A 57671-nucleotide genomic window follows, 5' to 3' on the forward strand; every position below is an offset into this window, starting at 1 on the left:
GCGGTTCGATTCGCCGACTGCGTACGGCACTTGGAGTCGGAGGGTGTCACCCGGTACGTGGAGCTGGGGCCCGACGGCGTACTGACCGCGATGGCCCAAGCCTGTCTGCGGGACCCGGACGAGGCGGTCACCGTTCCCGCGCTGCGCAAAGACCGGGCCGAGGGGCCCGCGCTGCTCGCCGCCGTCGCCCGACTGCATGTGACCGGTGCCTTCGTCGACTGGCGTGGAGTGTTCGCCGGACGCGGTGCCCGTCGTGTGGAACTGCCCACCTACGCCTTCCAGCGCAGGCGGCACTGGCTGGACACCCAGACGGTCTCCGGTGACGCGTCGGGCCTCGGACAGGTGGCCGCCCGGCATCCCCTGCTCGGCGCCGTGGTCGTCTCGCCCGACTCCGACGGCCTGGTCCTGACGGGCAGGCTGTCGACCGCCGCCCAGCCATGGCTGGCCGGGCACCAGCTGCTCGGCACCGTCGTGTTCCCCGCCTCGGGCTTCGTGGAACTGGCGATCCGTGCCGGGGACCAGGCGGGATGCGACGTCCTGGCGGACCTGACCATCGACGGGATGTTGACCCTGCCCGCCAACGGCGGTGTCGACGTCCAGGTCGTGGTCGCCGAACCCGGCGAGTCGGGGGAACGGTCGGTGACGATCCACTCCCGCCGTGAGGACGGGCCCTGGACCCGCAACGCCACCGGTGTCCTCGCCACAGGTGCCCCGGCACCCGACTTCGACCTCGCCGCATGGCCCCCCGCCGGCGCGGACGCGATGGACGTCGACGACCTCTACGATCGACTCGCGGACCAGGGCCATGACTACGGACCTGCCTTCCGGGGGTTGCGGGCCGCCTGGCGCCGGGGCGACGAACTGTTCGCCGAGGTCGCCCTGACCGAGGAGACCGACGACAACTTCGGTGTTCACCCGGCACTCCTCGACGCGGCGACACACCTGCGGACGTTCCACGACGAAGAGGGGCAGGACGGGGACCGCGGTGGGCCGAGGCTGCCGACCGCTTGGAACCGTGTCGTCCTGCACGCCGCGGGCGCCACGTCCCTCCGCGTCCGACTGGCGCGCACGGAGCAGGACGGCATGTCCCTGCTCGCGGCCGACGAGGCGGGCAGGCCCGTCCTGTCGGCGCGGTCGCTCACATCGAGCCCGGTGTCACCCGCACAACTCGACGCCGGCCCAGGCCCCGAAGGGTTCCTGGACTCACTGTTCCGTATGGACTGGAACCCGGTCGACGCGGCTCCCGCGACCGGCGCGGACGAGGTGTCCTGGCTGCCCTGGGAGGACATCGGCGACGTCGACGACCTCGCGGGCGGAGCCCCTGGCATCCTCGTGGTGTCACCGGAACCCGGCGACGACGCCGAGAGCGTCCACAGCTCCACACGACGGACCTTGGGCGTCCTTCAGGACTGGATGGCCGACGAGCGGCTCTTCGCCTCCCGGCTCCTGGTCGTGACACGAGGTGCCGTGTCCCTGCACGGCGAGGACGTGACGGACCTCGCGGGCGCCGCGGTCTGGGGCCTGATCAGGGCGGCCCAGCTGGAACACCCAGGCGCGATCGTCCTGGCCGACGTGGACGAGCCCGTCGACAGCGCTGCACTCGCCGCACTCGTCCCGGCAGTCGTCGCGACGGACGAGCCGGAACTGGCCGTCCGCGCGGGGGTGACCTACCGGGCGCGGCTGGCCCGGGTGCCGGTGTCCGAGCAGCGCGAACCCGCCCGCCCCGCCTCCGTCTTCGGCCCCCACGAGGGCACCCTCGTGGACCACGAAGGCACCCTCGGCCCCCACGAAGGCACCCTCGCCGGCCACGAAGGCACTGTCTTCGGTCACGAAGGCACCGTGCTGATCACGGGAGCGATGGGCATGATGGGGCGCCACGTGGCCCGTCACCTGGTGACCGCCCACGGAGTCGGCCACCTGCTGCTGGCAGGCCGCCGCGGCATGGAAGGCGCGGGCTCCTCGGAGCTCCACGACGAACTGACGGCCCTCGGTGCGACCGTCACCATCGCCGCCTGCGACGTCTCCGACAAGGACTCCGTCGCCAGGATGCTCGACGGAATCGACACCGCGTACCCGCTCGTCGGCGTCGTGCACGCGGCGGGCGTCCTCGACGACGGTGTCATCGAGTCGCTGACCCCGGAACGGATCGACGCGGTGATGCGCCCGAAGGTGGACGCGGCCTTCCACCTGCACGAGCTGACCCGGCACCTGGATCTGTCGGCGTTCGTGCTGTTCTCGTCCGACTCCGGCGTCTTCGGCAACGGCGGACAGGCGAACTACGCGGCGGCGAACACCTTCCTGGACGGGCTGGCCGCCCACCGCCGCGCCGCCGGACTCGCCGCCCAGTCCCTGGCGTGGAGCCTGTGGGCCGACGCCAGCGAGATGACCGCGCAGCTCAGCGAGGTCGACCGGTCGCGGATGGACCGGATAGGCATCGTCGGCATGTCCGCCGCCGTAGGACTGGAGCTGTTCGACACCGCCGCGACCGTGGACGAGCCGATACTCGTCCCGATCAAGCTGAACGAGTACGCCGCCCGCGCGAACCCCGACGAACTGCCACGCAAACTGCACGGCCTGTTCGGGGGCGCCGCACGTCGGACCGTACGGGCCCGGTCCGACGGTGGCGAGGCACTCGCCCGGAAGCTCGCCGCTCTGGCCGCTTCCGAACGCGACGAACTGCTCCTCGACCTGGTACGGGAACGCGTAGCCACGGTGCTGCGGCGCGACTCCGCGAGTGACGTCGAGCCGGACCGGGCGTTCCGCGAGCTCGGCTTCGACTCGCTCACCGCACTGGAGTTGCGCAACACGCTCAACGCCGCGACGGGCCTGCGGCTGCCCGCCACGCTGCTGTTCGACCATCCCACGGCCCGCGCGGTGGCCCGGCGGATCGGCAGTACGGCCGGTCCCAAGGAGGACGACCCGGCGCGGCCCGTCCTCACGGAGATCGAACGACTCGAAGCCGCGCTCACGTCGTCGGCACTGACCTCGTCGGAGGCCGACGGCGCGCGCTCCCGGGTCACCGCGCGCCTCGAAGCGCTCCTGCGGTCCTGGCGGGACGGCCACGACCGGCCCGCCGAGGCAGAGACGAACAGCGACCCCGAATGGGCCACCGACAACGAACTCTTCGAGGCCCTGGACAACGAACTCGGCATCTCCTGACACCTGATTCGCGTTTCTCTGCGAGATTGGCTCACGTCCGATGGCGAACGACGAGAAACTGCGCGGCTACCTCAAGCGCGCCACGACCGAACTGCAGCAGACCCGGCGGCGCCTTCGCGACATGGAGGACCGGGAACGCGAGCCGATCGCGATCATCGGGATGGCGTGCCGGTATCCGGGTGGGGTGGCTTCTCCCGAGGATCTGTGGCGGGTGGTGGCCGGTGGTGTGGACGTGGTGTCGGAGTTCCCGTCGGACCGGGGCTGGGATGTCGCGGAGTTGTTCGATCCGACGGGTGAGCGGCCCAACACCAGTTACGTGAATGCCGGTGGGTTTCTGCATGACGCGGCCGGTTTTGACGCGGAGTTCTTCGGGATCAGTCCGAACGAGGCGTTGACGATGGATCCGCAGCAGCGCCTGCTGCTGGAGACGTCGTGGGAGGCGCTGGAACGCGCCGGCATCGACCCCGCCGCACTGCGGGGAAGCGCGACCGGAGTCTTCGCCGGCCTCGTCTACCACGACTATGTGGCCAACACCAATACCGGCGCCATCGCCTCGGGACGGGTCTCGTACGCACTGGGTCTTGAGGGCCCGGCGGTCACCGTTGACACCGCGTGCTCCTCCTCGCTCGTCGCGCTGCATCTCGCGGCGCAGTCGCTCCGCTCGGGCGAATGCTCACTGGCGCTCGCGGGCGGCGCCGCGGTCATGGCGACCCCGGAGACCTTCGTCGAGTTCAGTCTGCAGCGTGGTCTGTCGCGTGATGGGCGGTGCAGGTCGTTTGCGGCTGGGGCGGATGGTACGGGGTGGGGCGAGGGTGTCGGGATGCTGTTGGTGGAGCGTTTGTCGGATGCCCGGCGTCATGGTCATCCGGTGTTGGCGGTGGTGCGTGGTTCGGCGGTGAATCAGGATGGTGCGTCGAATGGGTTGACGGCTCCGAACGGTCCGTCGCAGCAGCGGGTGATTGTGGCTGCGTTGGCGAGTGCGCAGGTGTCGTCGGACCAGGTGGATGTGGTGGAGGGGCACGGTACGGGGACGACGCTGGGTGATCCGATCGAGGCGCAGGCGTTGCTGGCGACGTACGGGCAGGACCGGCCGGCGGGTAGTCCGTTGTGGCTGGGGTCGGTCAAGTCGAACATCGGGCATGCGCAGGCGGCGGCCGGTGTCGCGGGGATCATCAAGATGGTCAAGGCGATGGAGCACGGTGTGCTGCCGCGCACGTTGCATGTGGATGCGCCTTCTCCGCAGGTGGACTGGTCGGCGGGGCGGGTGGAGTTGCTGACGGAGGCGCGCGGGTGGCCGGAGGCCGAGGGCCGTCCGCGCCGCGCGGGTATCTCCTCGTTCGGGATCAGCGGCACGAACGCCCACGTCATCATCGAAGCGGCCGAAACCGCCCCGCAAACCGAGGAAGCCGTCGCCGAGCCCGGATCGGACGGCGACGCGCAGGCCGTACGGACTTCGGTCGTGCCGTGGGTGCTGTCCGCCCGCAGCCGCGAGGGACTGGCCGCACAGGCCGCGCGCCTGCTCGCCTACGCCGAGGAGCGGGCGGATCTGAACCCGGTCGACGTCGGCTTCTCCCTGGCGACATCGCGGGCGGCACTCGAACACCGCGCCGCCGTCGTCGGCCATGAGCGCGAGGACCTGCTCCGAGGGCTCGCCGCACTGGCGTCGGACGAGCCCGACACCGCAGTCGTACGAGGTTCGGTCCGCACCACCCCTGCTGCGACGGCGTTCCTGCTCTCGGGTCAGGGTGCGCAACGGGTCGGCATGGGACGGGAGTTGTACGAGGCGTTCCCGGTGTTCGCGTCGGCGCTGGACGAGGTCTGTGCTGCCCTCGACCCTCATCTCGATCGGCCGTTGCGTGAGGTGATGTGGTCCGAGCCGGAGCTGCTAGGGCAGACGGTGTTCACGCAGGCGGGTCTGTTCGCGGTCGAGGTGGCGTTGTTCCGGCTGCTCGAAGCATGGGGCGTACGGCCCGATTTCCTGGCGGGTCATTCGATCGGTGAGTTGGCGGCGGCGCATGTGGCCGGGGTGTTCTCGCTCGGTGATGCGGCCAGGTTGGTGGCTGCGCGGGGCCGGTTGATGCAGGCGCTGCCGTCGGGTGGGGCGATGGCCGCCATCCAGGCGAGTGAGGACGAGGTCGTTCCGCTGCTGGATGACGCGGCCGTGGCGATCGCGGCGGTCAACGGCCCGACCTCGGTCGTAGTGTCCGGTGCGAACGCCCAAGTCGGTGCCATCGAAGCCCACTTCACCGCACTGGGTCGTAAGACGAGCCGTCTGCGGGTCTCGCACGCCTTCCATTCCCCGCTCATGGACCCGATGCTGGACGACTTCCGTGCAGTTGCCGAGAGCGTCACGTACAGCGCGCCCGCCATCCCGATCGTCTCCAACGTGACGGGCGGGCCGGCGGAAGACCTCGGCTCGGCCGACTACTGGGTCCGGCATGTCCGCGAGGCGGTCCGGTTCGCCGACGGTGTCGCGCACCTTCGTTCTGCCGGCGTGACCCGCTTCGTGGAACTGGGCCCCGACGGCGTGCTGGCCGCGATGACCCGTAACTGCCTGGACGAGCCGTCCGCGGCGACACTCGTCGTGCCTGCCCTGCGGGCGAGCGAGGCCGAGGTCGCGACGCTGCTCACCGCCGTCGCCCAGCTCCATGTGAACGGTGCCGGGCCGGACTGGCACCCGCTCTTCACCGGACGCGGCGCACGGAACGTGGACCTGCCCACGTACGCGTTCCAGCACCGGCGTTACTGGCTGGAGGCATCCGGCGGAACCGTCGATGTGACCTCCGTCGGCCTGGATCGCACCGGCCACCCGCTGCTCGGCGCGACGATCTCCCTGGCCGACTCGGGCAAGGCGGTACTCACCGGCCGACTGGCGGTGGCCGCCCAGCCGTGGCTCGCCGACCACGTCGTCGGCGGTGTCGTGCTCTTCCCCGGAACGGGCTTCGTGGAACTGGCGATCCGCGCCGGAGACCAGGTCGGCTGCGGACGCATCGAAGAGCTGACCCTCCGGACACCGCTCGCCCTGCCGCAGCGCGGTGGCGTGCAGGTGCAGGTCCTGGTGGGAGAGGCGGACGCCCTGGGGGGCCGTCGGGTCAGCGTCCACTCCCGCGACGAAGGCATGTCGGTGTGGACGCAGCACGCCGCCGGAACGCTGACGCCCGGCGCGCACGACGGCCGCGACCTGGAGCAGTGGCCGCCCGTGGGCGCCACCCCCGTGGAACTGGACCGGTTCTACGAAGGACTCGCGGAATCCGGTCTGGAGTACGGGCCGGTGTTCCGGGGGTTGGGGGCGGCGTGGCGGCGGGGTGAGGAGGTGTTCGCGGAGGTCGCGCTTCCTGATCAGGTGGAGGGGGCCGGGTTCGGGTTGCATCCGGCGTTGCTGGACGCGGCTCTGCATGCGGTGGCGTTGAGTGGTGCGGTGGTCGGTGACGGGGTGGTGCTGCCGTTCGCCTGGTCGGGCGTGGAACTGTTCGCCTCCGGCGCCGAAGCGCTGCGCGTCCACGTCGTTCCGTCGGCCGGCGGAGCGGTCTCTCTGCAGGTCGCGGACGCCTCGGGACGCGCGGTGGCCACGGTGGAGTCGCTGGTGCTGCGGGAGATCTCCGCCGACCAGCTCTCGGCCGCCCGGTCGGTGTTCCACGAGTCGCTCTTCCGCGTGGACTGGTCGCCGGTTCCGGCAGCACTCTCCGAGGCCGCAGCACTCCCCGACGCCTCAGCACTCTCCGACGCTGCAGCGCTCCCCGGCGCCTCGGCCGACTGGGCCACGTGGGACGAACTGGGACCCGACGATGATGTCCCCGCGATCGTGGTGCTGCCGACCACCGCGGGAACGGACCCGGCCTCCGTCCGGTCGGCAGTGCACCGGGTTCTGGACGCCGTACGGTCCTGGCAGGCCGAAGAGCGGTTCGCCGACGCGACGTTGGTCGTGGCCACCCGTGGCGCGGTGTCCTCGAACGGTGAGGATGTCACAGACCTCGCGGGTGCGGCGGTGTGGGGTCTGGTGCGGTCGGCGCAGTCGGAGAATCCGGGGCGGTTCGTGCTGGCCGACCTCGACGTGGGTGCCGGTCTTGCCGAGGTGGTGGCGGCAGCCGCTCTGGGTGAGCCGCAGGTGGCGATCCGCGAGGGCGTCGTGCACGTGGCGCGCTTGGCACGTGTCGCCGTCGAGGTGCGGGAAGCGCACGAGGAGCCGGCCTCGGTGTTCTCCCATGATGGTGCGGTTCTGGTGACGGGTGCGTTCGGTGCGCTGGGCAACCTCGTGGCGCGGCATCTCGTCGTCGAGCACGGGGTGCGTCGTCTCGTCCTGGTGGGTCGGCGGGGCGGGGAGGCCCCGGGGGCCGGGGAGTTGTGTGCGGAGCTGACGGGGCTGGGTGCCGAGGTCGAGGCCGTGGCCTGTGATGTCTCGGACCGGGATGCGGTGGCGGCGCTGGTCGCGGACCGTGAGCTGTCGGGTGTGGTGCATGTTGCCGGGGTGTTGGACGACGGGGTGATCTCGTCGTTGACTCCGGAGCGGGTGGACGCGGTGTTGCGTCCCAAGGTGGACGCGGCGTGGCATCTGCATGAGCTGACCCGGCACCTCGACCTGTCGGCGTTCGTGCTGTTCTCCTCGGCCGCTGGTGTGCTGGGGACGTCGGGCCAGGGGAGTTACGCGGCGGCCAACGCGTATCTGGACGGTCTGGCGGAGCATCGCCGCGCGTCCGGACTGCCGGGTCTTTCGCTGGCATGGGGGCCGTGGTCGGCGGGCGTGGGTGGCATGGCGGGCGGGCTAGCCGGTTCCGATACCCAGCGGATGGCCCGGTCCGGCGTGGAGGGACTCTCCGCCGACCAGGGCCTCGCCCTCCTGGACACCGCGGTCGCGCTGGGTACGGCCGCGCTGGTGCCCATCCGCCTCGATCCCAGGGTTCTGGCCGCCGCCGGCGCCGGCGAGGTGCCCCACCTGTTCCAGGGGCTCGTACCGAGGATGCGCCGCTCGGCCACGGGCGCCCGGGCGGACACGGGATCCCTGCGCAGGCAGTTGGCGACCCGGCCCGAGTCGGAGTGGCACGAGGTCCTGCTCGGCATGGTCCGTACCCAGGCGGCTGTCGTGCTCGGGCACGCCGGTCCGGCGGCGATCGACCCAGAGCGCGCGTTCCGCGACCTCGGCGTGGACTCGCTGTCGGCGGTGGAACTGCGCAACGGGCTGGGGGAGGCGACCGGCCTGCGGCTGCCCGCCACGCTGGTCTTCGACTACCCGACCCCGGAGGTACTCGCGCGGTACCTGCTGAGCGAGGTGTCCGGCTCCGTGGACGACGGCCTCGGCGCCGTCGCGTCCGTCGCTTCCGACGACGAGCCGATCGCGATCATCGGGATGGCGTGCCGGTATCCGGGTGGGGTGGCTTCTCCCGAGGATCTGTGGCGGGTGGTGGCCGGTGGTGTGGACGTGGTGTCGGAGTTCCCGTCGGACCGGGGCTGGGATGTCGCGGAGTTGTTCGATCCGACGGGTGAGCGGCCCAACACCAGTTATGTGAATGCCGGTGGGTTCCTGCATGACGCGGCCGGTTTCGATGCGGAGTTCTTCGGGATCAGTCCGAACGAGGCGTTGACGATGGATCCGCAGCAGCGCCTGTTGTTGGAGACGTCGTGGGAGGCGCTGGAACGCGCTGGCATCGACCCCGCCGCACTGCGGGGCAGTGCGACCGGAGTGTTCGCCGGAATGATGTACCACGACTACGCGGCGAACAGCAGCACGGGCGCGATCGCCTCCGGCCGCGTGGCCTACAACTTCGGCTTCGAGGGCCCGGCGGTCACCGTCGACACCGCGTGCTCCTCCTCACTGGTGGCACTGCACTGGGCCGCCCAGGCCCTCCGCTCGGGGGAGTGCACGCTGGCGCTGGCCGGCGGTGTCGCGGTCATGGCCACCCCCGAGGCGTTCGTGGAGTTCAGCAAACAGCGCGGTCTCGCGGCCGACGGCCGGAGCAAGTCGTTCGCCGCGTCGGCCGACGGCACCGGCTGGAGCGAAGGCGTCGGCATGCTCCTGGTGGAGCGGCTGTCGGACGCCCGGCGCAACGGTCATCCCGTCCTGGCGATCGTCCGTGGCACCGCGACCAATCAGGACGGCGCGTCGAACGGCCTGACCGCGCCCAACGGCCCCTCGCAGCGCCGCGTGATCCGGCAGGCGCTCGCCAACGCGGGCCTCGGCACCGGCGATGTGGACGCGGTGGAGGCACACGGCACGGGCACCACGCTGGGCGACCCGATCGAGGCGCAGGCCCTGCTGGCGACGTACGGGCAGGACCGTCCGCAGGACAGCCCGCTGTGGCTCGGGTCCATCAAGTCGAACATGGGCCATACCCAGGCGGCGGCCGGTGTCGCGGGGATCATCAAGATGGTCAAGGCGATGGAGCACGGCGTACTGCCGCGCACACTGCACGTGGATGCGCCGACGCCGGAAGTGGACTGGGCCTCGGGGGATGTCGAGTTGCTGACCGAGGCGCGCGAGTGGCCGCGGAACGGCCGTCCGCGCCGGGCGGGCGTCTCCTCGTTCGGGATCAGCGGGACCAACGCCCACGTCATCATCGAGCAGGTTCCGGCGTCTGCGGTTCCGGCGTCGACGGATCCGGCGTCGGTCGGGGAAGCACCGGCAGACGGCATCCCCTGGATGCTGTCGGGCCGGTCCGCCGAGGGGCTGCGCGGCCAGGCCGAGAAGCTCAGGTCCTACCTCGTGGCTCACCCGGACGTGGGCTCCGCCGACATCGCGTTCTCCCTGGCGACGTCCCGTCCCGCCATGGAACACCGCGCGGTGGTGATCCCGGACGACCGTGAGGCGGCACTCGACGGCCTCGCGGCCCTCGCAGCCGGGGAACTGCGGCCAGGCGTGGTACGCGATACGGCGACGCCTGGTGCGACCGCGTTCCTGTTCTCGGGTCAGGGTGCGCAACGCGCCGGTATGGGCCGGGAGTTGTACGAGGCGTTCCCGGTGTTCGCGTCGGCGCTGGACGAAGTGTGTGCCGCCCTGGATCCGCACCTGGACCGCTCGGTACGTGAGGTGATGTGGTCCGAGCCGGAGCTGCTCGGGCAGACGGTCTTCACGCAGGCGGGTCTGTTCGCGGTCGAGGTGGCGCTGTTCCGGCTGCTGGAGTCGTGGGGCGTACGCCCTGACTTCCTGGCGGGTCACTCGATCGGTGAGTTGGCGGCGGCGCATGTCGCCGGGGTGTTCTCTCTCGATGACGCGGCGCGGCTGGTGGCCGCGCGGGGGCGGTTGATGCAGGCGCTGCCGTCGGGTGGGGCGATGGCTGCGGTTCAGGCGACCGAGGACGAGGTCGCTCCGCTGCTGGGCGGCGAGGTGGCTGTCGCGGCGCTCAACGGACCGGACGCGGTGGTGGTCTCCGGTACGGAGGCCGAAGTCGCGCGGGTCGTCGCCCACTTCACCGCCATCGGGCGCAAGGTGTCCCGGCTGCGGGTGTCGCACGCGTTCCACTCCCCGCTCATGGATCCGATGCTCGACGCCTTCCGCGAGGTGGCCGAGAGCATCACCTACGGCAGCCCCGCCGTCCCGGTCGTCTCGAACGTGACGGGCGCGCTGGCGGAGGACCTCGGGTCGGCCGACTACTGGGTCGGGCACGTGCGCCAGGCCGTCCGCTTCGCCGACGGCGTACGGACCCTGCACGACGAGGGCGTCACCCGCTTCGTGGAACTGGGCCCCGACGGTGTCCTGTCCGCGATGGTGCGAGCCGTGGTGGACGACGGAGTGCTGGTGGTGCCGACGCTACGGCGGGAGCACGGTGAGTCCAGGACGTTGCTGACGGCGGTCGGCCGACTGCACGCGGCTGGTGTTGCCATCGACCGGGCCAGGTTGTTCGACGGTCGTGGTGCCCGGCGCGTCGACCTTCCCACCTACGCGTTCCAACGCGAGCAGTACTGGCTCGACGTGCGAAGTTACTGGCGCGAGGCATGGGCCGGCTCGGCTATCGATGGCAACGACCTCGCCTCCGCGGGGCTGGAGGCATCGGGGCACCCGCTGCTGGGGGCGGTCATCTCCTCACCCGACTCGGACGGTGTCGTTCTGACGGGCCGGCTGTCGGTCCACGACCAGCCCTGGCTGCGCGACCACGAGGTGTTCGGCAACGTCGTGTTCCCTGGCAGCGGGCTCATGGAACTGGCGATTCGCGCCGGCGACCAGGTCGGCTGCGGAACACTGGACGAACTGACACTGGAAGCACCTCTGATGCTTCCGGCCGAGGGCTCGATCTCGGTGCAGGTCGTGGTCGGGGACACGGGTGAGTCGACGGGGCGTACGGTCGCCGTCCACTCACGCACCGACATCGACGCGCCCTGGACCCGCCATGCCTCGGGCCAGGTCTCAGGCCAAATGTCTGGCCATTCTTCCGGCCCTGCCTCGGGTCATGTCTCGGGTCATGTCTCAACGGCGGGCACCGCGCCCGCCTTCGAACTTGGGCAGTGGCCGCCGGCGCAAGCGACCGCGGTGGACATCACCGGGCTGTACGACGACCTGGCGGAGGCAGGGCTGGAGTACGGTCCGGCCTTCCGGGGATTGCGTGCGGTGTGGCGGCGCGGCGACGAGGTGTTCGCCGAGGTCGCGCTCCCCGACTCCGAGGCGGCGGACGGCTTCGGCCTGCATCCGGCGCTCCTGGATGCCGCCCTGCACGCGATCGCGTCGAGCGACGACGACCGGGGCACAGCCCTGCCGTTCGCCTGGTCGGGGGTGGAGCTCTTCGCCTCCGGTGCCACGTCGCTGCGCGTCAAGCTGACCCGAACCGGTACGGCGAGCGTGTCCCTCCGGCTCGCCGACCCGACCGGCCGGCCGGTGGCGTCGGTGGAGTCACTGACGCTGCGTGAGACGTCCGCCGCCCAACTCGCCTCGGCCCGCGCCGCGTTCCACGAGTCGCTGTTCCACGTCGTCTGGTCCCCGCTCGAAACCCGGCCCGTCGCCGACCGGCCGTCCTGGGCGCACTGGGACACGCTGACCCTCGACGCCCCCGTACCCGAGGTCGTACTGCTGGAGCTCCCGGCCGGTGACGCGACCGCCGTACGTCCGAGCGTCGGACGCGCCCTTGATGTCGTGCGGTCGTGGCTGGCGGGGGAGCGGTTCGCCGAGGCGACGTTGGTCGTGGCGACTCGTGGTGCGGTGTCTTCGGTGGGTGAGGATGTCACCGATCTGGCGGGTGCGGCGGTGTGGGGTCTGGTGCGGTCGGCGCAGTCGGAGAATCCGGGGCGGTTCGTGCTGGCCGACCTTGATGCGGGTGCCGGGTTGGCTGAGGTGGTGGCGGCTGCTGTTCTGGGTGAGCCGCAGGTGGTGGTCCGCGGGGGCGTGGTGCACGCCCCTCGGTTGGGCCGTGTCGCCGTGGAAGCGCTGGAGGTGGGGGAGGAGCCGGCCTCGGTGTTCTCCGGTGATGGTGCGGTTCTGGTGACGGGTGCGTTCGGTGCGTTGGGCGGCCTGGTGGCGCGGCATCTCGTTGCTGGGCACGGGGTGCGGCGGCTGGTGTTGGTGGGTCGGCGGGGTGCGGAGACACCGGGAGCGGCGGAGTTGTGTGCCGAGCTGGCCGGGCTGGGTGCCGAGGTCGAGGCCGTGGCCTGTGATGTGTCGGACCGGGATGCGGTGGTGGCGCTGGTCGCGGACCGTGAGCTGTCGGGTGTGGTGCATGTTGCCGGGGTGTTGGACGACGGGGTGATCTCGTCGTTGACGCCGGAGCGGGTGGATGCGGTGTTGCGTCCGAAGGCGGACGCGGCCTGGCATCTGCATGAGTTGACGCGGGACATGGACCTCTCGGCGTTCGTCATGTTCTCCTCGGCGGCGGGTGTACTCGGGTCTCCCGGCCAGGGCAACTACGCGGCGGCGAACGGGTTCCTGGACGCCCTGGCAGCGCACCGCCGGGCGAACGGGCTGCCCGCCCAGTCGCTCGCCTGGGGTCTGTGGAGCGGAGGAATGGCGGGGCAGGTCGACGACGCCGACCTCCGCCGCCTCGCCCGCACCGGCCTGAAGGCGCTGTCCGCGGAACAGGGGCTCGCACTCCTCGACACGGCCGCGACGGTGGACGCGGCCGTCCTCGTCCCGATGAGCCTGGACCTCAAGGCACTTGGCGCCGCCGGTGGCGAAGTGCCGCATCTGCTGCGCGGTCTGGTCCGGCGCCCGGCACGCCGGGTCGCCGGCAGCGCAACCGGCGGGACATCGGACCTCGGACGGCGGCTGGCCGACCTGTCCGAGAACGAGAGGGAAGCCCTGCTGCTGGAGATCGTGCGCGGCGGCGCCGCGGCCGTCCTAGGGCATCCGGGTCCCTCGGCCATCGATCCCGCCCGCGCCTTCGGCGAGCTCGGGTTCGACTCGCTGTCGGCGGTGGAGTTCCGCAACGCGCTGAACGAGGCGACCGGGCTGCGCCTGTCGCCGACGCTCGTCTTCGACTACCCGACGCCGACCGTCCTCGCCCGCCACCTCCAGGACACGGTGACCGGCAACACCGTGGACACCCCGCTTCCCACCGTTGGCCGGGTTGACGAGCCGATAGCGATCGTGGGCATGGCCTGCCGTTTCCCGGGTGGTGTCGCGTCGCCGGACGACCTGTGGCGGCTGGTGGCCGACGGCGTGGACGCCGTGTCGGAGTTCCCCCGGGACCGTGGCTGGGACATCGGGCGCCTCTACGACCCCGAAGGCACCCGGCAGGACACCAGTTACGTCGATGCCGGCGGGTTCCTGCACGACGCGTCCGAGTTCGACGCGGCCTTCTTCGGGATCTCACCGCGTGAGGCCCTCGCCATGGACCCCCAGCAGAGGCTCCTGCTGGAGACGTCCTGGGAGGCCCTGGAGCGGGCGGGGATCGATCCCTCGTCCCTGGGCGGGAGCCGGACCGGTGTCTTCGCCGGGGCGATGTACCACGACTACGCGTCGAGCAGTAACACCGGCTCGGTCGCTTCAGGCCGTATCTCGTACACGTTGGGTCTTGAGGGCCCGGCGGTCACCGTCGACACCGCGTGCTCGTCGTCGCTGGTCGCACTGCACCTCGCGGTACAGGCACTCCGCTCGGGCGAATGCTCCTTGGCTCTCGCGGGCGGTGTCGCGGTGATGGCGACGCCGGACACCTTCGTCGAGTTCAGTCGTCAGCGGGGGTTGGCTCCGGATGGGCGGGCGAAGTCGTTCGCCGCCGGGGCCGACGGGACGTCCTGGGGCGAGGGCGCGGGCATGTTGCTGGTGGAGCGGCTGTCGGATGCCCGTGCCAACGGTCACCCGGTCCTGGCGGTGGTGCGGGGCACGGCGGTCAACCAAGACGGGGCTTCCAACGGCTTGACCGCGCCGAACGGTCCGTCCCAACAGCGGGTGATCCGGCAGGCGTTGGCCGCCGCCGACCTCGGTACCGGCGATGTGGACGCGGTGGAGGCGCACGGCACGGGGACGACACTCGGCGATCCGATCGAGGCGCAGGCGCTGCTGGCGACGTACGGGCAGGATCGTCCGGAGGGCAGTCCGCTGTGGCTCGGCTCGATCAAGTCGAACATCGGGCATACGCAGGCTGCCGCGGGCGTGGCGGGGATCATCAAGATGGTCAAGGCCATGGACCACGGTCTCCTGCCGCGCACGCTGCACGTCGACGAGCCGACGCCTCACGTGGACTGGACCGTGGGCGAGGTCGAACTGTTGACGGAGGCGCGGGAGTGGCTGGAGGCGGAGGGGCGTCCGCGGCGGGCGGGGATCTCGTCGTTCGGGATCAGCGGTACCAACGCCCATGTCATCATCGAAGCGGCTCCCGCACCGGTTCCGGCACCCGCACGCGCACCGGCTCCCGCTCCGGCTCCGGCTTCGGCCGGGGGCGACGAACGGCTGACCGGGACGACGCCGCCGGTGCCCTGGCTGGTGTCCGGACGTGACCGGGAGGCGGCGACGGCCCAGGCCGCCCGGCTTCTGCAGTTCCTCCAGGAACACCCGGAGCTGGACACGGTGGACGTGGGCTTCTCCCTAGCCACCTCGCGGGCCGCGCTGGAGCACCGCACCGTGGTGGTGGGAGAGGACCGCGCGGAACTCCTCGCCGGACTCGGCAGGCTGGCCGCAGGCGACCACCACCACTCCGGCCAAAGCCGAACGGAGGGCGCGACGGCGTTCCTGTTCTCGGGTCAGGGTGCGCAACGGGTGGGTATGGGGCGGGAGTTGTGCGAGGCGTTCCCGGTGTTCGCGTCGGCGCTGGACGAGGTCTGTGCTGCCCTCGACCCTCATCTCGATCGGCCGATCCGCGAGGTGATGTGGTCCGAGCCGGAGCTGCTGGATCGGACGGTGTTCACGCAGGCGGGTCTGTTCGCGGTCGAGGTGGCGTTGTTCCGGCTGCTCGAAGCATGGGGTGTACGGCCTGACTTCGTGGCGGGTCATTCGATTGGTGAGTTGGCGGCGGCGCATGTGGCCGGGGTGTTCTCGCTCAGCGACGCGGCAAGACTGGTCGCTGCGCGCGGCCGGTCGATGCAGGCGCTCCCGTCGGGCGGGGCGATGGCCGCCATCCAGGCCAGTGAGGACGAGGTCGTTCCGCTGCTGGACGACGCGGCCGTGGCGATCGCGGCGGTCAATGGCCCGGCGTCGGTCGTGGTGTCCGGTGCGGACGCCCAAGTCGGCGCCATCCAAGCCCACTTCACCGCGCTGGGGCGAAAGACGAGCCGTCTGCGGGTCTCGCACGCCTTCCATTCCCCGCTCATGGATCCGATGCTGGACGACTTCCGTGCAGTCGCCGAGAGCATCACGTACAGCACGCCCGCCATCCCGATCGTCTCCAACCTCACAAGGGGATCGGAGGCGGAAGACCTCGGTTCGGCCGACTACTGGGTCCGTCACGTCCGTGAGGCAGTGCGGTTCGCCGACGGAGTCCAGGCGCTGCGGGACGAGGGAGTCACCCGCTTCGTCGAACTGGGACCTGATGCCGTCCTCGCCGCGATGGCCCAGAACTGCCTGGACGACGAACGGTCCGTACCTCTCGCGTTCGTGCCGGTGTCGCGTACGAACCAAGCCGAGCCGACCGCCCTCCTCACCGCGCTCGGACAGCTCCACACCGCGGGGGCCGCTGTCGACTGGCACGCGATGTTCGCCGGGCGGGGAGCCCAGCTGGTCGAACTGCCCACCTATGCCTTCCAACGGGACCGGTACTGGCTGGTGGACGTCCCGGCGGGCGACGGCCCCGCCGCGGTAGGGCTCGGCCCGGCCGGGCATCCGCTGCTCGGCGCCGTGGTCGACCTGCCCGGCTCCGACGGGGTGGCGCTGACCGGCAGGCTGTCGGCCGGGGACCTGCCCTGGCTGGCCGACCACGAGGTGTTCGGCTCGGTACTGCTGCCGGGCACCGCCTTCGTGGAACTGGCCGTACGGGCCGGGGACCAGGTCGGCTGCGACGTACTGGAGCAACTCACCCTGGAAGCACCGCTGATCCTGCCCCAGGACGGAGTCGCGCTCCATGTGTCCGTCGGCGAGCCCGACGAGCTGGGCCGCCGCACGGTGAGCGTCCACTCCCGGCACGACGACGGCAACGGCACAACCGGTCAGGAGGCATGGACCCGGCACGCCGAAGGCATGCTGGCCGCGGGCACCGGACAGCAGCCTTCTGATGATCCGGACCACCGGACGACGTCGCCGAGGCCGGAGCAGTGGCCGCCCGCCGGGGCGACCCCGATCGACCTGGACGGCGTCTACGACCGTCTCGCCCAGCGGGGTTTCGGTTACGGGCCGACGTTCCAGGGGCTGCGCGCCGCGTGGCGGGCCGGTGACGACCTGTTCGCCGAGGTCGCGTTGCCGGAGGACGAGCGTGCCGAGGCCGCCGCGTACGGGATCCACCCGGCACTGCTCGACGCCGCCCTGCACGTGATCCTGCTCGACGACGGCGAGGAGACAGGCGAGGGGGCAGGCGAGGGGGCCCTGCTCCCGTTCGAGTGGAGCGGGGTGAACCTGCATGCCGCGGGCGCCCCGGTGCTCCGCGTCCGGGTGTCGCCGCTGGGTGGCACCGCGCTGGAACTGGCGGCCACCGACGAGGCGGGACAGCCCGTGCTCACCGTGGAGTCGCTGGTCTCGCGGCCCATGTCGCCCGAGCAGCTCACCGTGCGGAGCGGCCCGGACGACTCGCTCTTCACCGTGGCCTGGACACCCGCGCCCGACATGGTCGTACGGCCCGACGTGAAGCCGGCGGTGCTGGGGTCCGACCGCTGCGGTCTGGACGACGCCGTGCCCGCGTTCGCGGATCTGGCCGAGCTGGCCGGGGCCGGCTGCCCCGAGGTCGTGGTGTGGGCGTGCCCGTCCGGTGCCGGCGACGTCCCCGCGGGCGTCCGGTCCGTGACGCACCGCGTGTTGGACGTCGTCCAGGGATGGCTGGCCGACGAGCGGTTCGCCGCGTCCCGCCTCGTGGTGGTCACCCGGGGGGCCACGACGGCGGGCGGCGCCGGACAGCTCGCGCAGGCACCCGCTTGGGGCCTGATCCGGGCCGCCCAGGCGGAGAACCCCGGGCGGTTCGTCCTGGTGGACCTGGACGACGGACCGGTGCCGTCCACCGCCCTGGCCGCCGTGGCCGCCTCGGGCGAACCCGAGGCGGCGGTCCGCGCCGGAGAGATCCACGTGCCCCGACTGGTCGGCGTCGAGCCGGTGGTGTCGTCGGTGGTGTCGTCGGTGTGGGGTGGGTGGGGTTCGGGGTGGGTGTTGGTGACGGGTGGTACGGGTGGGTTGGGTGCGTTGGTGGCTCGGCATCTTGTTGTTGTGCATGGTGTGCGGCGTCTTGTGTTGGTGGGTCGTCGGGGTGTGGGGGCGCCGGGTGCTTCTGAGTTGTGTGCGGAGTTGACGGGGTTGGGTGCTGAGGTCGAGGTGGTGGCCTGTGATGTGTCGGACCGGGGTGCGGTGGTGGCGCTGGTGTCGGGTCGTGTGTGGTCGGGTGTGGTGCATGCGGCGGGTGTGGTGGACAACGGGTTGGTGGGTTCGTTGTCTGCGGGTCGGGTGGATGGGGTGTTGGGTGCGAAGGTTGATGGGGCCTGGTTTTTGCATGAGTTGACGCGGGATATGGGGTTGTCGGCGTTTGTGTTGTTCTCGTCGGTGGGTGGGTCGTTGCTGGCGGCGGGGCAGGGTGGTTATGCGGCGGCGAATGTGTTCTTGGACGCGTTGGCCGTGTATCGGCGTGGTGAGGGGTTGGTGGGGACGTCGTTGGCGTTCGGCCTCTGGGACGTCGACACAGGCATGGCAGGTGACCTCACCGAAGCGGACGCCGACAGGCTGCGACGCCTGGGTATGCCCGCGATACCGGTGGACGCGGCGCTGGCCCTGTTCGACGCCGCCCTGTCCGCGAAGGACGCGGCGGTCGTACCGCTGCATCTGGACCGGGCGGCGTTGCGGGCCCGGGGCGACGACGTTCCGGCTCTGCTGCGCGGGCTGACCGGTGGAACCCGCCGTGCCGTCCGCGCCCGCGCCCGGGCCGAGGGACCGGGAAGCCGGGAGCTGCCGCGGCGGCTCGCAGGCCTGGACCGGGCCGACCGCCTCGTCGTCCTGCTGGAACTGGTCCGGACCCAGGTGGCGGGGGTGCTCGGTCATGCTTCGCCGAAGGCTGTCGAGGCGGATCGGGCTTTCAGGGAGCTGGGTTTCGATTCCCTGTCGGCGGTGGAGTTGCGGAACGCGTTGCGGGCGGAGACCGGTCTGGCTCTTCCGGCGACGTTGGTGTTCGACCACCCGACGGCCCGGGCCGTGGCCGCCTACCTCGACGCGGAACTCGCGGGGACGGCCGGCGACACGGCGGCACCGGTGGCGGTGCGGTCGGTCGCTGACGACGATCCGGTGGTGATCGTGGGGATGGCGTGCCGTTATCCGGGTGGTGTGGCGTCGCCTGATGATCTGTGGCGGTTGGTGGCGGACGGTGTTGACGCGGTGTCGGCGTTTCCGGTGGACCGGGGCTGGGATGTGGAGGGTATTTATCATCCTGAGCCGGGGAAGCCGGGGAAGACCATCGCGCGGGAGGGTGGGTTCCTTTATGACGCGGCGGAGTTCGACGCTGATTTCTTCGCCATTTCGCCGAGGGAGGCGGCGGACACTGATCCGCAGCAGCGGTTGCTGCTGGAGGCGTCGTGGGAGGCGTTCGAGCGTGCGGGGATCGATCCGCACACGATGCGTGGCAGCCGGACCGGCGTCTTCACCGGACTCATGTACCACGACTACGCGCTGGACATGGACGCCGCCAGCACCAACGGCGGGAGCCTCGCCTCCGGCCGGGTCTCCTATGTGTTCGGCCTGGAGGGGCCGGCGGTGACCATCGACACGGCCTGTTCGTCCTCGCTGGTGGCACTGCACCTGGCCGCGCAGGCACTGCGCTCCGGTGAGTGCTCCCTGGCACTGGCAGGCGGCGTGACGGTGATGGCCACCCCCGGCATGTTCGTGGAGTTCAACCGGCAGCGGGGCCTGGCCGCGGACGGCCGCAGCAAGTCGTTCTCGGCGTCCGCGGACGGCACCGGCTGGGCCGAAGGCGTCGGGATGCTCTTGGTGGAGCGGTTGTCGGACGCCCGGCGCAACGGGCATCCGGTGCTGGCCGTGGTGCGTGGTTCCGCGGTGAACCAGGACGGTGCCTCGAACGGGTTGACGGCGCCGAACGGTCCGTCGCAGCAGCGGGTGATCCGGCAGGCGCTCGCCAACGCACGCCTGTCGTCCGACCAGGTCGACGCGGTGGAGGCGCACGGCACCGGCACCACGCTGGGCGATCCGATCGAGGCGCAGGCCCTGCTGGCGACGTACGGGCAGGACCGTCCGCAGGCCAGCCCGCTGTGGCTGGGGTCCATCAAGTCGAACATGGGACACGCCCAGGCCGCCGCCGGAGTCGCGGGCATCATCAAGATGGTCCAGGCGATACGCCACGGCATCCTGCCCAGGACACTCCACGTCGACGAACCGACCCCGCACGTCGACTGGTCGGCGGGGCGGGTGGAGCTGCTGACCGAGGCGCGGGAGTGGCCGGAGGTGGACGGTCGTCCGCGGCGAGCGGGGATCTCCTCGTTCGGGATCAGCGGCACCAACGCCCACGTCATCGTCGAGCAGGCCCCGGACGCCGCCTGGTCCGACCCGTCCGAGCCCGGCCGACCGGATCGACCGGATCGACCGGATCGACCGGAGCCCGCCGGAACCGGTACTGGTTCCGTGTTCGGCGAAGTCGAGCCTGCCGAGCACGGGGTCGAGTCCGGGTCCGGGTCCGGGTCCGGTGGCCCTGCGCCCGTCGGGACCGAGTCCGGTGCACCCGTGCCCGTCGGCGCCGAGTTCCGCGAAGTCGTGCCCGGACCTGTGCCATGGGTGCTCTCCGGCAAGTCCGCCGAAGGGCTGCGCGGCCAGGCGGAACGGCTCGCAACCTTCCTCCGGACCGGGGCAGACCTCTCCGCGGTGGACGTGGGGTACTCGCTGGCGACCTCCCGGTCGGTGTTCGACCATCGCGCGGTGGTGACGGCGAAGGACCGTGACGCCGGCCTGGCCGCTCTGGACGCGCTCGCGACCGACGCCGTGGACGGGAACGTCGTACAGGGCGTGGCCGCGGGAGACGCCCGGCCGCCGGTGTTCGTCTTCCCCGGGCAGGGTTCGCAGTGGGTCGGTATGGCGGTCGAACTCCTCGACAGCTCACCCCGTTTCGCCGCCCGCATGGACGAATGCGCCAAGGCCCTCGGGCCGTTCGTGGAGTGGGACCTGTTGGAGGTGTTGCGTGGTGACGGTGGGCCTTTGGTGCGGGTGGACGTGGTCCAGCCGGTCCTGTGGGCGGTGATGGTGTCGCTGAGTGAGGTGTGGCGTGGTTTCGGGGTGGAGCCTGCCGCTGTCGTCGGGCATTCCCAGGGTGAGATCGCGGCTGCCTGTGTGGCGGGTGCGCTGACGCTGGAGGACGGGGCCCGTGTCGTCGCGGTGCGCAGCCGCATCATCGCGGAGGACCTCGCCGGCCAGGGCGGCATGCTCTCGGTGGCCCTGTCCGCCGAAGCCGTCGCCGAACTGCTGGCGGACCGGGACGGACGCCTGGAACTCGCCGTGGTCAACGGCCCCGCCTCGGTCGTCGTGTCCGGCGAGACGGAGGCGCTGGCGGAACTTGAGAAGACACTGAAGAGCCGGAACGTCCGCGTCCGCCTCGTCCCCGTCAACTACGCCTCCCACGCCATGTTCGTCGAGGGCGTCCGCGACCGGATCCTCGCCGAGCTGGACGGACTGGCCCCCCGGCCGTCCCGGATCGGGTTCTACTCGACGGTGACCGGTGGCCTGGCCGACACGTCCACGCTGGACGCCGCGTACTGGTACGCCAACCTGCGGCAGACCGTCCGCTTCGAACAGGCCACGCGCGCGCTGCTGGACGACGGCTTCACCGCGTTCGTGGAGTCCAGCCCCCACCCCGGCCTCCTTGTCGGCCTGGGGGAGACCCTGGAGGCGCACGGCTCCACCGCCGTGACCGTCGGCTCGCTCCGCCGGGGCGAGGGCGGCGCGCGACGGCTCCTCGCCTCGGTCGCCGAGGCCTGGGCGGGCGGTGTGCACGTCGACTGGAGCGCCGCCTTCGAAGAGCAGCGGCCCCGGCGCGTCGAGCTGCCCACCTACGCCTTCCAACGCCGCCGGCACTGGACCGACGCCGTCGCCGCCGCCCCGGGCGCCGACCCCGCCGACGCCGCGTTCTGGGACGCGGTGGAACGCGAGGACCTGGCCTCCCTGGCGGACCGTCTCGATCTCGCTCCCGAGGCACTGGGAGACATCGTCCCCGCCCTGTCCACCTGGCGCCGACGGCACCACGAGGACGCCACCGTGGACTCCTGGCGCTACCGGATCGTGTGGAAATCCCTGGCCGAGCGCCCCGCCGCCCCGCTCAACGGCACCTGGCTCGTCGCGATCCCGTCCGGGCTGCCGCGACAGGCAACGGTCGCCGCGATCACCGACGGCCTCGCCGGACAGGGCGCGCACGTCGTGCTCCTGGAGACCGACGGGGACGACCGGGCCGCGCTCACGGAGCGGTTGCGTGCGGGGACGGCCGACGGCGTCCTGTCGCTGCTCGCGTTCGACACCCGGCCGCACCCCGACCACCCGACGCTCACCCGGGGCGCCGTCGCCACGATCGCGCTGGCGCAGGCACACGGCGACGCCGGGCTCACGGCCCCGCTGTGGTGCGTCACCCGGGGCGCCGTCGCCGTGGACGGCGCGGGCGAACCGGCCGATCCGGCCCAGGCGTCGCTCTGGGGCCTCGGTACGGTGCTCGGCCTGGAACGCCCGGGTACCTGGGGCGGCATGGTCGACCTCCCCGCCGACGCCGACCTTCCCGCCGATGCCGATGCCGATGCCGATGCCGATGCCGACACGGACGCCGATGCCGATGCCGACACGGACGCCGACGCCCACGCGGACCTCGACCCGGACACCGTCCGGCGCCTGTGCGCCGCGCTGGGCGGCGCGGACGGGGACCAGATCGCGATCCGGCCCGCCAGGACCGCGGCCCGCCGCATGGTGCGCGCCGCCCTCGGCGACACACCCGCCGAACGGCGCTGGCGGCCACGCGGGACGGTCCTGGTCACCGGCGGCACCGGCGGGATCGGCGCCCACGTGGCCCGGTGGCTCGCCGGCAACGGCGCCGAGCACCTCGTCCTCACCAGCCGCCGCGGCCCGGCGGCCGAGGGCGTCACGGAACTGACGGCCGAACTGACGGCGCTGGGCACCCGGGTGACCGTCGCGGCCTGCGACGTCGCCGACCGGGACGCCCTCGGCGCCCTGCTCGACTCCGTGCCGGGAGAACTGACGGCGGTCATGCACGCCGCCGGTGTGCTCGGCACCGACGCGCCTCTGGAAGACCTCACGCCGGCGGAGTTCGCCGCCGTCGGACGCGCCAAGACCGCCGGAGCGGCACACCTGGACGAACTGCTCGCCGACCGCCCGCTGGACGCCTTCGTGCTGTTCTCGTCCGGATCCGCCGCCTGGGGCGGCGCGGGCCAGTCCGCCTACGCCGCCGCCAACGCCTACCTGGACGCGCTCGCACACCGGCGCCGGGCCCGGGGACGTACCGCGACCGCCGTCGCCTGGGGAGCGTGGGACGCCGGGATGATCGACGCCGAGACCGGCGCCGCGACCCGGCGGATCGGACTGGGCGCGATGGAGCCGCGGCTCGCGATCGCCGCGCTCCAGAAAGCGCTGGACCACGACGACGGCACCCTAGTGGTGGCCGACATCGACTGGGCCCGCTTCGCCGGCGCCTACACCCTCGCGCGGCCCCGACCGCTGCTGGACGACCTCCCCGAGGTCCGTGCGGCCCTCGCGGGCGAAGAGGACGAGGAGAAGTCCGCCGAGCCGGCGTTCGCGGCCGGGCTCGCCGCGATGACCGGGGCGGAACGCGGCCGGGCCCTGCTCGACCTGGTGCACAACCACGTGGCCGTGCTCCTCGGCTACGACGACAGCACCGAACTCGACCCGTCACGCGCGTTCAAGGAACTCGGGTTCGACTCGGTCGCCGCCGTGGAGCTGCGGACCCGGCTGAGCGCGGCCACCGGCCGGAAGCTGCCCGCGACGGTGGCGTTCGACCACGCCTCACCGGCCGCGCTCGCCACGTACCTGCAGACCCTCATGCGTCCGGACGGCGCCGTCGAGGTGCCCGTCACCGCCGAGCTGGACCGGCTGGAGGCGGCCGTCGCCGGGCTCTTGCCCCAGGAGATCGAACGCACCCGGCTCACCGAGCGGCTGCAGACACTGCTGGCGACGCTCAACGAATCCCTCGGCGCGCAGGACGGCACCGCCGTCGCCGACCGGCTGGAGAACGCGACGGCCGACGACATCTTCGACTTCATCGACAAAGACCTTGGCATGGCCTGACGGAGGCGCAATGGCGAACGACGAGAAGCTTCTCGGCTACCTCAAGCGGGTGACCGCTGAACTGCACCAGACCCGTCAGCGGTTGCAGGAGGTCCAGACCCGGGAGCGGGAGCCGGTCGCCGTCGTCGCGATGAGCTGCCGCTACCCGGGCGGGGTCCGCTCGCCGGAGGACCTGTGGCGGCTGGTCGAGAAGGAGACCGACGCGATCGGGGCGTTCCCCGACGACCGCGGCTGGGACACCGAGCAGCTGTTCGACAGCGACCCCGACCGGCCCCGTACCAGCTACGTCCGCGAGGGCGGCTTCGTCCACGACGCGGGCGAGTTCGACGCCGCCTTCTTCGGGATCTCCCCGCGCGAGGCCCTCACCATGGACCCGCAGCAGCGGATCGCGCTGGAACTCTCCTGGGAGGCGTGCGAACGCGCGGGCATCGACCCGTCGGCCCTGCGCGAGAAGCAGGTCGGCGTCTTCGTCGGCTCCGGCGGCCAGGACTACGCGTACGCGCTCGACGCGATGCCCGAGGCGGAGGAGGCGTATCTGAGCACCGCCAACGCGGCCTCGGTCATCTCCGGCCGGATCTCCTACACGCTCGGACTTGAGGGCCCCGCGCTGACCGTCGACACCGCGTGCTCGTCCTCGCTGGTCGCACTGCACCTGGCCGCGCAGGCACTGCGGCGGCGCGAGTGCGACCTCGCGCTCGCCGGCGGTGTCCTGATCATGTCGCTGCCCGCGCCGTTCATCGCGTTCAGCCGCCAGCGCGGCCTGGCACCCGACGGGCGCTGCAAGGCGTTCTCCGACACCGCCGACGGCACCGGCTGGGCCGAGGGCGCCGGAATCCTGCTCCTGGAACGGCTGTCCGACGCCCGCCGCAACGGTCACCCCGTGCTGGCGGTCGTACAGGGTTCGGCGGTCAACCAGGACGGCGCGTCCAACGGCCTGACCGCGCCCAACGGCCCCTCGCAGCAGCGGCTGATCCGCCAGGCACTGGCCGAGTCGCGGCTGTCCGCCGCCGACGTCGACGCCGTCGAAGGGCACGGCACCGGCACCACGCTGGGTGACCCGATCGAGGCACAGGCCCTGCTGGCGACGTACGGGCAGGACCGGCCGGAGGGCCGTCCGCTGTGGCTGGGGTCGATCAAGTCGAACATCGGTCACGCGCAGGCCGCCGCGGGCGCCGGCGGCGTCATCAAGATGGTGATGGCGCTGCGCCACGGACTGCTGCCCAAGACGCTGCACGTGACGGAGCCCTCGTCGCACGTCGACTGGTCCGAGGGCGCCGTGCGCCTGCTGACCGAGACGATCCCGTGGCCCGACAGCGGACGGCCGCGCCGGGCGGGCGTCTCCTCCTTCGGGGTCAGCGGGACCAACGCCCACATGATCATCGAGCAGGCGCCGGACGAGCCCGCGGACGGGACACCCGAACGGCCGGCCCCCGCGGACCGGCCGGCCCGCGTCCCGGTGCCGTGGCCGGTGTCCGGGTGGGACCCCGCCGCGCTGCGCGCCCAGGCGAGGCGCGCCCTGGCGCACGTGACGAGCGGCGGACCGGCCGACGTGCTCGACGTCGGATACTCCCTGGCGACCGGCCGGGCCGCGCTGCAGCACCGTGCCGTCGTGCTGGCGGGCGACACGGAGGAAGGACTGCGCGGGCTGGCCGCCGTCGCCGACGGCGAGCCGCACCCCGACGTGCTCGTCGGCTCCGCGGGCGGCGGCCTGACGGCCTTCCTGTTCTCCGGCCAGGGCGCGCAGCGCTTCGGCATGGGCCGCGAACTGTACGAGGAGTTCCCGGTCTTCGCCGATGCGCTCGACGCGGTCTGCGCCGAGCTGGACCGGCATCTGGACCAGCCGCTCAAGGACGTGATCTGGTCCGTGGACGGGCCCCTGGACCAGACCGTCCACACCCAGGCCGGGCTGTTCGCCGTGGAGGTCGCGCTCCACCGGCTCCTCGAATCCTGGGGGGTGGTGCCCGACTTCGTCGCGGGCCACTCCATCGGTGAACTGGTCGCCGCGCACGTCGCCGGGGTGTGGTCGCTGCAGGACGCCGCCACGCTCGTCGCCGCGCGCGGACGCCTGATGCAGGCGCTGCCTGCGGGCGGGGCGATGGCCGCCGTCGAGGCCACCGAGGACGAGGCCGTACCCGTCCTCGGGCCGGCCGCGGTGGCGGCGGTCAACGGCCCCGGCTCGGTCGTCGTCTCCGGCGCCGCGCACGAAGTGGACCGGATCACCGCGCACTTCGCCGCCCTGGGCCGCAGGACGACCCGGCTGAAGGTGTCGCACGCGTTCCACTCGCCGCTGATGGAGCCCATGCTGGAGGAGTTCCGTCGCGTCGCCGAAGGGCTCACCTACGCGGAGCCCGTCATCCCCGTCGTCTCCCACGTGACCGGCACCGCGGCGGGGGACCTCGGATCGCCCGACCACTGGGTACGGCACGTCCGTGAGGCGGTCCGCTTCGCCGACGGTGTCGCGTACCTGCGGTCCGAGGGCGTCACCCGGTTCGTGGAGCTGGGCCCCGACGGCGTACTCACCGCGTTGACCGAGGACATCCTGGACCGCGCCCAGGACACGGCGGCGCTCGCCGTACCGGTACTGCGCCGCGAGCACCCCGAGCCCGCCGCCCTGCTCACCGCGGTCGGCCGGCTCCACGTCGGCGGCGCCCGGGTCGACTGGCACGCGGTGTTCGCCGGACGCGGCGCCCGGCGGGTGGACCTGCCGACCTACGCGTTCCAGCGCAGGCGGTACTGGCCCGACGCGACGGGCGCCGCCGCGGGCCGGGTCGACGACGTCGGCACCGCGGGGCTGGAGCCGGCCGGGCATCCGCTGCTCGGTGCCGTCCTCGCCCTGCCCGACTCCGGCGGTGTCGTCCTCACCGGACGGCTCGCGCTCGGCACACAGCCGTGGCTGGCGGACCACGACCTGCTCGGCAGTACACCGCTGCCGGGCGCCGCGTACGTGGACCTGCTGGTGCGCGCCGCCGACGAGGTCGGCTGCGGGACGATCGAGGAACTCACCGTCCACGACCCGCTGGTGCTCCCGGCGCGCGGCGCCCTCGCGCTCCAGGTGGCGGTGGGCCCGGCAAAGGCCGGCACCAGGCAGGTCAGCGTCCACTCCCGGCCCGCGGACGCTCCCGCGGACCTGCCGTGGACGCGCAACGCCTCCGGCCTGCTCTCCCAGGGCCACGAACCCGCCACCTTCGACCTGGCCGAGTGGCCGCCGCGCGACGCCGACCCCGTCGACATCGACGACGTCTACGAGAAGCTGCTCGTACGGGGCCACGGCTACGGACCGGTGTTCCGGGGACTGCGCGCGGCCTGGCGGCGCGGCGCGGAACTGTTCGCCGAGGTCGAACTCCCCGAGAACGACTCCACCGGGGCCGCCGGGTTCTGCATCCACCCGGCGCTGCTGGACGCCGCGACCCACATCGGCCTCCTCGACGACAGGACCGGCCGGGCCGACGGAACCGGGGCCCTGCTGGCGACCGGCTGGAGCCGGGTGAGCCTGCACACGACGGGCGCGAAAGCCCTGCGGGTACGGATCTCACCGGCCGACGGTGGTGGGCGCGCCCTGCGACTCGCGGACGCGACGGGCCGGCCGGTGCTGTCCGGCACCCTGACGACGACCACCGTCTCCGCCGAGCGGCTGAACTCGGCGGGCGGCGAGTGGCACGACTCTCTGTTCCGGGTCGGCTGGACGCGTACCCCCCTCGAAGCGCCGCGCGCGACCTGCGCCGTCGTCGGCGCGGGCGGGTTCGGTCCGGCCGACGGGGCCCCCGTGTTCGCCGACCTGGCGGCCCTCGCCGAGACGGGCGTACCGGAGGTGGTCCTCGTCGCGCCACCCACTGGCGGCACCGGTGATGCCCACGGCACCCCCGAAGACGTGCACGCCGCCTCGCGCGGCATGCTGGAGCTGGTCCAGACGTGGCTCGCCGACGACCGGTTCGCCGCGTCCCGGCTGGCCGTGGTGACCGGGGGCGCCGTCGCCGCGGCCCCCCACGAACGCGTCGGTGACCTCACCGGAGCCGCGCTGTGGGGCCTCGTCCGCGTCGCCCAGGCCGAACACCCCGACCGGTTCGTCCTGCTCGACACCGACGGCACCCCCGAGTCGGCGCGAGCCCTGCCCGCGGCGGCCTCCCTGACCGAACCCCAGGTCGCCCTGCGCGCCGGCGAACCGTGGATCCCCCGGCTGACCGGCGCGGGCCGGGCACCCGTGCGTCCCGCGCCCTGGGACCCCGACGGCACCGTACTGATCACCGGCGGGACGGGCGGCCTCGGCACCCTGATCGCCCGGCACCTGGTGTCCGCGCACGGAGTCCGGCGGCTGCTGCTGACCAGCAGGCGCGGCCTCGACGCCCCCGGCGCGGCGGAACTGCGCGAGGAACTCACCGCACTGGGCGCGCGGGTCGAGATCGCCGCGTGCGACCTGGCCGACCGGCGGGCCGCGACCGCCCTGCTGGACGGGCGTGCGCTCACCGGCGTCGTCCACGCAGCGGGTGTCCTGGACGACGGGGTGATCTCCGCCCTGACGCCCGAGCGCGTGGCCGCCGTCCTGCGCCCCAAGGTGGACGCGGCCTGGAACCTGCACGAGCTGACCCGCGAGCAGGACCTGACGGCGTTCGTGCTGTTCTCGTCCGTCTCCGGCACCCTGGGCGCCCCCGGGCAGGGCAACTACGCGATGGCGAACGCCTATCTGGACGCGCTCGCCGAACACCGGCGCGGCCTGCGCCTGCCGGCGGTGTCGCTGGCGTGGGGCCCGTGGGCCGAGGCCGGGATGGCCGAGCGGCTCGGCGAGGACGTCCGGCGGCACGAGCGCTCCGGGATACCGGCGCTGTCCACCGCCGACGGCCTGGCGCTGTTCGACCGGGCGCTGGAGCACGGTGCGAGCGTCCTGCTGCCCGTCCGGTTCGACATCGGCGTCCTGCGCTCCCATGCCGGGTCCGCGGCGCTCCCGGCCATGCTGCACGGCCTGGTCAGGGTCCCGGCCCGGCAGACCGCCCGCAACGCGGGGGTCGCCCCGCCGACGCTGCGTCTCGCCGGCCGGACCGGCCCCGACCGGGACCGGTTCCTGCTGGAGGTCGTCCGCGGTCAGGTCGCCGCGGTACTCGGCCACGAGGACGGCGGTTCCGTCGAGCCGGACCGGGCGTTCACCGAGCTCGGCTTCAGCTCGCTCACCGCGGTCCAGCTGCGCAACGCCCTCAACGCCGTCACCGGGCTCAGGCTGCCCACCTCGCTCGTCTTCGACCATCCGACGTCCCGCGCGGTCGCCGAACTGCTGCTGACCGAGCTGGCTCCGGAGGACGAGACCGGGCCCGCGCTGGACTCCGAACTGCGGAACCTGGAACTGGCGCTGGAGGCGGCCGAGCCGGACGAGGCCGAGCGCGCCAGGGTCACCGCCCGGCTGCGCGCGATCACCGCGGCATGGGCCGTGTCCTCCCGGCCCGACGACGACACCGCCGCCGGGACGAGCCTGGCGACGGTGTCGGCGAAGGAGATGTTCGACATCCTGGACGGCGAGCTGGAGACGCCCGCCTGAGCCGGGATCGGCCCGGGGTCAGCTGCCGGCGGACCCAGGGACACTCTTGCCGAGCGGCGCGTCGAGTGACGCGCCGCTCGGCACGTCGAGGGGCGTGTCACCCGGCGTGTCACCCGGCACGTCGCTCGACGCGTCGGGCACGGCGGAGGTCACCGGGGCCACGGCCTGCCGCCTCAGCAGCAGCGTGGCCGCCACGGCGGCGGCCACCATCACCGCGGCGGCGATGGCGGCGTTGAGGTTCAGCCCGTGGACGAACGCCTCCCGGGCCCCGTCCAGCAGCCCGGACCGTGCGGGCTCCGGCAGCTGCTGGGCCACCTCGGAGGCACCGCCGAGCGTCTCGCGAGCGGCGTGCACCGCCTCGGGCGACATCCCCGACGGCACGGTGTCCTGTACGTCGGTCCGGTAGATCGCGGCGCCGATGCTGCCCAGGATCGCGACACCCAGCGCGGCACCGAGCTGGTTGGCGGTCTCCGACAGGGCCGACGCCGCTCCGGCGCGCTCCGGCGGAGCCGCGCCGAGGATCATGTCGGCGGTCAGCGTCAGCGCGACACCGAGCCCGGCGGCGACCCCGACGACCCCACCCACCAGGACGGCGAGGTGGGAGTGCACACCGACCTGGGTCAGCACGAGAAACCCGACGGCCGTGATCAGCAGCCCGGTGGACACGATGTACACCGGGCGCACCGTGCGGGCGACCCCGGTCGCGACCGTGGTGGCGAAGGCCACCGCCACCGGCGCGGGCAGCGACCACAGCGCGGCCTCCAACGGGCCCATGCCGCGCACGAGTTGCAGCCACTGCGTGGAGAACAGCGCGAATCCGACCAGCGCGAAGAACGCCACCACGTTCACCGCCATCGGCGCCGAGAAGGCACGTACGCGGAACAGGTTCAGGTCGATCAGGGGATGGCGCACCGTGCGCTGCCGCTGGACGAACGCCGCTCCGATCAGTGGTCCGGCGAGCAGGGCCGTCACCGCGAGCGCGCTCACGCCGTCCTGCGCCAGCGACTTGATCCCGTAGATCACCGGAAGCACCGCGCCGAGCGACAGCACCGCGCTGAGCAGGTCGAACCCGCCGGGCCGTGGATCGCGGTACTCGGGGATCAGCGCCGGGGCGAGTGCCAGCAGCAGCACCATCGCGGGGACGTTGATGAGGAACACCGAGCCCCACCAGAAGTGGTCGAGGAGCACCCCGGACACCAGCGGTCCGAGCGCGGCGCCGCCGGCGAACCCGGCCGTCCAGATCGCGATCGCGGTACGTCGCTGGGCGATGTCCTGGAACATGTTGCGGATGAGCGCCAGCGTGGACGGCGCGAGGATCGCCCCCGCCACACCCAGCAGTGCGCGGGTGCCGATGAGCGCCTCGGCGCTGCCCGCGTAGGCGGCGGCGACGGACGCGGCGCCGAACAGCGCGGCGCCGATCATCAGCAGCCGGCGGCGCCCGAACCGGTCCCCGAGCACGCCCATCGTGATCAGCAGGCCGGCGAGCAGGAACCCGTAGATGTCGAGGATCCACAGCTGCTGGACGCTGCTCGGCTCCAGCGACGCGGTGATGAACGGGACGGCGAGGTAGAGGACCGAGATGTCCATCGAGATGAGCAGATTGGCCAGGACCAGGACGGCGAGCCCCACCCACTCTCGCCGCCCGGCCAGCTGGGGTGATGCGGTGGTGGACATTGATCCTCCGTCGGGAGACATGGTCGGTCGGAGCCGGGCCGCCCTGGGCGGCCCGGTGTGGTGCGCTCAGGGCCCGCCGGGCGTTCCGGCCGTCGCCGCGAGCAGGGATCGGTCGATCTTCCGGTTGGCGTTGAGCGGGAAGGACTCGACGTGGCGGAACGCCCGCGGCAGCATCCCCTCGGGTAGTACCCGCCGCAGCTGTCCGGCGAGCACGACGGGGGAGACGGGGACACCGGTGTAGAACACCACCAGTTCCAGTCCGCCGCCGCCCGCGGGGCGGGTCACGGTCACCGCGTCCTCGACTCCGGCGCACGCGCGGACGGCGTCGTCGACCTCTGCGAGCTCGACCCGCCAGCCCTGGACCTGCACCTGGGCGTCCAGCCTGCCGAGGTAGACCAGTTCACCGTCGGCCAGCCGGCGGACGCGGTCACCGGTGCGGTACCAGGTCCGGCCCCCGTACCGGAGGAAGCGGCCCTCGTCGTCCGCGGGGTCCAGGTAACCGGCCGTCATCTGCGGGCCGGTGACGCACAGTTCGCCCTCGGTCCCGGCGGGAGCGCCGTCGGGGCCGAGCAGCAGATGGTCGTGACCCTCGTGCACCGTCCCGATCGGCACCTGGCCGTTCACCCCGAGAGCGGGCGAGAGCCGCGGCGACCAGCGGTGTCCGGTGACGGTGACGGTGAGTTCGGTGGGGCCGTACAGGTTCTCCACGGTCGAACGGGACGCGGCGCCCTGCCAGTCGGCGGCGTCCGCGCAGCGCAGCGCCTCACCGGCGAACAGGCTCCAGCGCAGTGACGGCATCGCCGCGGGCGTCAGGCCCCCCATCCGCCGGACGAGGGCGATGGCGCTCGGCGTGGAGAACCACACGCTCGTCCCGCGCTCGGCGAGGAACGCGGGCAGATCGGTGTAGGCGCGCACCGGCACCGTGTGCACGCTCGCGCCGGCCCCCCAGGCACAGAAGAGGTCGAACATCGCGCAGTCGAAGTTCAGCCCGAAGGTCTGGGAGAAGACGTCGTCGGGGCCGAAGTCGTAGCGGGCGTCCAGCAGCGAGAAGTAGTGGTGCGTGCTCGCGTGCGTGATCGGCACACCCTTGGGGCGGCCGGTCGAACCCGAGGTGAAGAGCATGTAGGCGAGGTCCCCGGGCGCGACCGGGCGCGGCGCGCTCAGGGCGTCGCGCGCACGGACGGGAAGGACCGGGAACCGGCCGGCGGCCCCGGGTTCGTCCGTCAGCACCGGAATGTCAGGGCTGGGCGCGTCCAGACCGGGCGCATCCAGAGCGGGCGCGCCCAGACCGAGCGCGTCCGGGCCCGGCGCGTCCAGGTGGGCCGCCTCCAGAGCGGCCAGCCCGGCGCGGTCGGCGATCACCGCCGAGACCCCGGCCGCCGCCAGCATCCGGCGTGTGCGGACCGCGGGAAAGTCCGGGGCGAGCGGTACGGCGGCCGCACCGGCGTACAGCGTCGCGAGCAGCCCGGCGAAGGACGTCCGGCCCTTCTCCGCCAGTACGCCGACGGCCCGGGGCGGTCCCGCCGGGGCGGCCAGCAGCGCGCCCGCCCACGCGAGTGCCTGCTCGTGCAGGGCCCCGTACGTCACGGCCCCGGCGTCGGCACGGAACGCGGGACGTGTGGGGGAGGCGGCCAGACCGCGCAGGAATCGCGCGTGCAGCGCGTGCTCGGGAATCCCAGTCATTCCGTCATCCGTGGAAAGGGGTTGATAAGGGTTGTCCGCCACGCGGGCGGATGCTTAGCGTGGTCCACGGAACACGTCATTTTCTCGGCCCGAAATCATGGCCCGACACCTTTCAGGAGTGAATATGTGGGATTCCCGATTCGAGGATCTTCTGCGGCAACGGCTGCCTTTTCTCCCGGCAGGCGACTCGCTGGCCGGGGACAGCAGCCTGCGTGATTTCGGCCTGGATTCCATGGGCGCGGTCGAACTGCTGGCATCGTTGGAGAACACGTTCCAGGTGCGGTTCGTGGACGAAGCGCTCGACATGGCCACCTTCGCCACACCCGGCACGCTGTGGACGGCACTCTCCCGGATGCGGGAAACAGCCGCCTGAAAAAACCGCACAGAACGAGAACCGTCCGGAAGGAGAACCCTCCGGAACGAGGCCGGCCGAAACGCCGACGGGATGTGCGCGCCCTCTTCATCGGCTATTTTCGCGATGATCATACGGCGACGTCCCGGCGGCGCGGCCGCATGGCCACCTCCGGTTTGAGTGCGACGACCTCGAAATGGTCGGTCACGCACCGCACCCGGCCCCACAGATTGTCGGGACCGCACACATGGAGCGTGCCGACGCCGAGGTCCCGCAGGGTCCGCATCACCGCCGGCCACCGCACCGGCCGCACCGCCGCGTCCAGCAGCAGCGTGCGCAGCTCCCCGCCCGACCTCAGCAGCGATCCGTCGTGGTCCGACACGACCGGAAGCGCCGGGTCGCCGAAGCCGACGTTCGCGTACACCTCGCTCTCCAGCGTCTCCCGGAGAGCGCGGAAGGCGCTGGAGTGCATGGGCGGACGCATCGTGGACAGGGGCAGCCCGCCCAGTGCGCGAAGCCGCGCGTTCAGCCATTCGAGGCGGTGCTCACGCACCGAGAGCATGTAGAAGTCGTGGTCGACATAGCAGGAGACGTCGTACCAGTCGCCCCGCTCGTCCAACTCGCCGAGCAGCTCGGCCAGTCTGTCCTCGGGGGTGCGGGCGAACGACTGGGTGACCACGTCGCGGTACTCACGGGTGAAGTACTCCTCGATGCGCCGGCCCGTCCCGGCGGTCAGCCGTACCGCCTCGGCGAAGTCGAGCGCGCCCGAGTGCACCGCGGCGGGCGTCCCGCCGAAGCTCGGCCCGGCGTAGACCACCGGATCGGCCCCGAGCGTCTCGGTCGCCCATTCCGCCATGGCCAGACAGTTCACCAGGAACGCTATCCGCGCGGACTCCTCGTAATCGCTCTCGGCGGCACGGAAACGGTCGACAAGTGAATATCCGAGCACTTCGTCCGCCTCTGCCGACAGTCGGCGGGCGGCCGGGTTCATGAGCATGAATTTCCCGACGTTCGAGAAACTCGCAGGACTGATTGCGGGAAAGATCATCGCGGCTTCCGTACGGAGGCCGGTATCCATATGTCTTTCTCTCCTCGAATGTAGGAAGTGCCGTTGGTAGTGTGGATTCCCAAGTCTGCACGTCACCCCGGCAGCTGTAGTACCCCTAATACCCCCTAAGCGAAGGACCACTGCCCGGTGCGCCTTGTAGGGCCCGATCGCGCCATGATAGGGAGGCCTCTTAATTGCCGATTCGCGCGCTTTGCTCGCCAGTAGAGGTGACCCGGATGAGTGTGAACAACAAATGGCCGGCCCGTGTACAGAACACGGTCGACAACCTTTATCGCCACCTGATGGGAGCCTGCGAGGCCACGCCCGACAAACCCGCCGTGATCGAGCTCGCGGACACCGGCGACGGCGTCGCGACGACCAGCTACGCGCAGTTGCGGGAACGCACCGGGACCTACGCCGACGCGCTCGGCGACCTGGGCCTGGACGTCGGCGACCGGGTGGTCCTGGAGTCCGACACCTCGGCGTCGGCGATCGCGCTGTACATGGCCTGCTGCCTGCTCGGCCTGCCGTTCGTGCCGGTCAGCCCCGAGACCCCGACCAAGCGGCTGCTGTCGATCATCGACAGCGCGCGCCCCGCCCTGTACCTGCAGACCGGGCGCGGGGGCCGCGACGGCATCCCGCCCGAGGTCGGCACCGCCCGGTTCGGCCCCGACGGGCTGACGGTCGGACGAGCCCCACAGCCCAGGACCCGGCACCGGCGCGAAGTCGTCCCCACGGACCCGGCGTACATCATCTTCACCTCCGGCACGACCGGCCGTCCCAAGGGTGTGGTGATGAGCCACCGCGCCAACACCGCGTTCTTCCGTGCGGTCCTGGAGCTCGGCCTCATCGCGCCGGACGACCGCGTCGCCACCACGTCACCGCTCCAGTTCGACTTCTCGCTGCTCGACATCGGCATGGCGCTCGGTGCCGGGGCGACCGTGGTCGCGGTGCCCCGCGACCGGCTGCGCTGGCCGCGGCGCTTCCTCGGCTTCCTCCGCGACGCGGGCGCGACCCATGTGCACGGGGTGCCGTCGATCTGGCGGCCGGTACTGCGCACCGAGCCCCACGCGCTGGCGGAACTCGGCCTGCGGGGAGTGCTCTTCTGCGGCGAGGAGTTCCCGCTGGCCGAACTGCGCCGGTTCCAGGCCCTGTCGCCGTCGACGCGGATCGTCAACTGCTACGGAGCCACCGAGTCGATGGCGTGCTCGTTCACCGATGTGCCCGCCCCGCTGCCCGCGGACCTGGAACGGCTGTCGATCGGCTTCGCGCATCCGGGTGCCGAGATGATGCTCGCCGACGAACGCGGCCGGCCGATCACCCGGCCCGGTGTCGTCGGGGAGATCCACCTGCGCGGCCCCTCGCTGTTCAGCGGCTACTGGAACGACCCCGAAGCAACGCGCGCGGCGCTCGTGCCCGACCCGCTGAACCCGGCCTCGGGCCAGATCGTGTTCCGCACCGGCGATCTGGCGCACCAGGGTCCGGACGGGGCGATGTACTTCCGCTCCCGCGCCGACTCCCAGGTCCAGATCCGCGGGAACCGCGTCGAACTCGCCGAGGTGCAGCGCCGGCTCATGGACTTCCCCGGCGTCGCCGCCGCGGTCGCCATGGTGGTGCCCGGCTCCGGTGCCGACCCGGTGCTGAGCGCCTTCGCCGTCATGGAACGCGGCGCTCCGGAGCCCGACCGCAGGGAACTGCGCGCCCACTGCGCGGAGGCGCTGCCCGACTACATGGTGCCGCAGGAACTCCAGGTCCTGGAGGAACTGCCCGTCACCGAGAACGGCAAAGTCGATCACGCGGTACTGGCCGCACGGCTCACCACCCCGACGTCCTTTAGGGGCCGATAAGGGTTGGTGGCCGTCGGGGCCCCGGGTAGCGTTCGGCGCGAACGGTGCATTTGCTCAACGAATTGCCGCCGTATTCCCGCCACTTGGCTTCGCGGGGCGCGCCTCGCTCATTCCCGTGGCCGACTGTGATGCCACATTTCCCATTCCGAACGCGGACAAGACACGGAGAAATGAGATGAAGGTTTTCGTCACTGCTGGAACGGGCGTCGTGGGGACGGCTCTGGTGAGCGAGCTGCGGTCCCGTGACGTCGAGGTCTCGGTGCTGACCCGCAGCACCGAGAACGCCGAGGCGCTTCCCGAGGGCGTACGCGGCGTCGTCGGCGACCTCCTGGACCACAAACTGCTGATGGAGGAGTTCGCCGACGCCGACGCGGTGTTCCTCAACCTGCCCGTCGGCGAGGCCGAGACCTACCAGGGGCTCCTCGCGGTGGACGCCGCCAGGCGCAGCGCCGTCGGACATCTGGTGTACGTCTCCACCCAGGACCTGGAGAACCTGTTCACCCCGCCGCACTGCGGTGTGAAGGTCGCCGTGGAGAAGGCCCTGAAGGCCTCCGGCGTCCCCTACACGATCCTGCGCCGCAGCGAGCTGATGCAGAACGACATCGGGGCCAAGGACATGCTGTTCATGGGCGTGTACGGCATCCCGCTCGGCGAGATCGGTGTGTCCCGGGTGGACGTCCGTGACGTCGCCGAGGCGGCCGCGGTCGTCCTCACCTCGCCCGGTCACGAGGGCCGCACCTACACCGTCACGGGCCCCGAGCCCGTCACCGGGCAGTTCGTCACCGACACCTGGAAGCGCGTGCTCGGCGTCGAGATCGCCTACGTCGGCGGTGACCTGGAGTCCTGCTCGCTGATCCTCAACCAGATGATGCCGCAGCACCTCGCCCGCGACCTCTGGATGATGTACGAGCACTACGACCACAACGGCTACGTCGCGGCGGCCGAGGACATCGAGGCCGTGACCAAGCTGCTCGGTCGCCCGCCGCGCTCCTTCACCGAGTTCGCCGAGGAGACGGCGCAGGCCTGGAAGGCGGCCTGACCCCGCGTCACGGGGCCGTGGAAGACGTCGGTGAACGGTGTCACGATCGTGGAGTGCGCGCATGAGTGAATTCGGTGAACCCGGTGGCCCGGACGGCGGAGGATTCGCCGCCATGAGGGCCGCCGGATCTGCCTCGGAGCAGCTTCACCTGCTGCTCGACCTGGTGCGTGCCGAAACGCTCGCCGTACTGCGGAGGGCCGATCCTGGGACGTCGGAGAGAATCGACGCGGAACGGCCCTTCCGGGATATCGGAATCGACTCCATAGGCCTCGTCGAATTGCATTCCAGGCTGACGGCGGCGACCGGCCTCCCACTGCCGGTCACCATCGGATTCGATTACCCGAGCCCGGCGGAACTGGCCGAGTACCTGCGTGCGGAAGCGCTGGGGCTCCCCGCCGTCCGGCCGCCCGTCCCGGCGCGGCCGGCCGCCGCCGGCGACGAGCCGATCGCCGTCATCGGCATCGGGTGCCGTTTCCCGGGCGGTGTCACCTCGCCCGAGGACCTGTGGCGGCTCGTCGTGGACGGCACCCATGTGATCTCCGGCTTCCCGGCCGACCGGGGCTGGGACCTGGACGCCCTGTACGACCCCGACCCGGACGTCCCCCGTACCAGCTACGTCCGCCAGGGCGGATTCCTGGACGGCGCCGCCGACTTCGACGCGGCCTTCTTCGGCATCAGCCCCAAGGAGGCCCTGGCGATGGACCCGCAGCAGCGGCTGCTGCTGGAAACCTGCTGGGAGGCGCTGGAACGGGCCGGCATCGACCCCGGCCGGCTGCGCGGCACCGAGGCGGGCGTGTTCATCGGCGTGGAGCCGCACGAGTACGGCCCGAAGACCCATCAGGCGCCCGACGGGCTGGACGGGCACCTGATGCTCGGCAACCTGCCCAGCGTGGTGTCCGGCCGCGTCGCCTACACCCTCGGGCTTGAGGGGCCGACGCTGACCGTGGACACCGCCTGCTCGGGGTCGCTCACCGCGCTGCACCTGGCCGTGCGCTCGCTGCGCGGCGGTGAGTGCGAACTCGCCCTGGCCGGTGGTGTGACGGTGATGTCGAGCCCCGGGACGTTCACCATGTTCAGCAGGCAGCGCGGCCTCGCCCCGGACGGCCGGTGCAAGGCCTTCGCCGCAGCCGCGGACGGCACCGGCTTCGCCGAGGGCTCCGGCGTGTTCGTGCTGACGCGGCTGTCGGACGCGCGCCGCGCCGGGCACCCCGTTCTCGCGGTGGTGCGCGGCAGCGCGATCAACCAGGACGGCGCGAGCAACGGCCTGACCGCGCCGAACGGACTCGCGCAGCAGCGGGTCGTCCACCGTGCGCTGGCCGACGCGGGGATGACCGCCGGGCAGGTGGACGCCGTCGAGGCGCACGGCACCGGCACCCGCCTCGGCGACCCGATCGAGGCACGCGCCCTGATCGCCGCCTACGGGCCCCACCACACCGCCGACCGGCCCCTGTGGCTGGGCTCGGTCAAATCGAACATCGGGCACACGGGTGCCGCCGCCGGGGCCGCCGGCCTGATCAAGATGATCATGTCGATGCGGCACGGCACGCTGCCGCCGACCCTGCACGTGGACACACCGTCCCCGCACGTCGACTGGTCGGCCGGTACCGTGCGGCTGCTGACCGGGCCGGTGCCGTGGGAGTCCGGCGAGGAGCCGCGCCGCGCGGGCGTCTCCTCGTTCGGCGCGAGCGGCACCAACGCCCACGTGATCATCGAGCAGGCACCGGATCTCGACACCGCCGCCCTCGACACCGCCGACGTCCACCACCCCGGCGCCACCGACCTCGACGCCGCTGGCCTCGACGCCGCTGGCCTCGACGCCTCTGAGCCCCACGGCTCCGGCGCCGCCGGCCTCGTCACCTCCGGCGCCACCGACCCCGGCACCGCCAACTCCCACCGCGCGAAGGCCGGGCCCGCCGCGGCCCGGGTGACCCCCCTCGTGCTGTCGGCGCGCGGTGAGCCCGCGTTGCGGGCCCAGGTGGAGCGGCTGAGGTCGCTGCTGGCCGCGCCCGACGCCCCGTCGCTGGCCGACGTTGCGTACTCCGCGGCCACGACCAGGGCCGCCCTGGGCCACCGCTCGGCGGTCGTCGCCACCGACCGCGAGGAGGCGCTGCGCGCCCTGGCCGCCCTCGCCGACGCCGGACCGCCGTCCCTCGGCCCGGTCACCGACCCCCGCACCGCGTTCCTGTTCACCGGCCAGGGCAGCCAACGTCCCGGCATGGGACGGCAGTTGTACGAGACGTTCCCGGTGTTCGCGAGTGCCCTGGACGAGGCCGCCGCCCATCTGGACGTACAGCTCGACATACCGCTGCTCGACGTGCTGTTCGCCGCCGACCCGGCGCGCGCCGCGCTCCTGCAGCAGACCGCCTACGCCCAGCCCGGCCTGTTCGCGGTCGAGGTGGCGCTGTTCCGCCTGGTGGAGTCCTGGGGCATCGTCCCCGACCACGTCGCCGGCCACTCGGTCGGCGAACTCACCGCGGCCCACGTGGCCGGCGCCCTGTCCCTGGAGGACGCCGCACTGCTCGTCGCCGCCCGCGGCCGTCTCATGCAGGAACTGCCGCCGGGCGGCGCCATGGTCGCGCTGGGCGCCTCCGAGGAGGACGTACTGCCGCGCCTCACCGGGAACGCCGGGATCGCCGCCGTGAACGGGCCCGCGTCGGTCGTGGTGTCCGGCGACGAGGACGCGGTGGCGCGGATCGCGGACCGCTTCGCCGCCGAGGGGCGCAGGACCGGGCGGCTGCGGGTCTCGCACGCGTTCCACTCACCGCTCATGGAACCGATGCTCAAGGAGTTCCGGCGTATCGCCCAGGTCATGGACCACGCGCCGCCGCGGATCCCGATCGTGTCGAACCTGACGGGGCGGCCCGTCGTACCCGACGCCGACTACTGGGTGCGGCACGTCCGCGAGGCGGTCCGCTTCCACGACGGCGTCCGGTGGATGGAGTCCGAGGGCGTCACCACGTTCCTCGAACTCGGCCCCGACGCCGTGCTGTCGTCGATGGGCCCCGACTGCCTCGGCGACGACACCGACGCGGCCTTCGTACCCCTCCTGCGGGCCGGGCGACCGGAGGAACGCGAGCTGGTCGCGGCCGTGGCACTCGCGCACACCCGGGGCACCGGCGTGAACTGGGAGAACTTCTTCGCCGGACGCGGCGCACGACGGGTGGACCTGCCGACCTACCCGTTCCAGCGACGCCGCTACTGGCTGGACGACACCGCGGCGACGCCGGGACGGGACGGCACCGGCCATCCGCTGCTGGACACGGCGATCGGCCTCGCGGACACCGGCGGGACGGTGCTGTCCGGACGGCTGTCGGTGCGCTCCCAGCCCTGGCTCGCCGACCACGTCATCGCCGGCACCGTACTGCTGCCGGGAACCGCGTTCGTCGACATGGTGATCCGGGCCGGCGACGAGGTCGGCTGCGGCACCGTGGAGGAGCTCACGCTGGAGGTGCCGCTGGCGCTGCCGGCCGAGGGCGGCGTGAGCGTGCAGGTCGTCGTCGGCCGGCCCGACGCCTCGGGCCGCCGCTCCGCCGACGTCCACGCCCGCCCGGAGGGCGACGGCCCCTGGACACGGCACGCGAGCGCGGTCCTGGCACCGCCCGGCCCCGTGGACACGACGTCGCCGATGCCCGCCACCGCCCAGTGGCCGCCACCGGACGCCGAGCCCGTCGACGTCGACCTGCTCAACCGGGCGGGCTCCGCCTACGAGTTCGGCCCCATGTTCCGGAACCTGCGCGCGGCGTGGCGCCGCGGGACCGAGGTCTTCGCCGAGGCCCGGCTGCCCGAGGAGGCCCGCGCCCAGGCCGTACGGTACGGACTGCACCCGGCGCTCCTGGACTCCGCGCTGCGCCCCGCCGACCTCGTGGGCGACCGCGTCCGGGGGAGCGAGGAGGTCTGGCTCCCGTTCGTCTGGACCGGGGTGACCCTGCACGCCTCCGGCGCCACGGCACTGCGGATACGGATCTCACCGGCGGGCCCCGACGGGGTGTCCCTGGAGATCACCGACACCTCCGGCGCCCCTGTCGTGTCGGTGGCCTCGATCGTGGAACGCCCCGTCCCCGTCGAACGCCTCACCGGTACGGCGCCGAGTCCGTCGCTGCTCAGGCTGCGCTGGGAACCCGCGCCGGCGCACACGGCTCCCGCGCGAGGCGGCTGGGCCGCGCTGGGCACCGAGGAGTTCGGACCGGACGCCACGGTGCACGCCGACCTCGGCGCCCTGCGCACGGCCATCGCGTCCGGCGCGGCCGTACCCGAAGCGGTACTGGTCCCGTTCCCGCCGACCCAGGGCGAACCCCACCGGGCCGCCCGCGCCGCGACCCACCGCCTCCTCGACCTGCTCCAGCGCTGGCAGGCCGAGGAACAACTGGCCTCCTCCCGGCTGGTGGTCGTCACCACGGGCGCGGTGGCCGCGCGACCGGGGGAGACCCCCGATCTCGGCAGCGCCCCCCTGTGGGGCCTGACCCGCTCGGCCCAGGCCGAGCATCCCGGCCGGTACGTCCTCGCGGACCTCGGCGCCGGCACCGCGCGAGGGCTGCGCGCGGCGCTGGCCACCGGTGAACCGCAGGTCGCGGTCCGCGGCGACACGGTCCTCGTGCCCCGCCTGGCCGAGGTCCCCGCACCCGACACCGCACCCGACACCGCCCCGGACAGTCCCTGGGACTCCACGGGCACGGTGCTCATCACCGGAGGCACCGGCGGGCTGGGCGGCCACCTCGCCCGCCACCTGGTCGTCGAGCACGGCGTCCGGCACCTGCTGCTGGCCGGCCGCCGGGGCACGGACGCGCCCGGTGCCGCCGACCTCGCCGCGGAACTGACGGAACTCGGCGCCTTTGTCACCGTGGCCGCCTGCGACGCCTCGGACCGGCAGGCGCTCACGGCGCTGCTGGCCGCGATCCCCGCGGAGCACCCCCTGTCGGGCGTCGTGCACACCGCGGGCGTCGTCGCCGACGGCCTGCTCGGGTCGCTCACACCCGAGCGGGTCGACGAGGTGCTGCGCCCCAAGGCGGACGCGGCCTGGCACCTGCACGAGCTGACCCGGCACCTGGATCTGTCGGCGTTCGTGCTGTACTCCTCCGTCGCGGGGATCGTGGACGGCCCAGGACAGGGCAACTACGCCGCCGCGAACGTCTTCCTCGACGCGCTCGCAGAGCACCGCCGCGCCGCGAACCTGCCCGCGACCTCACTGGCCTGGGGGCTGTGGTCCGGAGACGGCATGGGCGCACGCCTGGACGAGGCCGCCCTGCGCAGGGCGGGCCGCTCCGGCCTGGTGGCCCTCACACCCGCCGAGAACCTCGCCCTGTTCGACCTGGCCCTGTACGCGGGGGAGGCCGTGGCCGTCCCCGTCAGGGTGGACGCCGCCGCGCTGCGGGACCGCGCCGACGGTGTGCCGTCCGTCCTGCGCGGCCTGGTCCGCGGCCCGGTGCGCCGGACCGCCTCCGCGGGCACCCCGTCCGCCGGCGGAGCGCCCCTCACGGCCCGGCTGGCCGAACTGCCCGAGGCCGAACGCGACCGCGTCGTCCTGGATCTGGTCCTGACCCGGGTCGCCCAGGTGCTCGGACACGAGGGCGGGGACGCGATCGAGCCGCGCCGGGCCTTCAGCGAGATCGGCTTCGACTCGCTCGCCGCCGTGGAACTGCGCAACGGGCTCAACGCGGTGACCGGACTGAGGCTGCCCTCGACCCTGGTCTTCGACTACCCGAACCCCGCCGCCCTCGCCGCCCACGTACTGGCCAGGGCGTCCGGGACACGTAAGGCCCCCGCCGTACCGCCGCCCGCCGCGCTCACCGGCTCCGGCTCGGACTCCGGTTCCGGTTCCGGTTCCGGGGAGGACGCCATCGCGATCGTCGCGATGGCCTGCCGCTATCCCGGCGGGGTGGAGTCCCCCGAGGACCTGTGGCGGCTGGTGGCCGAGGGCCGGGACGGTGTCTCGGCCTTCCCCGAGGACCGCGGCTGGAACGTGGCGGACCTCTACGACCCCGAGCCGGGCAGGCCGGGCAAGAGCTACATCCGCGAGGGAGGGTTCCTGCACGACGCCGCCGACTTCGACGCCGGCCTCTTCGGGATCAGCCCCCGCGAGGCCCTGGCAACGGATCCGCAGCAGCGCCTGCTGCTGGAGGCGTCGTGGGAGGCGCTGGAACGCGCCGGGATCGATCCGCTGTCGATGCGCGGCACCACGACCGGTGTGTTCGCCGGGATCATGTACCACGACTGGGCGACCCGGTTGGCGAAGGTGCCCGAGGACCTGGCAGGTTACCTGGGCAACGGCAGCGCGAGCAGCGTCGCCACCGGGCGCGTCGCCTACACGCTCGGCCTGGAGGGCCCCGCGGTGAGCGTGGACACCGCGTGCTCGTCCTCGCTGGTGGCCCTGCACTGGGCCATGCAGTCGCTGCGGCGCGGCGAGTGCTCCCTGGCACTGGCCGGCGGTGTGACCGTGATGGCCACCCCCGACACGTTCGTGGACTTCAGTCTGCAGCGTGGTCTGTCGCGTGATGGGCGGTGCAGGTCGTTTGCGGCTGGGGCGGATGGTACGGGGTGGGGTGAGGGTGTCGGGATGCTGTTGGTGGAGCGGTTGTCGGATGCCCGGCGTCATGGTCATCCGGTGTTGGCGGTGGTGCGTGGTTCGGCGGTGAATCAGGATGGTGCGTCGAATGGGTTGACGGCTCCGAACGGTCCGTCGCAGCAGCGGGTGATCGTGGCGGCGTTGGCGAGTGCGCAGGTGTCGTCGGATCAGGTGGATGTGGTGGAGGGGCACGGTACGGGGACGACGCTGGGTGATCCGATCGAGGCGCAGGCGTTGCTGGCGACGTACGGGCAGGACCGGCCTGAGGGCAGCCCGTTGTGGCTGGGGTCGGTCAAGTCGAACATCGGGCATGCGCAGGCGGCGGCGGGTGTCGCGGGGATCATCAAGATGGTCAAGGCGATGGAGCACGGCGTACTGCCGCGCACACTGCACGTGGATGCGCCGTCTCCGCAGGTGGACTGGTCGGCGGGGCGGGTGGAACTGCTGACGGAGGCACGGGAGTGGCCGGAGGCGGAGGGCCGTCCGCGCCGCGCGGGGATCTCCTCGTTCGGGATCAGCGGCACCAACGCCCACGTCATCATCGAAGCGGCACCCGCACCCGAACCCGCCCCGCTGCCGGACCCCGGACCCGCGCCCACCGTGGGCGGTACGGTCCCGTGGGTGCTCGCGGGCAGCACACCGGAGGCCCTGCGGGCCCAGGCCGTCCGGCTGCGGGAGCGACTGGACGACCTCGGCACCCGGGACCCCGCCGCCGTCGGACACGCGCTGGCGACCTCCCGTGCCGCCCTGGAACACCGCGCGGTGCTCGTCGGGTCCGGCCACGAGGCCCTGGCACGCGAACTGGACGCCCTCGTCCGACAGGACCCGCCGCTCAGTGTGCTCCAGGGACCGGCGGCCGGCGGCGGCCTCGCGTTCCTGTTCACCGGCCAGGGCGCGCAACGGCCCGGCATGGGAAGGGAGTTGTACGAGCGGTTCACCGCGTTCGCCGAGGCGTTCGACGCGGTCGCTGCCCTGCTGGACAAGCATCTGGAGCGCCCCCTGCGCGAGGTGCTGTGGGACGAACCCCCAGTGGACGAACCCGAACTGAGCCAACCCGAACTGAGCGAACCCGGACTGAGCGAACCCGGACTGGACGGACCCGCCCGGGACGAACCCCGACTGCTCGACGAGACCGTCTGGGCGCAGGCCGGGCTGTTCGCGGTCGAGGTGGCGCTGTTCCGGCTGCTGGAATCCTGGGGAGTGCGGCCCGACCACCTGCTCGGTCACTCGATCGGTGAGATCGTGGCGGCGCACGTCGCGGGTGTGCTGTCGCTGAAGGACGCCACGACGCTGGTCGCGGCACGCGGCAGGCTGATGCAGGCACTGCCGCGCACCGGGGCCATGGTCGCGGTCCGGGCCGCCGAGGCGGAGGTCGAACCCCTGCTGGGCGACGGAGTGGCGATCGCGGCGGTGAACGGTCCGTCCTCGGTGGTGATCTCGGGCGAGACGGACGCGGTGCTCGACACGGCCGCCCGGCTCGCCGCCGGCGGCGTGCGGACCACCCGCCTCCGGGTCTCCCACGCCTTCCACTCCCCGCTGATGGAACCGATGCTGGACGACTTCCGCCGCGTCGCCGAGACACTCACGTACCACCGTCCGCACATCCCGGTCGTGTCCAACCTGACCGGCGGGATCACCGATCAGGGCTCGGCGGACCACTGGGTGCGTCACGTCCGGGCACCGGTCCGGTTCGCCGACGGCGTGAGGTTCCTGTCGGGCCTCGGCGTGACCACGTTCGTCGAGACCGGCCCCGACGCGGTCCTGTCGGCGATGGGCAGGGAGTGCGTCGACAGCGAGAGCGACACCGGCGCCGGCAGCGGCAGCGGCAGCGGCAGCGGCAGCGGCATCGCGTTCGTCCCGTTGCTGCGCCGCGACCGGCCCGAGGAGCACGAGGTGGTGTCCGGGGTGGCCGCGGTCCACGCCCGCGGCCGGCACGTGGACTGGGACGCCTTCTTCGCGGGGCGGCCCCGTGACGCCTCGATCGACCTCCCTACGTACGCCTTCCAGCGGCGCCGCTTCTGGCTCGACGCGGGCGATCCGGCCCCCGGCGACGTCGGCCTCGCCGGGCTGGAACCGGTCGACCATCCGATCCTGCGCGCCGCGCTGGACACCCCGGGCTCGGGCCGGGTCGTGCTCACCGGCCGTCTGTCGGCGGACGTCCAGACCTGGCTGGCCGACCACGCCGTGCTGGGTTCGGTGCTGCTGCCCGGCACCGGTTTCGTGGACCTGGTCCTCACGGCGGGCGTCCACGTCGGCTGTGGCACGCTCACCGAACTCACGCTGGAGGCACCGCTCGTGCTGCCCGACCGGGGCGCGGTGGCCCTGCGGGTCACCGTGGACGAGCCGGACGGCACCCGCGCCCGGACGGTCGCCGTCCACGCACGCCCCGAGGGCGAGCCCGACCTGCCCTGGACCCGGCACGCCACCGGCGTACTGGCGGCCGAAGCCGAGGAGCCCGCGTTCGACCTCACCGCCTGGCCCCCGGCCGGGGCCGACTCCCTGGACGTCACCGACGCCTACGAACTGCTCGCCGCCCGGGGTTACGGCTACGGCCCGGCCTTCCGGGGCCTGCGGGCCGCGTGGCGCCGCGGTGACGAGGTCTTCGCCGACATCGCCCTGCCGGACGCGGCCCGCGACGACGCGGCGCGGTTCGGACTGCATCCCGCCCTGCTGGACGCGGCGCTGCACGCGGACGCCCTGGACGACGACGGCGTGACGAGCGTCCCCTTCTCCTGGGAACGCGTGACGCTGCACGCCACGGGCGCGTCCGCCCTGCGCGTGCTCACCCGCCGGGCCACGGACGGCGACGGCACGTCGATACTGCTCGCCGACGAGTCCGGCCGACCGGTGGCGACGGTGAAGTCCCTGGTCACCCGGCCCCTGTCGGCGGAAGGGCTCACGAGCACCCGGCGCGGTCCGCTGTTCCGCGTCGGCTGGACCCCGCTGCCACCCGGCCCCGCCGACACCGCCGGCCGGTTCGCCGTCGTGGGCACCGGCCCGATCGGCCCGCTCGCCCCCTGGGCCGACGACGCGCCCCGGTACGCCGATCTCGCCGCGTTGGCGGACGCGACGGCACCCGTGCCCCCACTCGTACTGTTCCCCTGCCCGGCGCCTTCCGGTGACGGTGACGTTCCCCTCGGCGTGCGCGCGACCACGACCGCGGTGCTGGAGATCCTGCGGGACTGGCCGGCCGACGAGCGGTTCGCCGACTCCCGGCTGGCCGTCGTGACCGGCGGCGCGGTGGACACCGGCGACGGCCGGATCGAGATGCGGCAGGCGCCGGTGTGGGGCCTGGTCCGGGCGGCGCAGGCGGAGAACCCCGGCCGGTTCGTCCTGCTGGACCTGGACGGCCCCGGCGGCACGGCACCGCCGCTCCCCGTCAGCGAACCCGAGATCGCGGTACGCGGCGGCAGGGCTCTGGTACCCCGGCTGGTGAAGGCCGCCGGACCCACGGCCCCCACGGCCTGGGATCCCGACGGCACCGTCCTGATCACCGGCGGGACCGGCGGGCTCGGCGCACTCGTGGCACGCCACCTGGTCACGGCGCACGGTGTCCGCCGACTGGTGCTGGCAGGCCGCCGCGGCCCGGCGGCGCCGGGCGCCACAGCCCTGGCCGCCGAACTGACCGCTCTCGGCGCCGAGACCGAGGTGGCCGCCTGCGACACGGCCGACCGCGACGCACTGGCCGCCCTCTTGGCCGGCATCCCGGCGGACCGGCCCCTCACCGCGGTGCTGCACCTGGCGGGCGTCCTGGACGACGGGCTGATCGGCTCGCTGACCCCCGCCCGGCTGGACGGGGTACTGCGCGCCAAGGCCGACGCCGCCTGGAACCTGCACGAACTGACACGGGAGGCGGACCTGTCGGCGTTCGTGCTGTTCTCCTCGGTCAGCGGCCTGATGATGGGCGCCGGCCAGGGCAACTACGCCGCCGCCAACACCTTCCTGGACGCGCTCGCGGTACACCGCCGCTCGCTCGGCCTGCCCGCGGCGTCCCTCGCGTGGGGGCTGTGGGACGAGACCGCCGGCATGGGCGGACGCCTCGGCGAGGCCGACCGCGGTCGCGTCCGCGCCTCGGGAGTCCCGCCCCTGTCACCGGCCGAGGGGCTGGCGCTGTTCGACGACGCGCTGGCGGCCCGCGAGACGCTGCCGGTGCCGATCCGGCTCGACCCGGCGGCGCTGCGTGCCGCCCGCGACGACATACCGGCGCTGCTGCGCGGCCTCGTACCACCCGCACCCGCACCCGCCGCAGCCGCCCGTCCCGCCGCGGGACCCGACCTCGAACGGCGGCTCGCCGCTCTCGCGGGCGAGGACGAGCGGGAGTCGCTCCTGCTCGGCCTGGTCCGCGCCGAGGTCGCGGCCGTCCGGCACGACGATCCCGCCGCCATCGACCCCGGGGCCCCGTTCACGGCGCTCGGACTCGACTCGCTCGCCTCGATCGAACTCCGCAACCGGCTGGGCACCGCGTCCGGGCTGCGGCTGTCCGCGACACTCACCTTCGACCACCCCACGCCCGCCGGACTGGCGAGGTTCCTGCTGTCCGAACTGCTCCCCGAGGGGGCGCTGCCCGCCCCGGACGAGGACTCGGTCCGGTCGGCACTCGCCACGATCCCGCTCGCCCGGCTGCGCGAGTCCGGGCTGCTGGACACCCTGCTGGGCCTCACGGAGACCGGCCCGCCGGAAGCCGGAAGCATCTCGCTGCCCCGGCCGGCGCCGGACCACGACGACGACAGGGCCGAGGAGATCAGGGGCATGGGCGTCGAGGACCTGCTCCGGGCCGCCCGCCGCACCACACCGACCTAGGGAGAGACCGGCAATGGCGGAAACGATGGACCGCACGGCCGACCCGGGGCTGCGCCACCCCACCGACGAGGATCTGCTGTCCCAGGTGCTGCGCCCCTACCGGGCGAAGAACTGCGAATACCTGAAGTCGGCCGTGGTCGGCGTGGACACCGGCCCCGACGGCCAGCACAGGGTCGGCGCCGTCTGCACCTTCCAGATCCCCGAGTCGTGCTACATCGACGACACCGGACACTTCAACTCGGTCGAGTTCAACATCTGTTACAACCAGATGTTCTATTACCTCATCGCGAAATCCGTCCGGGAGAACGTGCTGGAACCGTTCGCGCGCTGGACGATGGACGACTTCTGGGCCCGCCAGCTCGGCGACATCCTCATCACCGACTTCCGCAGCACGTTCCGCCGGCCGATGGGCGCACGCCTGTTCCACGGCGAGATCGAGATAGCCGACGTCGCCGAGTGGGACGGCAGCGACATCCGCGACGCCCTCGTGGTGATCCGCACCAAGTGCCGCTACTGGGACGACCGGGGCGGCGACAGCCACGGCGAGGTCACCGTCGCGATCCTCAATCCGCCGCAGAGCGGTCCCTGACCAGCACGCGGGAGATGCGATGAACGACCCGGCCGACCACGTCCCCTCCGCCGCCGGACCCTGGCCGCCCGCCGGGGCCGTCCCGGTCCGCACCGACGACCTGTACGCCCTGCTCGCCGCACGCGGATACCAGTACGGCCCCGCGTTCCGTGGGCTGCGCGCGGCCTGGCGGCGGGGCGACGAGATCTTCGCCGACATCGCGCTGGACGGTGCGACCGGCGCCGCCGCCTCCTACCTTCTGCACCCCGCTCTCTTCGACGGCGCCCTGCACGGAGCGCTGCTGCCGTCCGAGGACCGGCGGGACACACTGCTGCTGCCGTTCATCTGGCGAGGGGTGCGGATACGGAACTCCGGCGCCCGCCACGTCCGTCTGCACCTGGTGCCGAGCGGCGAGGACGCGGTGTCGCTGACCCTCACCGACACCGAGGGGCGGGAGGTGGCCGCGGTCCGCTCCCTCGCGTTCCGCCCGGTCACCGCCGAGCAGCTCGACCGCGAGGGCCAGGGCGGCACCCTCCTGCGCGTCACCTGGAACACCGTGCGGGTGCCGTCCGACGAAGCGGCGACGGCAGCGCACTGGGCCTTCCTCGGCACCGACCACCTCGGCGTGACCGGCGCCCTGAAGGCAGCCGGCCGACAGCCCGGGAGCTACCCTTCGCTGCGCGACCTGGACGCCGGACTGCGCGACGGCGACACCGTCCCCGACATCGTCGTGGTCTCCTGCACCGACGAGAGCGCCGAGGCGCGTGCCGCGACACAGCGAGCGCTCGTCCTGGTGCAGGAGTGGCTCGACGACGAACGGCTGGGCGGCGCCCGCCTGGTCTTCGTCACCCGGGGCGCCGCCGCGGCACGTACCGGAGAGGACGTGCCCGATCTCGCCGGCGCCGCCGTGTGGGGCCTGGTGCGCGCCGCCCAGTCCGAACACCCGGGCAGATTCCACCTGGTGGACGTGGACGACGTCGAGTCCTTCGGCGGCGCCCTGGTGTCCGGCGTGGAGGCGGGGGAGCCCCAGCTCGCCGTCCGTGACGGCGGTCTGTCGCGCCCGCGCCTGGTCCGCTGCCCGCCCGCGACACCCGCGCGCCGCCCCGACACCGGGGGGACCGTCCTCGTCACCGGCGGCCTGGGCGCCCTGGGCGCCCTCGTGGCCCGCCACCTCGTACGCCGCCACGGTGTCCGCCGCCTCATGCTGCTCGGCCGCCGGGGCCCCGCCACCCCCGGGGCCGGTGAGCTGGCGGCGGAACTGACCGGACTCGGAGCGGACGTACGGGTCGTGGCCTGCGACGCGGCCGACCGCGCCGCCCTGGAGCGCGTCCTGGCGAGCGTCCCCGACCTGCATCCGCTCACCACCGTCGTGCACGCCGCGGGTGCCGTCGACGACGGCACCGTCGCCGAACTCACTCCGCGCAAGGTCGAACGCGTACTGCGCCCCAAGACCAACGCGGCGCTGAACCTGCACGAGCTGACCCACTGCGACCTGATCCTGTTCTCGTCGGTGTCCGGGCTGATCGGCAGCGCGGGCCAGGCCGCCTACGCCGCCGCCAACACCTTCCTGGACGCCCTCGCGCACCGCCGCCGCGCCATCGGCCTCCCCGGCGTCTCGCTCGCCTGGGGCCTGTGGGCGGACGGCATGGGCGCGGAACTGGGCACCGCCGACCTCGCCCGGATGCGCCGCAACGGACTGGCGCCCCTGTCCGCCGCCCAGGGCCTCGCCCTGCTGGACGCGGCCCTCTCCCGGACGGAGCCCGCGCTCGCCCCTGTCAGGCTGGACGACGAGGCGCTGCGCCGAGGCGCCGGGTTCCTCCCAGAGATGCTCCGGGACCTGGCCGCCCCGGCACCCGGTGGGACCCCGGCCGGGCGGCCCGCCGAGGCCGAGGCGCTGCGCGAGCGGCTCGCGGGACTGCCCGGGGCCGAACGTGACGCCGCCGTCCTGGAGTTCGTCCGCGCGGAGGTCGCCGCCGTCCTCGGCCACCGGGCACCCGACGGAGTGGACCCGGGCCTGGAGTTCCGGGAGATCGGCCTGGACTCGCTCACCAACCTGGAGCTGAACCGCCGACTGGCGACCGCGACCGGACTGCGCCTGCCGGTCACCCTGTCCTTCGACTACCCGAGCCCCGCCGAGCTGGCCGGGCACCTCGCGCGGCGGCTCGCCTGACCGGCGGCCCGCGGGGCGGGCCGCCCACCCGACGAAGGGACCGGACATGCACACAGTGATCGTCGGCGGCGGAGTGATCGGCCTCGCCACGGCATGGCGGGCGCTCGCCCGGGGACTGGCCGTCACCGTCGTGGACCCCGAGCCCGCGAGCCGGGCGTCGTACGCCTCGGCGGGCATGCTCCCGCCCGCCAACGAACAGCTCTACGACGACGAACCCCTCCGGCGGCTGTACCTGGCCTCCCGCGACCGCTATCCCTCGTTCGTCGCGGAACTGGAGGAGGTGTCCGGCCGGTCCACCGGACACCGCCGCGACGGCGTCCTGGACGTTGCCCTCGACACGGACGCCCTGGCGGACCTCGACCGCGCGCACCGCTTCCATCAGGCGCACGGAATCAGGACCGAGGTCCTCACCGCCGAGGAATGCCGCGCGTACGAACCGAGGTTCGCCCCGTCGGTGCGCGGCGGTCTCCTCGCCCCCGACGACGGGGCGATCGATCCCCGGCGGCTGACCGCGGCGCTCCTGGCCGCGATCGAGCGGCTCGGCGGCACGCTCGTCACCGACCGGGTCACCGACGTGCTGATCGAGGGCCGCGCCACCGGCGTACGGCTCGCCGGGGGCGGCACGGTGACCGGTGACCGTACCGTCCTCGCGGCCGGCTGCTGGACCCATCTGCTCGGCGGCCTGCCGCCCGGTGTCGTCCCGGAGATCCGGCCGGTCAAGGGACAGATCCTGCGTCTGCGCTCCGACGAGCCGTTCCTCAACCGCACCACCCGGGGCCTCGGCGGCGGCTCGGCGGTGTACCTGGTGCCGCGCGCCGACGGCGAACTGGTCGTGGGCGCGACCTACGAGGAGCTGGGCTACGACACCACCGTCACCGCGGGCGGCCTCGCCGAACTCCTCGACAAGGCCCGCGCGGTACTGCCCGGGGTCACCGGTCTGGCGTTCGCCGAGGTGAGCGCCGCGCTGCGGCCCGGCTCGCCGGACGACCGCCCGCTGATCGGCGCCACGTCCGTCCCGGACCTGCTGCTCGCCACCGGGCACTTCCGCATCGGGGTGCAACTGTGCGCGGTGACCGCGGACGCGCTCGCCGCGGTGCTGTCCGGCGGTGAACTCCCCGACACCGTCCGGCCGTTCTCACCCGTACGCGGGGACGGAGTCGGCGCCCACTAGCGCGCCCGCGAGCGTTCCTTCCGCGTTGCGTGTCCACGCGGGTTCCTCCTGGCGGCGCGAGCGGACGACGACCGGCCGCCGGCCCGTTCCGTCCGCCGCGCCGGTCACCAGCTGCAGCAGGACCGCGCCCTCCGGGGCGAACGTGACCGGGGTGTGCAGCACCAGTTCCTCGATCTCGTCGCAGCCGGTCGCCCCCGCCGCGTGCATCGCCAGTTCCACCAGCGCCGTACCGGGCAGCAGCACCGTGCCGAGGATCATGTGGTCGGCCAGCCACGGCTGGGCCGCCAGCGAGATGCGTCCGGTGAACAGGTGGCTCCCGTCGGGCAGTTCGGTCGCGGTCGACAGCAGCGCGTGCCCCGCGTCGTCGAGACCGAGCCCGGCCGCGCTGCCCGCCGGCGCAGGGGCCCGGAGCCAGTACCGCCGCCGCTCGAACGGATAGGTCGGCAGCTCCACCAGCCGTACGTCTCCCGCGGCGCCCCAGTTCACCCCGCTCGCCCGGGCCCGGGCGAGGGCGGCCGTGAGTGTGTGGGCCTCGGAGCGGCCCGGGCGCAGCAGCGGAAGCAGGACCGCGACGGCCGCCTCTCCCCCGGGTCCGGCCGGCACGGTCTGCGCCAGGGCGGAGAGCACCCCGCTGGGCCCGAGCTCCAGACAGGTGCTCACGCCCTCGGCCCGCAGCGTCTGCACCCCCTGCCCGAACCGGACAGCCCCGCGGACCTGCCGGACCCAGTAGTCGGGCGTCGTGATCTCGGGTCCGGCGACGGCACCGGTGAGGTTGGACACGACCGGGATCGCCGGCGGCCGGAACGTGAGTGTCTCGGCGACGCGCCGGAACTCCTCCAGCATCCCGTCCATGTGGGCGGAGTGGAAAGCGTGACTGACCGTCAGCCGCCGTGTCCTGACGCCGCGTTCCTCCCAGTGGGCGGCGACGGCCAGGACCGCGTCCTCGTCGCCGGAGACGACGGTCGCCCTCGGCCCGTTCACCGCCGCGACCGACACCCCGCCCGGCAGCGAGGCGGCCACCTCGTCCTCACCGGCCTGGATCGAGACCATCGCGCCGCCCGCGGGCGCCTCCTGCATGAGGCGGGCCCGCGCCGCGACGAGGACGCACGCGTCGGACAGCGGGAACACACCGGCGAGATGGGCCGCGCTCACCTCGCCGAGCGAGTGGCCGAGCAGATGGCCCGGTGTGACGTCCAGCGACTCCAGCAGCCGGAACAGGGCGACCTGGAGCGCGAACAGTCCCGGCTGGGTGTACTGCGTCCGGTGCAGGGCCGCCGCCTCGGGAGTGCCGGGCTCGGCGAACACCACGCTCTTGAGCGGGCGCTCCAGATGAGGGTCGATGTGTGCGCAGACCTGGTCGAACGCCTCCGCGAACGCCGGATACGTCGCGTACAGCTCGCGGCCCATGCCCGGGCGCTGGGAGCCCTGGCCGGTGAACAGGAAGGCGGGTGGCCCACCGTCCGCGGCCTCGCCGACCGCCTCGGACGGCCGGCCGTCGGCCAGGGCGCGCAGACCGGCGAGCAGTTCGTCGCGGCTCTCGCCGAACACCGTCGCACGGTGTTCGAACCCGGTGCGGCCGGCGAGGGTGTAACCGATGTCGGCCGCGTCCAGACCGGGCCGCCCGCTGATGAACCGGTGGAGCCGTGCCGCGTGGACGCGCAGCGCCTCCTCGGACCTGGCCGAGAGCGGCCACGGCAGGGGCGTCGTGCCGGTGCGCGGTGTCTGCGGGCGCACCGGAGCCTGTTCGAGGACGACGTGCGCGTTGGTGCCCGAGATGCCGAACGACGAGACCGCCGTCCGGCGCGCCCGCCCGGTCTCCGGCCACGGCGTCGCCCGGTCGAGCAGGGCCACCTTCCCCCGCGACCAGTCGACGTGCGGGGACGGGGTGCCGGCGTGCAGCGTGCGGGGGAGCAGGCCGTGCCGCATCGCCAGCACCATCTTGATGACGCCCCCCACCCCGGCGGCGGCCTGCGCGTGCCCGATGTTGGACTTCAGCGACCCCAGCCACAGCGGCCGGTCCCGGCCCTGTCCGTACGTCGCGATGAGGGCCTGGGCCTCGATCGGGTCGCCGAGCGCGGTGCCGGTGCCGTGCGCCTCGACCGCGTCCACGTCGGCGGCGTCCAGCCCGGCGGCGGCGAGCGCCCGACGGATCACCCGCTGCTGGGCCGGGCCGCTGGGCGCGGTCAGCCCGTTGCTGGCGCCGTCCTGGTTCACCGCGCTGCCGCGCAGCACCGCGAGCACGGGATGACCGTTGCGCTCGGCGTCCGACAGCCGTTCCAGCAGCAGCAGGCCGGCGCCCTCGCTCCACGCCGTGCCGTCCGCGTCGGCCGAGAAGGGCTTGCACCGGCCGTCGGGAGCCAGGCCGCGCTGCTGGCTGAACTCCACGAACATGCCGGGGGTGGCCATCACGGCGACGCCGCCCGCCAGCGCCATCGAGCACTCGCCCTGCCGCAGCGACTGGGCCGCCTGGTGCAGCGCGACGAGCGAGGACGAGCAGGCCGTGTCGATCGTCACCGCCGGCCCCTCAAGGCCCAGGGTGAAGGCGATGCGCCCGGAGACCAGGCTCGGTGAGCCACCGGTGAGCAGATAACCGCCGAGGCCCTCGGAGGAGTCCTGGAGCCGGGGCCCGTACTCCTGGGCCGTCGCGCCCACGAACACGCCGGTGCCGCTGCCGCGCAGCGTGCCCGGATCGATTCCGGCCCGCTCCAGCGTCTCCCAGGCGACCTCCAGCAGCACCCGCTGCTGCGGGTCCATCGAGGTCGCCTCCCGCGGGCTGATCCCGAAGAACGCCGCGTCGAACCCGTCGGCCCCGTCGAGGAAACCGCCGCGCCGCACATAGGTCCGGCCGGGGGTGCCCGGTTCGGGGGCGTACAGGGCGTCGAGGTCCCAGTCGCGGTCGGCGGGGAAGTCGGAGATGGCGTCCGTGCCCGTGGTCACCAGGTTCCACAGCTCGCCCGGGGAGCCGACGCCGCCGGGGTAGCGGCAGCCCATCGCCACGATCGCGACCGGGTCGCCGTCCGCCGTCGCCGCGAGGGGCCGGCTGTCGGTGCTTCTGCCAGGGCCCCGGCGCTCCGTGAGGTGGACGGCGAGCCCGGCGGGCGTGGGGTGGTCGTAGACGATGGTCGCGGGGACCGGGAGACCGGTCGCGGCGGCGAGCCGTTCGCTCAGCTCGACCGCCAGCATCGAGTCGACGCCGAGGTCCTTGAACGTCTTCTCCGCGTCGACCGCCTCCGCGCCGATGTGCCCGAGCACGGCGGCCGAGTGGGCCCGGACGAGGTCCAGCAGATCGCCCTGCCGCTCCCGGGCGGGCGACTCGGCGCGCGGCTCGGCGGGCGGCGTCGCGGGCACGGTCCGCTCCCGCGACGGCCAGTGCCGTTCCCGCTGGAAGGCGTAGGTGGGAAGGGGCACACGGCGGGGGTCGCGCGCGGCGAACACACCGGACCAGGACACCACGTGACCGCGCACATGCAGTGCGGCGACCGCTTCGAGGAGCGAGGACCGAACGGCCTCGCCATGCAGCGGCGCACGGACGACGGCCGCGGGGCCGTCACCGCCCAGCAGCGTCCGCCAGTCGTCCGCGCCGCGCACGGCCCGCGGGCTCACCTCCAGGAACGTGGGGTGCCCGGTCCGCGCCAGCGCACGGATCACGTCGTCGGTCCGCGAGGGCGAGTGGAGGCGGCGCGACCAGTAGGCCGTGTCGAGAGCGGCCGTGTCCAGGACACCGCCGGTGACGGACGAGTGGAACGCGACCGCGGACGGCCGGGGCGCGACCGGGCCGGGCGCCGCGCCCTGCGCGCGGGCCGTGACGATCCGGGCGGCGTCCTCGACGGTCAGTGCCCCGACGACATGTGCGGCGGCGACCTCCCCCTCGGCGTCGCCCACGACGGCCTCCGGACGAATCCCCAGGGACTCCCACAGCCGGGCGAGCGCGACGGCGACGGCGAACCGGACCGGCCCGGCGACGTCGTCGCGGTCCGGCCGCGGGGCCCCCGGGGCTCCGTCCAGGACGTCCGTCAGGGACCAGCCGGTACGGGTGTCGAGCGCGGCGGCACAGACGTCCACCGCCGTGCGGAACGCCGGTGACAGGGCCATCAGTTCGCGTGTCGTCCCGGTCTCCACCGGACTCCCGCCCGGGAAGACCAGCACGACGCCGCCGGGGTTCCCGGCCGTCGCCCTGAACACACCGGGGGCGTCACGGCCGGTGGCGACGGCGTCCAGGCCGTCCAGGAGCGCGTCCTCGCCGGTGCCGAGGACGGCCGCGCGGTGCTCGAAGTGCGTGCGGCCGGTGGCCAGCGACCAGCCGACGTCGCCGGGGGACCGCGGCCCGCCCACCAGCTGCGCCTTGAGCCGCGCGGCCTGCGCGCGCAGGGCCCCGGGCGTCCGGCCGGAGAGTGTCCACAGGACGGGACGGGCACCGGGTTCGGTCCGCTCGGCCCGCACGGCGCCCGCCGGTCCGTCCGGGGCGGCGCCGAGCACGACATGACAGTTCGTCCCGCCTATCCCGAACGAACTCACCCCGGCCAGCGGCGGCTCGCCGGGCCGGGGCCAGGGACCGCGCTCGCGCTGCACGCGCAGCCCCAGCCGGTCCAGGTCGATACGGGGGTGGGGAGTCTCGAAGTTGAGACTGGCGGGGATCTCCCCGTGCGTGACGCTCAGCGCCGCCTTGATCAGGCCGACGATGCCCGCGGCCCCCTCCAGGTGGCCCACGTTCGTCTTGGCCGAACCGACGTGCACCGGCGCTCTGGACGCGGCGTCACCGAGCGCGCCCGCGATGCCCGCGGCCTCCAGCGGATCACCGACCCGGGTGCCGGTGCCGTGCAGTTCGACGTACTGGAGCGCCTCGGGGGCCACGCCCGCCCGGCGGCAGGCCAGCCGGATCACCTCGGACTGCGCGGCGGGACTCGGCACGGTCAGCCCGTCGGTGGCTCCGTCGTTGTTGACGGCGCTGCCCCGGATCACCGCGTGCACGGGGTCGCCGTCGGCCAGCGCCCGCGCCAGCGGCTTGAGCAGGACAGCTCCGCCGCCCTCGCCCCGCACATAACCGTTGGCCCGCGCGTCGAAGGTGAAGCAGCGGCCGTCGGGGGACAGCCCGCCGAACCCGGCGACCGCGGCGGCGCTCTCGGGGACGAGGTTGAGGTTCACCCCGCCGGCGAGCGCGAACTCCGCCTGGCCGGTGCGCAGACTCTCGGCGGCCATATGCACGGCGACCAGCGCGGACGCCTGCGCGGAGTCCACCGTCATACTCGGACCGCGCAGCCCCAGCGTGTAGGAGACGCGGTTGGCGATGATGCCGCGCTGGACACCGGTGAGGGTGTG

The 57671-nt window shown here is 73.1% G+C and carries 14 protein-coding genes (1 of these 14 running past the window's edge); 10 read left to right on the top strand and 4 right to left on the bottom strand.

Going from position 1 to position 57671, the window contains the following annotated elements:
• From ACH4DZ_RS29220 to ACH4DZ_RS29230, 3 genes are all read left to right on the top strand, one after another.
• Nucleotides 1–3159: SDR family NAD(P)-dependent oxidoreductase (locus ACH4DZ_RS29220; RefSeq protein ID WP_398290377.1), on the top strand; the 3159-nt coding region annotated here is incomplete at its 5' end.
• Nucleotides 3160–3199: 40 nt separating this feature from the next.
• Complete coding sequence (locus ACH4DZ_RS29225) at nt 3200–23923, top strand: SDR family NAD(P)-dependent oxidoreductase (protein WP_398290378.1); 20724 nt, start codon at nt 3200–3202, stop codon at nt 23921–23923.
• A gap of 10 nt (nt 23924–23933) precedes the next feature.
• The gene (locus ACH4DZ_RS29230; protein WP_398290379.1) at nt 23934–29444 is read left to right on the top strand and encodes a type I polyketide synthase; all 5511 of its coding nucleotides are present in this window, start codon (nt 23934–23936) and stop codon (nt 29442–29444) included.
• 18 nt (nt 29445–29462) lie between these two features.
• Here the strand turns inward: ACH4DZ_RS29230 and ACH4DZ_RS29235 are convergent, their stop codons facing one another.
• Together ACH4DZ_RS29235 and ACH4DZ_RS29240 are read right to left on the bottom strand one after the other, a co-directional pair.
• On the bottom strand, nt 29463–31118 hold the full coding sequence (locus ACH4DZ_RS29235; RefSeq protein WP_398290380.1) for an MFS transporter: 1656 nt from the start codon (nt 31116–31118) through the stop codon (nt 29463–29465).
• Between the two features lie 66 nt (nt 31119–31184).
• Nucleotides 31185–32801: an AMP-binding protein gene (locus ACH4DZ_RS29240; protein WP_398290381.1), complete on the bottom strand. Its 1617-nt coding sequence runs from the start codon at nt 32799–32801 to the stop codon at nt 31185–31187.
• A gap of 124 nt (nt 32802–32925) precedes the next feature.
• Between ACH4DZ_RS29240 and ACH4DZ_RS29245 the strand changes: the two genes are divergently transcribed.
• Entirely contained in the window at nt 32926–33174 is a 249-nt protein-coding gene (locus ACH4DZ_RS29245; protein WP_398290382.1) for a phosphopantetheine-binding protein, read from the top strand.
• 109 nt (nt 33175–33283) lie between these two features.
• Here the strand turns inward: ACH4DZ_RS29245 and ACH4DZ_RS29250 are convergent, their stop codons facing one another.
• The gene (locus tag ACH4DZ_RS29250; protein WP_398290383.1) at nt 33284–34231 is read right to left on the bottom strand and encodes an ACP S-malonyltransferase; all 948 of its coding nucleotides are present in this window, start codon (nt 34229–34231) and stop codon (nt 33284–33286) included.
• Nucleotides 34232–34437: 206 nt separating this feature from the next.
• Between ACH4DZ_RS29250 and ACH4DZ_RS29255 the strand changes: the two genes are divergently transcribed.
• The 6 genes from ACH4DZ_RS29255 to thiO all read left to right on the top strand — a co-directional run bounded on the left by ACH4DZ_RS29255 (nt 34438) and on the right by thiO (nt 52355).
• On the top strand, nt 34438–36048 hold the full coding sequence (locus tag ACH4DZ_RS29255; RefSeq protein ID WP_398290384.1) for an AMP-binding protein: 1611 nt from the start codon (nt 34438–34440) through the stop codon (nt 36046–36048).
• 175 nt (nt 36049–36223) lie between these two features.
• Nucleotides 36224–37087: an SDR family oxidoreductase gene (locus ACH4DZ_RS29260; RefSeq protein WP_398290385.1), complete on the top strand. Its 864-nt coding sequence runs from the start codon at nt 36224–36226 to the stop codon at nt 37085–37087.
• A 163-nt stretch (nt 37088–37250) separates the two neighbouring features.
• Complete coding sequence (locus tag ACH4DZ_RS29265) at nt 37251–48446, top strand: SDR family NAD(P)-dependent oxidoreductase (protein WP_398290651.1); 11196 nt, start codon at nt 37251–37253, stop codon at nt 48444–48446.
• Between the two features lie 13 nt (nt 48447–48459).
• Nucleotides 48460–49035 (top strand): FcoT family thioesterase, encoded by a 576-nt coding sequence (locus tag ACH4DZ_RS29270; protein ID WP_398290386.1) that lies wholly within the window; start codon nt 48460–48462, stop codon nt 49033–49035.
• Nucleotides 49036–49054: 19 nt separating this feature from the next.
• Nucleotides 49055–51184: a type I polyketide synthase gene (locus ACH4DZ_RS29275; RefSeq protein ID WP_398290387.1), complete on the top strand. Its 2130-nt coding sequence runs from the start codon at nt 49055–49057 to the stop codon at nt 51182–51184.
• Between the two features lie 46 nt (nt 51185–51230).
• Nucleotides 51231–52355 carry a glycine oxidase ThiO gene (gene thiO / locus ACH4DZ_RS29280; RefSeq protein WP_398290388.1) on the top strand — a complete coding sequence of 375 codons (1125 nt, stop codon included), beginning with the start codon at nt 51231–51233 and terminating at the stop codon, nt 52353–52355.
• Here thiO and ACH4DZ_RS29285 read toward each other — a convergent pair.
• Nucleotides 52320–57671, bottom strand: partial view of a type I polyketide synthase gene (locus tag ACH4DZ_RS29285; RefSeq protein WP_398290389.1) — the 3' portion only. Its footprint extends 414 nt past the window's final position; only the last 5352 of its 5766 coding nucleotides appear in the window; its start codon lies beyond the right edge, outside the window; the stop codon is at nt 52320–52322. The two genes, thiO and ACH4DZ_RS29285, sit on opposite strands and share 36 nt — an antisense overlap.

Origin of the sequence: Streptomyces sp. NPDC017991 (assembly GCF_044328075.1) — a bacterium.
Taxonomy (GTDB): Bacteria; Actinomycetota; Actinomycetes; order Streptomycetales; family Streptomycetaceae; genus Streptomyces.

Excerpts from the sequence above, each read along its gene's own strand:
- ACH4DZ_RS29225 (WP_398290378.1), top strand. The coding sequence starts at position 3,200 with ATGGCGAACGACGAGAAACTGCGCGGCTACCTCAAGCGCGCCACGACC.
- ACH4DZ_RS29230 (WP_398290379.1), top strand. The coding sequence starts at position 23,934 with ATGGCGAACGACGAGAAGCTTCTCGGCTACCTCAAGCGGGTGACCGCT.
- ACH4DZ_RS29235 (WP_398290380.1), bottom strand. The coding sequence starts at position 31,118 with ATGTCCACCACCGCATCACCCCAGCTGGCCGGGCGGCGAGAGTGGGTG.
- ACH4DZ_RS29240 (WP_398290381.1), bottom strand. The coding sequence starts at position 32,801 with ATGACTGGGATTCCCGAGCACGCGCTGCACGCGCGATTCCTGCGCGGT.
- ACH4DZ_RS29245 (WP_398290382.1), top strand. The coding sequence starts at position 32,926 with ATGTGGGATTCCCGATTCGAGGATCTTCTGCGGCAACGGCTGCCTTTT.
- ACH4DZ_RS29250 (WP_398290383.1), bottom strand. The coding sequence starts at position 34,231 with ATGGATACCGGCCTCCGTACGGAAGCCGCGATGATCTTTCCCGCAATC.
- ACH4DZ_RS29255 (WP_398290384.1), top strand. The coding sequence starts at position 34,438 with ATGAGTGTGAACAACAAATGGCCGGCCCGTGTACAGAACACGGTCGAC.
- ACH4DZ_RS29260 (WP_398290385.1), top strand. The coding sequence starts at position 36,224 with ATGAAGGTTTTCGTCACTGCTGGAACGGGCGTCGTGGGGACGGCTCTG.
- ACH4DZ_RS29270 (WP_398290386.1), top strand. The coding sequence starts at position 48,460 with ATGGCGGAAACGATGGACCGCACGGCCGACCCGGGGCTGCGCCACCCC.
- ACH4DZ_RS29275 (WP_398290387.1), top strand. The coding sequence starts at position 49,055 with ATGAACGACCCGGCCGACCACGTCCCCTCCGCCGCCGGACCCTGGCCG.
- thiO (WP_398290388.1), top strand. The coding sequence starts at position 51,231 with ATGCACACAGTGATCGTCGGCGGCGGAGTGATCGGCCTCGCCACGGCA.